Annotated in this window: 76 protein-coding genes and 1 other annotated feature (1 of these 77 running past the window's edge); of the genes, 6 read left to right on the forward strand and 70 right to left on the reverse strand. The window is 39.1% G+C overall.

What is annotated here, in order from left to right; all coding sequences use genetic code 11:
• Positions 1-247 precede the first annotated feature (247 nt).
• The 50 genes from BMG01_RS00295 to BMG01_RS11265 all read right to left on the reverse strand — a co-directional run bounded on the left by BMG01_RS00295 (position 248) and on the right by BMG01_RS11265 (position 34,376).
• Entirely contained in the window at positions 248-724 is a 477-nt protein-coding gene (locus BMG01_RS00295; RefSeq protein WP_036066859.1) for a hypothetical protein, read from the reverse strand.
• Positions 725-730: 6 nt separating this feature from the next.
• Positions 731-1,195: a Panacea domain-containing protein gene (locus BMG01_RS00300; RefSeq protein WP_004913265.1), complete on the reverse strand. Its 465-nt coding sequence runs from the start codon at positions 1,193-1,195 to the stop codon at positions 731-733.
• A gap of 139 nt (positions 1,196-1,334) precedes the next feature.
• Positions 1,335-1,808 carry a holin gene (locus BMG01_RS00305; RefSeq protein ID WP_084013379.1) on the reverse strand — a complete coding sequence of 158 codons (474 nt, stop codon included), beginning with the start codon at positions 1,806-1,808 and terminating at the stop codon, positions 1,335-1,337.
• A gap of 10 nt (positions 1,809-1,818) precedes the next feature.
• Positions 1,819-2,367 (reverse strand): hypothetical protein, encoded by a 549-nt coding sequence (locus BMG01_RS00310; protein WP_084013380.1) that lies wholly within the window; start codon positions 2,365-2,367, stop codon positions 1,819-1,821.
• A gap of 1 nt (position 2,368) precedes the next feature.
• Positions 2,369-3,277: a collagen-like protein gene (locus BMG01_RS00315; protein WP_084013381.1), complete on the reverse strand. Its 909-nt coding sequence runs from the start codon at positions 3,275-3,277 to the stop codon at positions 2,369-2,371.
• 9 nt (positions 3,278-3,286) lie between these two features.
• On the reverse strand, positions 3,287-4,378 hold the full coding sequence (locus tag BMG01_RS00320) for a GH25 family lysozyme (RefSeq protein ID WP_084013382.1): 1,092 nt from the start codon (positions 4,376-4,378) through the stop codon (positions 3,287-3,289).
• 3 nt (positions 4,379-4,381) lie between these two features.
• Positions 4,382-4,606, reverse strand: a complete 225-nt coding sequence (locus BMG01_RS00325) for a hypothetical protein (RefSeq protein ID WP_004913255.1) — start codon at positions 4,604-4,606, stop codon at positions 4,382-4,384.
• A gap of 1 nt (position 4,607) precedes the next feature.
• Complete coding sequence (locus BMG01_RS00330) at positions 4,608-4,844, reverse strand: hypothetical protein (protein WP_004913254.1); 237 nt, start codon at positions 4,842-4,844, stop codon at positions 4,608-4,610.
• Positions 4,845-4,846: 2 nt separating this feature from the next.
• A complete protein-coding gene (locus BMG01_RS11555; RefSeq protein ID WP_255372409.1) occupies positions 4,847-4,975 on the reverse strand; it encodes a hypothetical protein in 129 nt (42 codons plus the stop codon).
• Position 4,976: 1 nt separating this feature from the next.
• On the reverse strand, positions 4,977-9,401 hold the full coding sequence (locus BMG01_RS00335) for a phage tail spike protein (protein WP_084013383.1): 4,425 nt from the start codon (positions 9,399-9,401) through the stop codon (positions 4,977-4,979).
• Entirely contained in the window at positions 9,398-10,204 is an 807-nt protein-coding gene (locus BMG01_RS00340; RefSeq protein WP_004912517.1) for a distal tail protein Dit, read from the reverse strand. The genes BMG01_RS00335 and BMG01_RS00340 overlap by 4 nt, the downstream gene beginning before the upstream one ends.
• An 18-nt stretch (positions 10,205-10,222) precedes the next feature.
• Positions 10,223-13,213: a phage tail tape measure protein gene (locus BMG01_RS00345; protein ID WP_004912514.1), complete on the reverse strand. Its 2,991-nt coding sequence runs from the start codon at positions 13,211-13,213 to the stop codon at positions 10,223-10,225.
• Positions 13,214-13,546 (reverse strand): hypothetical protein, encoded by a 333-nt coding sequence (locus BMG01_RS00350; RefSeq protein WP_233127260.1) that lies wholly within the window; start codon positions 13,544-13,546, stop codon positions 13,214-13,216.
• 95 nt (positions 13,547-13,641) lie between these two features.
• Positions 13,642-13,980, reverse strand: coding sequence for a tail assembly chaperone (locus BMG01_RS00355; RefSeq protein WP_004912507.1), 339 nt, complete (start codon positions 13,978-13,980; stop codon positions 13,642-13,644).
• 70 nt (positions 13,981-14,050) lie between these two features.
• Positions 14,051-14,641, reverse strand: coding sequence for a phage major tail protein, TP901-1 family (locus tag BMG01_RS00360; RefSeq protein WP_004912501.1), 591 nt, complete (start codon positions 14,639-14,641; stop codon positions 14,051-14,053).
• Positions 14,642-14,654: 13 nt separating this feature from the next.
• A complete protein-coding gene (locus BMG01_RS00365) occupies positions 14,655-15,050 on the reverse strand; it encodes a DUF3168 domain-containing protein (protein WP_004912499.1) in 396 nt (131 codons plus the stop codon).
• Positions 15,047-15,448: an HK97-gp10 family putative phage morphogenesis protein gene (locus BMG01_RS00370; RefSeq protein WP_004912495.1), complete on the reverse strand. Its 402-nt coding sequence runs from the start codon at positions 15,446-15,448 to the stop codon at positions 15,047-15,049. Before BMG01_RS00370 ends, BMG01_RS00365 begins: the two co-directional genes overlap by 4 nt.
• Positions 15,441-15,752, reverse strand: a complete 312-nt coding sequence (locus BMG01_RS00375; RefSeq protein WP_004912493.1) for a hypothetical protein — start codon at positions 15,750-15,752, stop codon at positions 15,441-15,443. Before BMG01_RS00375 ends, BMG01_RS00370 begins: the two co-directional genes overlap by 8 nt.
• Before the next feature lie 8 nt (positions 15,753-15,760).
• A complete protein-coding gene (locus BMG01_RS00380) occupies positions 15,761-16,099 on the reverse strand; it encodes a phage head-tail connector protein (protein WP_004912489.1) in 339 nt (112 codons plus the stop codon).
• 87 nt (positions 16,100-16,186) lie between these two features.
• The gene (locus BMG01_RS00385; protein ID WP_004912486.1) at positions 16,187-17,002 is read right to left on the reverse strand and encodes a N4-gp56 family major capsid protein; all 816 of its coding nucleotides are present in this window, start codon (positions 17,000-17,002) and stop codon (positions 16,187-16,189) included.
• 4 nt (positions 17,003-17,006) lie between these two features.
• The gene (locus BMG01_RS00390) at positions 17,007-17,597 is read right to left on the reverse strand and encodes a DUF4355 domain-containing protein (protein WP_004912483.1); all 591 of its coding nucleotides are present in this window, start codon (positions 17,595-17,597) and stop codon (positions 17,007-17,009) included.
• Positions 17,598-17,774: 177 nt separating this feature from the next.
• Complete coding sequence (locus BMG01_RS00395; RefSeq protein WP_084013384.1) at positions 17,775-18,362, reverse strand: NUMOD4 domain-containing protein; 588 nt, start codon at positions 18,360-18,362, stop codon at positions 17,775-17,777.
• A 107-nt stretch (positions 18,363-18,469) separates the two neighbouring features.
• Positions 18,470-19,408: a minor capsid protein gene (locus BMG01_RS00400; protein WP_084013385.1), complete on the reverse strand. Its 939-nt coding sequence runs from the start codon at positions 19,406-19,408 to the stop codon at positions 18,470-18,472.
• Entirely contained in the window at positions 19,389-20,894 is a 1,506-nt protein-coding gene (locus BMG01_RS00405) for a phage portal protein (RefSeq protein ID WP_084013386.1), read from the reverse strand. Before BMG01_RS00405 ends, BMG01_RS00400 begins: the two co-directional genes overlap by 20 nt.
• A 10-nt stretch (positions 20,895-20,904) precedes the next feature.
• Entirely contained in the window at positions 20,905-22,197 is a 1,293-nt protein-coding gene (locus BMG01_RS00410; protein WP_084013387.1) for a PBSX family phage terminase large subunit, read from the reverse strand.
• Positions 22,187-22,693: a terminase small subunit gene (locus BMG01_RS00415; RefSeq protein WP_084013388.1), complete on the reverse strand. Its 507-nt coding sequence runs from the start codon at positions 22,691-22,693 to the stop codon at positions 22,187-22,189. Before BMG01_RS00415 ends, BMG01_RS00410 begins: the two co-directional genes overlap by 11 nt.
• 82 nt (positions 22,694-22,775) lie before the next feature.
• A complete protein-coding gene (locus BMG01_RS00420) occupies positions 22,776-24,005 on the reverse strand; it encodes a helix-turn-helix domain-containing protein (protein WP_084013389.1) in 1,230 nt (409 codons plus the stop codon).
• On the reverse strand, positions 24,005-24,175 hold the full coding sequence (locus BMG01_RS11250) for a hypothetical protein (RefSeq protein ID WP_188349638.1): 171 nt from the start codon (positions 24,173-24,175) through the stop codon (positions 24,005-24,007). Before BMG01_RS11250 ends, BMG01_RS00420 begins: the two co-directional genes overlap by 1 nt.
• Positions 24,172-25,083 carry a DNA adenine methylase gene (locus BMG01_RS00425; RefSeq protein ID WP_084013390.1) on the reverse strand — a complete coding sequence of 304 codons (912 nt, stop codon included), beginning with the start codon at positions 25,081-25,083 and terminating at the stop codon, positions 24,172-24,174. Before BMG01_RS00425 ends, BMG01_RS11250 begins: the two co-directional genes overlap by 4 nt.
• A gap of 1,060 nt (positions 25,084-26,143) precedes the next feature.
• The gene (locus BMG01_RS00430) at positions 26,144-26,536 is read right to left on the reverse strand and encodes a DUF722 domain-containing protein (RefSeq protein WP_084013391.1); all 393 of its coding nucleotides are present in this window, start codon (positions 26,534-26,536) and stop codon (positions 26,144-26,146) included.
• A gap of 10 nt (positions 26,537-26,546) precedes the next feature.
• The gene (locus BMG01_RS00435; protein ID WP_084013392.1) at positions 26,547-26,732 is read right to left on the reverse strand and encodes a hypothetical protein; all 186 of its coding nucleotides are present in this window, start codon (positions 26,730-26,732) and stop codon (positions 26,547-26,549) included.
• 23 nt (positions 26,733-26,755) lie between these two features.
• Positions 26,756-26,977 carry a hypothetical protein gene (locus tag BMG01_RS00440; RefSeq protein ID WP_084013393.1) on the reverse strand — a complete coding sequence of 74 codons (222 nt, stop codon included), beginning with the start codon at positions 26,975-26,977 and terminating at the stop codon, positions 26,756-26,758.
• A gap of 99 nt (positions 26,978-27,076) precedes the next feature.
• On the reverse strand, positions 27,077-27,418 hold the full coding sequence (locus BMG01_RS00445; protein ID WP_084013394.1) for a hypothetical protein: 342 nt from the start codon (positions 27,416-27,418) through the stop codon (positions 27,077-27,079).
• Positions 27,418-27,990 (reverse strand): hypothetical protein, encoded by a 573-nt coding sequence (locus BMG01_RS00450; protein WP_084013395.1) that lies wholly within the window; start codon positions 27,988-27,990, stop codon positions 27,418-27,420. The genes BMG01_RS00445 and BMG01_RS00450 overlap by 1 nt, the downstream gene beginning before the upstream one ends.
• Positions 27,990-28,376 carry a YopX family protein gene (locus tag BMG01_RS00455; protein WP_084013396.1) on the reverse strand — a complete coding sequence of 129 codons (387 nt, stop codon included), beginning with the start codon at positions 28,374-28,376 and terminating at the stop codon, positions 27,990-27,992. Before BMG01_RS00455 ends, BMG01_RS00450 begins: the two co-directional genes overlap by 1 nt.
• A 161-nt stretch (positions 28,377-28,537) precedes the next feature.
• Positions 28,538-28,819: a hypothetical protein gene (locus tag BMG01_RS00465; protein ID WP_036088662.1), complete on the reverse strand. Its 282-nt coding sequence runs from the start codon at positions 28,817-28,819 to the stop codon at positions 28,538-28,540.
• On the reverse strand, positions 28,816-29,259 hold the full coding sequence (locus tag BMG01_RS00470) for a hypothetical protein (protein ID WP_084013397.1): 444 nt from the start codon (positions 29,257-29,259) through the stop codon (positions 28,816-28,818). Before BMG01_RS00470 ends, BMG01_RS00465 begins: the two co-directional genes overlap by 4 nt.
• 5 nt (positions 29,260-29,264) lie before the next feature.
• A complete protein-coding gene (locus BMG01_RS11255) occupies positions 29,265-29,423 on the reverse strand; it encodes a hypothetical protein (RefSeq protein ID WP_171030162.1) in 159 nt (52 codons plus the stop codon).
• A gap of 2 nt (positions 29,424-29,425) precedes the next feature.
• Positions 29,426-29,863, reverse strand: coding sequence for a RusA family crossover junction endodeoxyribonuclease (locus tag BMG01_RS00475; RefSeq protein ID WP_084013398.1), 438 nt, complete (start codon positions 29,861-29,863; stop codon positions 29,426-29,428).
• Complete coding sequence (locus BMG01_RS00480) at positions 29,860-30,273, reverse strand: hypothetical protein (protein WP_084013399.1); 414 nt, start codon at positions 30,271-30,273, stop codon at positions 29,860-29,862. The genes BMG01_RS00475 and BMG01_RS00480 overlap by 4 nt, the downstream gene beginning before the upstream one ends.
• Positions 30,274-30,381: 108 nt before the next feature.
• Entirely contained in the window at positions 30,382-31,086 is a 705-nt protein-coding gene (locus BMG01_RS00485) for a putative HNHc nuclease (protein WP_084013400.1), read from the reverse strand.
• Entirely contained in the window at positions 31,058-31,351 is a 294-nt protein-coding gene (locus BMG01_RS00490) for a hypothetical protein (RefSeq protein WP_084013401.1), read from the reverse strand. Before BMG01_RS00490 ends, BMG01_RS00485 begins: the two co-directional genes overlap by 29 nt.
• Positions 31,321-32,127, reverse strand: coding sequence for a DNA replication protein (locus BMG01_RS11375; RefSeq protein WP_233127261.1), 807 nt, complete (start codon positions 32,125-32,127; stop codon positions 31,321-31,323). The genes BMG01_RS00490 and BMG01_RS11375 overlap by 31 nt, the downstream gene beginning before the upstream one ends.
• 10 nt (positions 32,128-32,137) lie before the next feature.
• The gene (gene ssb, locus BMG01_RS00500; RefSeq protein WP_084013402.1) at positions 32,138-32,563 is read right to left on the reverse strand and encodes a single-stranded DNA-binding protein; all 426 of its coding nucleotides are present in this window, start codon (positions 32,561-32,563) and stop codon (positions 32,138-32,140) included.
• Positions 32,556-33,143, reverse strand: a complete 588-nt coding sequence (locus BMG01_RS00505; RefSeq protein WP_084013403.1) for an ERF family protein — start codon at positions 33,141-33,143, stop codon at positions 32,556-32,558. The genes ssb and BMG01_RS00505 overlap by 8 nt, the downstream gene beginning before the upstream one ends.
• On the reverse strand, positions 33,136-33,537 hold the full coding sequence (locus tag BMG01_RS00510; protein WP_004914397.1) for a hypothetical protein: 402 nt from the start codon (positions 33,535-33,537) through the stop codon (positions 33,136-33,138). The genes BMG01_RS00505 and BMG01_RS00510 overlap by 8 nt, the downstream gene beginning before the upstream one ends.
• A gap of 2 nt (positions 33,538-33,539) precedes the next feature.
• The gene (locus tag BMG01_RS00515) at positions 33,540-33,749 is read right to left on the reverse strand and encodes a hypothetical protein (RefSeq protein ID WP_004914394.1); all 210 of its coding nucleotides are present in this window, start codon (positions 33,747-33,749) and stop codon (positions 33,540-33,542) included.
• Positions 33,746-33,943, reverse strand: a complete 198-nt coding sequence (locus BMG01_RS00520; protein ID WP_004914390.1) for a helix-turn-helix domain-containing protein — start codon at positions 33,941-33,943, stop codon at positions 33,746-33,748. The genes BMG01_RS00515 and BMG01_RS00520 overlap by 4 nt, the downstream gene beginning before the upstream one ends.
• 108 nt (positions 33,944-34,051) lie before the next feature.
• The gene (locus tag BMG01_RS11260; protein ID WP_004914387.1) at positions 34,052-34,207 is read right to left on the reverse strand and encodes a hypothetical protein; all 156 of its coding nucleotides are present in this window, start codon (positions 34,205-34,207) and stop codon (positions 34,052-34,054) included.
• A gap of 1 nt (position 34,208) precedes the next feature.
• Complete coding sequence (locus BMG01_RS11265; RefSeq protein WP_004914386.1) at positions 34,209-34,376, reverse strand: hypothetical protein; 168 nt, start codon at positions 34,374-34,376, stop codon at positions 34,209-34,211.
• A 94-nt stretch (positions 34,377-34,470) separates the two neighbouring features.
• On the opposite strand from BMG01_RS11265, the gene BMG01_RS00525 reads away from it, so the two are divergent.
• The gene (locus tag BMG01_RS00525; protein WP_004914383.1) at positions 34,471-34,917 is read left to right on the forward strand and encodes a hypothetical protein; all 447 of its coding nucleotides are present in this window, start codon (positions 34,471-34,473) and stop codon (positions 34,915-34,917) included.
• Positions 34,918-35,047: 130 nt separating this feature from the next.
• Here BMG01_RS00525 and BMG01_RS00530 read toward each other — a convergent pair whose 3' ends face one another.
• The 3 genes from BMG01_RS00530 to BMG01_RS00535 are packed head-to-tail and all read right to left on the reverse strand — an operon-like array spanning position 35,048 to position 36,207.
• A complete protein-coding gene (locus BMG01_RS00530) occupies positions 35,048-35,773 on the reverse strand; it encodes a phage antirepressor KilAC domain-containing protein (protein ID WP_004914380.1) in 726 nt (241 codons plus the stop codon).
• A gap of 1 nt (position 35,774) precedes the next feature.
• The gene (locus tag BMG01_RS11150) at positions 35,775-35,930 is read right to left on the reverse strand and encodes a hypothetical protein (RefSeq protein ID WP_004914376.1); all 156 of its coding nucleotides are present in this window, start codon (positions 35,928-35,930) and stop codon (positions 35,775-35,777) included.
• A 13-nt stretch (positions 35,931-35,943) separates the two neighbouring features.
• Positions 35,944-36,207 carry a hypothetical protein gene (locus BMG01_RS00535; RefSeq protein WP_036067039.1) on the reverse strand — a complete coding sequence of 88 codons (264 nt, stop codon included), beginning with the start codon at positions 36,205-36,207 and terminating at the stop codon, positions 35,944-35,946.
• Positions 36,208-36,300: 93 nt separating this feature from the next.
• Between BMG01_RS00535 and BMG01_RS00540 the strand changes: the two genes are divergently transcribed.
• Entirely contained in the window at positions 36,301-36,666 is a 366-nt protein-coding gene (locus tag BMG01_RS00540; RefSeq protein WP_004914370.1) for a DUF2513 domain-containing protein, read from the forward strand.
• On the opposite strand, the gene BMG01_RS11155 is transcribed toward BMG01_RS00540, so the two are convergent.
• Complete coding sequence (locus tag BMG01_RS11155; RefSeq protein WP_004914367.1) at positions 36,649-36,804, reverse strand: hypothetical protein; 156 nt, start codon at positions 36,802-36,804, stop codon at positions 36,649-36,651. The genes BMG01_RS00540 and BMG01_RS11155 overlap by 18 nt on opposite strands.
• Positions 36,805-36,855: 51 nt before the next feature.
• Positions 36,856-37,089 carry a helix-turn-helix transcriptional regulator gene (locus tag BMG01_RS00545; RefSeq protein ID WP_084013404.1) on the reverse strand — a complete coding sequence of 78 codons (234 nt, stop codon included), beginning with the start codon at positions 37,087-37,089 and terminating at the stop codon, positions 36,856-36,858.
• A 169-nt stretch (positions 37,090-37,258) separates the two neighbouring features.
• On the opposite strand from BMG01_RS00545, the gene BMG01_RS00550 reads away from it, so the two are divergent.
• The 3 genes from BMG01_RS00550 (at position 37,259) to BMG01_RS00560 (ending at position 39,858) form a co-directional block, all read left to right on the forward strand.
• Complete coding sequence (locus tag BMG01_RS00550; protein WP_084013405.1) at positions 37,259-37,936, forward strand: XRE family transcriptional regulator; 678 nt, start codon at positions 37,259-37,261, stop codon at positions 37,934-37,936.
• A 65-nt stretch (positions 37,937-38,001) separates the two neighbouring features.
• Positions 38,002-38,643 (forward strand): DUF308 domain-containing protein, encoded by a 642-nt coding sequence (locus BMG01_RS00555; RefSeq protein WP_084013406.1) that lies wholly within the window; start codon positions 38,002-38,004, stop codon positions 38,641-38,643.
• A 144-nt stretch (positions 38,644-38,787) separates the two neighbouring features.
• Positions 38,788-39,858 (forward strand): site-specific integrase, encoded by a 1,071-nt coding sequence (locus BMG01_RS00560; protein ID WP_004914355.1) that lies wholly within the window; start codon positions 38,788-38,790, stop codon positions 39,856-39,858.
• 57 nt (positions 39,859-39,915) lie between these two features.
• On the opposite strand, the gene BMG01_RS00565 is transcribed toward BMG01_RS00560, so the two are convergent.
• The 15 genes from BMG01_RS00565 to BMG01_RS11270 form a co-directional block, all read right to left on the reverse strand.
• On the reverse strand, positions 39,916-40,824 hold the full coding sequence (locus BMG01_RS00565; RefSeq protein ID WP_004914351.1) for a phosphate ABC transporter substrate-binding protein: 909 nt from the start codon (positions 40,822-40,824) through the stop codon (positions 39,916-39,918).
• A gap of 180 nt (positions 40,825-41,004) precedes the next feature.
• The gene (locus tag BMG01_RS00570; protein WP_004914348.1) at positions 41,005-41,691 is read right to left on the reverse strand and encodes a response regulator transcription factor; all 687 of its coding nucleotides are present in this window, start codon (positions 41,689-41,691) and stop codon (positions 41,005-41,007) included.
• A gap of 83 nt (positions 41,692-41,774) precedes the next feature.
• Positions 41,775-42,929 carry a recombinase RecA gene (gene recA, locus BMG01_RS00575; RefSeq protein ID WP_004914345.1) on the reverse strand — a complete coding sequence of 385 codons (1,155 nt, stop codon included), beginning with the start codon at positions 42,927-42,929 and terminating at the stop codon, positions 41,775-41,777.
• A 139-nt stretch (positions 42,930-43,068) separates the two neighbouring features.
• On the reverse strand, positions 43,069-43,650 hold the full coding sequence (gene pgsA / locus BMG01_RS00580; protein ID WP_004914341.1) for a CDP-diacylglycerol--glycerol-3-phosphate 3-phosphatidyltransferase: 582 nt from the start codon (positions 43,648-43,650) through the stop codon (positions 43,069-43,071).
• 11 nt (positions 43,651-43,661) lie between these two features.
• Positions 43,662-44,549, reverse strand: coding sequence for a RodZ family helix-turn-helix domain-containing protein (locus tag BMG01_RS00585; protein ID WP_004914338.1), 888 nt, complete (start codon positions 44,547-44,549; stop codon positions 43,662-43,664).
• A 14-nt stretch (positions 44,550-44,563) separates the two neighbouring features.
• Positions 44,564-45,835: an EF-P 5-aminopentanol modification-associated protein YfmH gene (gene yfmH, locus BMG01_RS00590; protein ID WP_004914336.1), complete on the reverse strand. Its 1,272-nt coding sequence runs from the start codon at positions 45,833-45,835 to the stop codon at positions 44,564-44,566.
• Between the two features lies 1 nt (position 45,836).
• Positions 45,837-47,099, reverse strand: coding sequence for an EF-P 5-aminopentanol modification-associated protein YfmF (gene yfmF / locus BMG01_RS00595; RefSeq protein WP_004914334.1), 1,263 nt, complete (start codon positions 47,097-47,099; stop codon positions 45,837-45,839).
• A complete protein-coding gene (gene cls, locus BMG01_RS00600; RefSeq protein ID WP_004914332.1) occupies positions 47,096-48,550 on the reverse strand; it encodes a cardiolipin synthase in 1,455 nt (484 codons plus the stop codon). Before cls ends, yfmF begins: the two co-directional genes overlap by 4 nt.
• Before the next feature lie 81 nt (positions 48,551-48,631).
• Positions 48,632-49,486 carry an amino acid ABC transporter substrate-binding protein gene (locus BMG01_RS00605; protein WP_004914328.1) on the reverse strand — a complete coding sequence of 285 codons (855 nt, stop codon included), beginning with the start codon at positions 49,484-49,486 and terminating at the stop codon, positions 48,632-48,634.
• Positions 49,486-50,124 (reverse strand): amino acid ABC transporter ATP-binding protein, encoded by a 639-nt coding sequence (locus BMG01_RS00610; RefSeq protein WP_004914323.1) that lies wholly within the window; start codon positions 50,122-50,124, stop codon positions 49,486-49,488. Before BMG01_RS00610 ends, BMG01_RS00605 begins: the two co-directional genes overlap by 1 nt.
• Positions 50,125-50,128: 4 nt before the next feature.
• Positions 50,129-50,770, reverse strand: coding sequence for an amino acid ABC transporter permease (locus tag BMG01_RS00615; RefSeq protein ID WP_004914322.1), 642 nt, complete (start codon positions 50,768-50,770; stop codon positions 50,129-50,131).
• 84 nt (positions 50,771-50,854) lie between these two features.
• Positions 50,855-51,188: a binding site (T-box leader), on the reverse strand.
• A gap of 35 nt (positions 51,189-51,223) precedes the next feature.
• Positions 51,224-51,751, reverse strand: a complete 528-nt coding sequence (gene mreD / locus BMG01_RS00620) for a rod shape-determining protein MreD (RefSeq protein ID WP_004914318.1) — start codon at positions 51,749-51,751, stop codon at positions 51,224-51,226.
• Positions 51,751-52,608 (reverse strand): rod shape-determining protein MreC, encoded by an 858-nt coding sequence (mreC, locus tag BMG01_RS00625; protein WP_004914316.1) that lies wholly within the window; start codon positions 52,606-52,608, stop codon positions 51,751-51,753. The genes mreD and mreC overlap by 1 nt, the downstream gene beginning before the upstream one ends.
• A gap of 113 nt (positions 52,609-52,721) precedes the next feature.
• Positions 52,722-53,729, reverse strand: coding sequence for a rod shape-determining protein (locus BMG01_RS00630; protein WP_004914314.1), 1,008 nt, complete (start codon positions 53,727-53,729; stop codon positions 52,722-52,724).
• Positions 53,730-53,817: 88 nt separating this feature from the next.
• Positions 53,818-53,991, reverse strand: a complete 174-nt coding sequence (locus BMG01_RS11270; protein WP_004914310.1) for a hypothetical protein — start codon at positions 53,989-53,991, stop codon at positions 53,818-53,820.
• Between the two features lie 163 nt (positions 53,992-54,154).
• On the opposite strand from BMG01_RS11270, the gene BMG01_RS00635 reads away from it, so the two are divergent.
• Positions 54,155-54,919, forward strand: the 5' end (the start) of a protein-coding gene (locus BMG01_RS00635; RefSeq protein ID WP_036067736.1) for an ATP-dependent Clp protease ATP-binding subunit. The gene runs 1,281 nt beyond the window's last position; only the first 765 of its 2,046 coding nucleotides appear in the window; it begins with the start codon at positions 54,155-54,157; its stop codon lies off the right edge, out of view.

Below are 54,919 nucleotides of genomic sequence, written 5' to 3' on the forward strand. Positions count from 1 at the left end.
ATCTTATAGGGAAGATTACGATTACAATTGTAAACCACTTATTAATATATAGCAAACAAAAACCCAACAATCTGAAAACGATATCATAACGGAAGCACTCCATAGTTCATGAAATCGATTGTTGAGCTACGTTTATTCTACCCCTATTTGATTGCTGTGTAAATTAAAACCCAACAAACAAATTGTATACTTACGACCGTGTTTGTTGGGCTATTTAATGGTATCACTTGTGCGGGTTGAGGGCAAATTATTTCCTTTTGGCATACAAAACATGCTCACAATCTATAAACATGATGTAAAATGTATGATCAATGATTTTCCCTAAAACTCTTGATTCGTATGGATTATTGTTGGGACATAATCTGAAGATCCAATATCCTTCGTTGCATAAATTTGTACGTTCTTCCCCAAACTTTTCATGTAATTTTAACAACCCGATTTTATCTCTACCACCAAATTTTTTAACGAGTTCGAGCCCTAATCTCTTGCCTAAAGCAGTGGCACTCATAACATCGTGCTGAGATAAGGATGATATTCTGTTAAATAGTATTTTTGCTATCTCGCCCGTGAATGTTGAAGAGTTTAAATTGTAATCATTATTTTTAGTTAAAAATGAAAAATTAAATGACAAGCGTAGCGCGTGTTGATTTTTTTCATATATAGACTGCATTTTCAAGGTTGGCGCTTTAGTCTTATCAGGACTGTTAAATTTGATTTTAGACATTATTCTTTACGCTTCTACAATTTCCGTCTGAAAATAACTCTCTATTGATTTCGGTGAGATAACATCGTTGTGTGATGTTTCCATCCAAGGTGTTTCATGGTGTGTCATATTTCTTAGTTGTGCGGCAGAATAATCTGAATAGTTATCAAAAACAGCATCCAAAACCTCTTTGGCATAAGTATCGCCATCAAGTTTTGAATAATTTGCTCGTTCATTATCAGTTATTTCTTGACCAATAACTTTTTCGCCTTTAAATCTATCAAATATAGATCTAACAACCGGACCGTGTTTCCAATGCAAAATTTCATCATTAAACAACGGCTTGCCGTGAATGGCTAAAAATGTGCCTTGTACATAGTACAAAAGTTTATGTAGTTTCATTTGAGTCATTGGATCAATTCCATCATCTATATCCATTTTGGCTGAATAACGAGTTAGAATCCAATCTGCAACCTGATTTGCTGTGTACATAACCTTTCTCCTTTTTATTCAATCCCCATTATATATCATAATGTTTGTTTTTTACAGTGTTTTATTACTATTAGTATATATATTGTTAATAAAAAACCGCCCAACCAGAAATAATCCAGTCGGGCGGTTTTTATTATATTCAATTTTGTAAGGCGTTAACCTTTGCTTGTGCGTCAGCTAATGCCTGTTGTGCTTTGGCTAACTCATCAGCTTTAGTCAATTCGCTTTGCTGTTGTTCTGTTTGTTCTTTTACCTTAGCTTGTTCAGCCGTCATCTGTGGGTACGTCTGATTCAACTCATTAATCAATACAGCGTATTCTTTTTCAATAGCGTTCTTGATTATTGCTTCATCGGTGTCTGATAACCCTAGCGCTGATAACGCTTGTTTGACGATATCAACCGCGCCAGACTTCTTCGCTTCGCCCTCTAAATATTGCGTCACACCTAACTTTTGCATGGCTACGATTGCAGCCTTTGCTAATGGTGATAGAACGTTAATCAACGTTGCAGCCTTGCTATTACCAGTAATGACTTTACCAATCCAACCACCAATGATTGGAATAGCTGCCAAAGCGATTGCGATAATAACATCTGAAATACTATTTACTTGCATGTGATCTCCTTTAAATATAATCTTCTGGTGCTGGCGTCCAATCAGTCGGTATGGTACCTGTTTCTAACTTAGGTAATTTAATATATACATCTAAAGCAACGTCAACACTATTAAAGTAAACGATAATTACTTTCGTTCCAGTTCCAATAGCTGTTCCTGTCGATGAAACTCTAGTCCAATCTGTTGGAACGTTTCCAGAGGGATTATTAAATGGCGATGACCACTCAATTCCGAAATGACTATAGACACCAGTTCCTTTGATATCAAAACTAAACGCCCATTGTTGTCCTTTTGTAATTAAATTACTGAGGTTATTAGTTTGTGAAAAATATATACCAGCGGAGACTGAACTGCCTTTAGGTGATGTTATATGCCACATATTAGTGGTGCTATCATAGGAAACTTTGGTTGACGTTGCATAGCCATTACTAGTTACACCCCATGATAAAGTTTTTGAGTTTAGTAATAAGTTTCTACCATAAACCAGCACCCCATTTGAATACACTCTATCAAGTGGTTTACCGTCCCTGACAAGCGCCTTGCCATTTATAGTTGCCATATCAACCTCCTATAAAGTAAACGCCAGTTTTATCAGGTAGTTTATCGTATTCTGCTTGCGTAACAACGTTTATGACAGCGTCTTTACCAGCGGGTCCTGTTCCACCCTGAATGCCTTGTATACCCTGTTTACCTTGCTCACCCTTGTCACCTTGTTTACCTTGTATACCCTGTTCACCAGTGTCTCCTTTGATACCGGTAGCACCTGACATATCAGTAACAAAAGTAAACCCTGTACCGTTCCACAGATATAGTTTTGCGTTGTCTGGGTCTTCAACAGTTGATGAAATAATAACAAAGTCTCCCTTTGTTAAATGGTCACCCCGCATTGACGCAACACTCGGAAACGTTTCTGCAATCGAGAAATCTTTACCAGCTACTCCCTGAATACCTTGTATACCTTGTTTACCCTGTTCACCTTGAACACCCTGAACGCCTTGTATACCCTGTTTACCTTGCTCACCCTTGTCACCTTTCGGGCCAACTTTTCCCTCTGGTAAGTTATCCATGAGTTTTTTGGCCAAGTCACTAAACTGTTGCTGAAATTCACCTAAAGTAATTGATGAAATCAAGTTACCAGAGATACCGGTAGCGTTTTGATTGATGTACAACTTGATGAACCCAGAATCGGGATAAATCTCATAACCGTTTGAATTGCTTAACCACAACTCTACTAAGTAACTACCAACAGGCAAGTCACTCAAATCACCAGAACTAATAACAATATGTTTATCAACCCATTTTGCTGAAACACTTTTGAGGTAGCCGACATCAACTTGCTTAATTTTGATAGCGGCTGATAAATCATTGTCGCTGACAATCACACCGTTTTGTAATGCTCTAAACCTTAGGTCTGTCTCATTATCTGCGAACTTAAAACTAGTCACATCTAGTGTTAACGTTTTAGCCATAAGCCCTCCTTATTTGATTGTTGCAAACGACTTCATCATTGAGACTGGCTCACCACCGATTTCAACATTGATAGTTGTCGCTGTTTGTGAAATGACCTTGTACTTACCGTTCAAAGTAAAGTATTCCATACGTCCGTTGTTACCTTGAATATATTGATTACTCAACTTGTTGCCGTATTTATCAGTCAAAGTCATGGCTGAAATAGGAATATAGTTGTTGTAATCAATCACTGGAATACTCATATCAATGTTGACACCATACGTTTTGTTATTGTACTTAGTCCAGTAATCAGCTACGTAGACACCACTAAAGGTTGCATATCGTGTCTTTGCTGGTGTGCTTGGTGTGTTAGTCGATTGTGATGGCTTTGAAGCTGTTTGCTCGGCTGGCTTATCGTTATCCAATGAACCAACCACCATGACATTACCATCAACACCAAAATGATTATCTGCATACTGCCACATCTTGACGTTGCTCATATTTGGGAAGTATTGCATAGGTGGTGTTGCTTGATTAGCAGTAGTTAGATACCAAGCTACCCACAAAGCGTTAGGATAACGTGCATTCACTCTTGATAAGTCAACTTTAGCATTCATGTAGTAGTAACCAGAGTACAGCATCGGCTTATAACCAGCAGCGTAAATCTGATCCATGAACGTCAAAATAGCTGAGGTGTTGTTAGCCTTGTTAGCACCCGCACCCGCTTCATAATCCAGTGCAATGTAACTGCCCTTAGCTAATCCTGCGTTTTGTGCGTCTTGTACAGCTAGTTGTGCGTGATAACTCGCTTCACTAACTGAATCACCAAATTCACCCCAGAAATAGCCACCAGTTTGCATACCAACGGCATCAGCGTTATGAATTTGTGCGTAGGCTTTAGGATTCACATAATGGCTACCCTCGCCACCGCCACGTCCGCCTAGCTTAACCATAGTGAAGTTATCACCATAACTCTTAAACTGGCTGAAATAGCTTGTGGTTGTGCCTTGATAACTAGCAACGTCAATACCCAACGTATTGGCTGATACACCTGAAATCGTGGCAACTAAAAAGGCAACTGCTCCAATTGAAGCAATCACCAATCGTTTTAATTTATTCAATTTTCATTCCTCCCATTTATCGTGTTTCCACGTTTCTAGTTTTGTCAATCGGATCTCGTGATTGTCAGTAATTGAATTAAACTTTCGCAATTCAACTTTCAAGCCTGCAATGTCATTTCTTAAACCAAATATTGCGTTGACAATAGTATTTTTCAATACCCACCACAAACCACCCAGAAGAATAGACCCCACACTTAGCCAACCCAACAAATCATGTGGAAATTCCATATTATACCTCCGTTGTTTTCGCCGGAGCATCTGCGATAAGCGCTTGAATTTTCTTCTTAGCTGCTGCTTTGATGTCAGTTTCTGATGATGTCAAACTAATACCGTCTTCTGGCGTCACCTGTAAATTACCATTCAAGCTGTTTGGGAACGTGCCCGCATTAAATGAAACTGATGCGTACTTCAATGTCAACTTACCGCCAACGAAACTAAATTGTAAATCTCCAACTGTCATATTCATGATTATTTCTCCTCTTCTTTAGCTTGATTCTCGTATTGCTCAACAAGTGACTTGTATTGTGCCACTTGCAAAGTCAAGTTAGCATTTTCTTGTAGCAGCGTTTGGACTACTGAATTAATATCTGGTTTCATTTTATTTACCTTCACTTTCTAATTCTTCAATGCGTTCTTTCAATTCTTTGACTAACGGTATCAACAATAAAGCAACACGGTCATAGTTAATTCCCTCAACTTCGTTATCATCACCATACTGAACTAGGTATTCTAACCTAGCATCACGTAAATCTTCAGCAATCATACCAAAGTAACGTTCGTTAGAACCGTTTTCCTCGTGTTCATGTTTATCTATCCAAGTTGATAGCGGTACTTCAATCAATTTTAATGAATCAGCTATTGGGATATTATTTTTGATATCCAGCTTGTACTTGCGCGCTGATGATGATCTAACTAATGCACCGTCTGCTGCTACTACCACGTTAGCTGAACGAGAACTAGTTCTGTTATATGTTGGCATTGAATGAAAATAACTAGCGTTAACAAAGATTCTATCACCATTTGGTTTGGCGCCGTATGAATCTGAACCAACATATATATACGGAGCTGATCCTATACCATTCATAGTAAAATTTGCTCCCCCTGAAATAACGACTCCTTGTTCCGCTCCGCCTATTTTAGTGGGGATTAATTTATTGTTCGTGCTGTTATTTCTACCTATACTTACTCCAACAAATTTTTCAGTAGACAGCGGTGTATCATTGCCTCTGTTTTGATACCCATTGATAGAAAGCGTCAAAGAAGTTCTTGCTTTAATCAGCGCTGACATTCCATTGAACATATCACTGTTATTCGATATTTCTAAATAAGGATCAGTTTGTGGATTAAACAAAGTTGGAGCAATTAATTGCAATTTACCTTGTGCCAACAACGCTCTAGTATCGCCATTGGCTGTCGATATATATCCTTGGTCGATATTAATGTCTGTCGTGTAATCAGAGCTGTTAATTCTACCTTTCTGGAACACAACTGAACCTGTATTAAGATTGATGTTCAAGTTAGCACCAGAAATAGCACCAGATACAATGTTATTAGCGTTGATGTTAGTGATATTAACTTGGTTACCATTCAACGTCCCAACAGTTATATTCGTGGCGTTGACTTTAACAGCGTTGACCTGCTTAGCCCAAAACTTACCGTCAACTGTTGTATCGGCTGTGATATCTAAATTCTTACCAGCAATTTGAACACCAGAACTATCCTGATTGATTAAACTAATAATCTTGCCATTGTTGTCAGTCAGTGCTGACCTTATCTGTGTCGCCGTCTGTGTCTGAATACTTGAAGCTAACGTGCTACCTGTGATGATAGACGTTTTGCTCAAAGCTGTTTGGAAGTCATACGAGATGTTACCGCTTGGATCACGCACAAATTTAGATATGTTGTCTGCGGTTACTTTCACTTGTGCGATGTCAGATTGAACATCTTCTGGAGCTGGCGTCCAATCTGTTGCTGTATTGCCTTCTTCTAGCTTATAACCAGCAAATTGGATAAATCCATTTGTTAAGGCATTTTGCCCCTCCCAACGCAAAGTCTTTATACTTGTTGTTGGGTCTTTCACACACTTGAACGTTATTGATACTCTAATCCAATCTGTATGGGGTGGCAACGGTGTAGGCGTGTAAATAGGTGTCACAATTCCACCTTCATAGTATGGGGCTACATTAGTGTCTGTATCAGAGGTATTTCTAACGTAGGTAGAGAATGTATACGTCTTTCCAACTTGTAATATCCCTGCATTTTGCATCATATAGACTGGGCTAGACCATGCACCACCTGTCGAAGCAATAACCATTCCCCTGTACACATCTTTGGTTACTGTACCTCGTTGATTCCATCTAGTGTTATCCGTCCAATCACTAGTTCCTAGCAATAGGTTTCTACCACCGACAGCAAGATTATCAACCTTAGTAACGGTAGCCTCAAAACCATCGGCTCTCTGTTTTAGTGTACTAATGTTCCCAGACTGTTTCTCTTGTGCGGTGCTAAGGTCACTAACAGTAGATTTAACCCCCTCTGCAGTGTGTTCTATTTCAGACATTCTAGTGTCTTGTTTTTCATTATCTGTTTTTATGTCAGCAATGGTGCGTAAAGACTTATCAACAGTATCTTTAGCTTCATTTATTTTTGATGATAATTCACCAGTCTTTTGGTTAAAATCTGTCTGTGATATCTTTGTTTTCAGACCATCAACTGCGGTTTGTGCGGTTGTTTGTAATTTAGAAACATGGCCATTGATATTTTCCTGATACTGTGTGATGGTTTCTTTAATTTTGTTATCTTTAGTTGTGTAGTCTAGCACAACATCTTCAGGAGCAGGCGTCCAATCAGTCGGTATGGTACCTGTTTCTAACTTAGGTAATTTAATATATACATCTAAAGCAACGTCAACACTATTAAAGTAAACGATAATTACTTTCGTTCCAGTTCCAATAGCTGTTCCTGTCGATGAAACTCTAGTCCAATCTGTTGGAACGTTTCCAGAGGGATTATTAAATGGCGATGACCACTCAATTCCGAAATGACTATAGACACCAGTTCCTTTGATATCAAAACTAAACGCCCATTGTTGTCCTTTTGTAATTAAATTACTGAGGTTATTAGTTTGTGAAAAATATATACCAGCGGAGACTGAACTGCCTTTAGGTGATGTTATATGCCACATATTAGTGGTGCTATCATAGGAAACTTTGGTTGACGTTGCAGCTGCATTGTTACCTACAACCCATGATAAAAGTTTTGAGTTTAATAGTAGGTTTCTACCTCCAACACTAAGTGCGTTAATCGTGTCACTAATATCACTTTTAGCTGTATTAACGTAACCTTGAGCTTTAGTGTCTAATGCACTAACTGCATTCTGTCTGTCCGTGACCTCTTTAGCTATTGTGTTTAGTGCGTCAGCCTTAGCTTGATTAGCATAAGTTTGTGCTTGTGAATTAGCATGAGCTACCGCTTCATTACGTTCTGACGCTTCCTTAGCAATGCCGTCTGTTAAGTCTTTTTTAGCATCAGACAAGATTCTCTGTGCTTGATTGAATTGAGATACTGCTTCACTCTTAGCGCTTGCCTCTGCTGCATTAGCTAGTGAAGCTGCCTGTGACTTTGCTGTTGCAATATCACTTGACAGACCTTGCTTCACTTCATCAATGTGCGATTTGGCTTGTGAGACTGCGTCGGTAACAGCTTTATCTATATCATCAGCGGTGGTCGGTGAAGCGAGTAACTCCCATATATTACCATTCCAACGGTATATTTCAGTACCACCATCTGGCAACTCTTTGAAAAATACATCTCCAACCTTGGGATTAGCAGGCTCTGTGTTACCAAACGTTGTGCTAGGTCTACCAATCTGGTTAATCGTCCACTGCGTTTGACTACTAGTAGTATCTGCAACAGCATTCAAGTTGTTAATCTGTGAAGTGATGCTGTTTGAACTTAAATCATCACCAAGCGACAACTCTGTTTGGTCTGGTGATAACAGGTCATACTTAACCTCAAACACGCGTGTCTTATAGCTCAAATCTCTATCACCGTGCATGATTAAGACTGTGTCGCCAAGTGATAGCCCACCAACATCAGCAACCGTAGCCGAATACTGAATTTGTGGGTGATTAACCGATTGCAAAGTTTTGTATGCCGAATTGATTAAAACATTGACATCATCAACATCATCATACGTTTTTAGTAATAACCTAGCATTACCGTTAATCTGTCCCCATTCAGCCGTAGCGTCTGGGTCTGATAGAACGATTGAGCCTTTTGGCTTATCTAATGATTTACCAGCTGACCTCTTCCATTCAACATCAGCAATGTTAATTCTGCGACCATAACCGTCTGGAGTATCAGCGTCTCCGTTGTCAATTTCTTTACCCTTACCGCGTGGCAAGATAGCGGTGTAGATGTTTGATGTATCGCTTTGACGTTCAACCGTCAGTAGGTTTGAACCACTTGCAAATACCTTTGATGTATCTGCTCCCTGACGTGCTAGGTAGTCCATATAACGACCGCTGATGGCGTTTCCTTGTATCTCAATATAAAATACAATCTCACCGCCTAACAGGTCTACAACTTTGCTGATTGCGCTTAATCGGTCAATGTAATAGAAATTAGTTGTCGCTGTGCCAGAAACGTTGACGTTGTTAAGCTCCCAATTTGAACCATCGAGTGCAATTTTCATCAGATTTAATGCACTCTGATTTCGTGGTCGCTTATCTTCAATATAACCATCAGTAGCCAGCTCTTGATAAGCCAACTCATAGGCTGAATAGTCGATTGTTTCGGTGTTATCAACACGTTCGGTCAAACGCAACATAATAAACTTGCTGTCGTTTAATGGGTGCGGTGTCGCCACATACTTTGAACCGCTTGGCAACGCCTTGCTTGCAGGTAGCGAGAACTCAAACGTTGTTGCCGTGTTAATTTTAAAGTTTAGATGTGCTGCCGTGAAATCATCATTAGTCAGCACCTTTATAATTGCTTGTTTTTTATCAAAAATATAAATCATAGTGCTTTCACCCGATAAGACAACACAATTGAACTTGCCTGTGTACTAGCAATTTTCGTGCCATTTTTAATCTTGGCTTCAAAAATATTGCTGTTGTTGATGTCGATTGTTGCATTAACTGACTTTTTAACATTAGTACTTGGTGTAAATTCTGTGACCGTCTTTTTTGTGTAGTCGATTGTGTATACATTAGCTGCTTTAAATGAGCCAACTAATGTCAACGTGTAACTATCAACCGTCAGAACGATTTTAGAGACGTCTGAGCTATTGGTTAAGACAATAGTGTCAAAGCCTTGTGCAAAGCTTAAAGACGTGTCAGAAACGGTTATAGACGTTGTACCAGACGCACTCTTTGTAGCGCCGTACTTGTATGGATCTGACATTGTTATCTCAAACACACCGGTCGTTGATAATTGACCTGCATTATCCAAGTTGTTAGCAGTTACAGTGCCATATCTTGTGTAATTAGGTTCATCTGCAAAATTAAAAGCGACTTCATTGCCTTGTAGATACTTGTTTAAGGTATCGTTTAAGGTATTGAAACCGCTATTTGTTTTAGCTGAAACCATGTACTTCACACTAATTTTGTTTGATTCTATCCGTGATGATAAAAATAAGTCGCCGTCTGCCAAACCAGTAGCCGTGGATAATGACCTTGTGAAGCTTGACCGCCCCTCAACGTTGAGAGTTTGATAGCCCACTAACTCACTATCCAATTTATGACCGTTGAACGTGATAGATTCACTTGGCAATGAAACTGACGAAGTCCCAACAGTCAGGTCTGTAAATTCATATAAGCTCAATGTGTGTCCTCCTTTCTGTTATAGTTGAACACTATTATTTCTTTTTAATAGCGCCGTTTTGCCTTGTTGATTGTTAATGTCATCAACATAAGCAGTGTAACCATGTTTATCAAATCCGATTGTGATATTAGCTGGTTGTGTCTTACTTGTATGATCTAATGTCATCACGCTTGAGTACGAACCACCAATATTATTGTTCAAAGCGTTAATTGGGTCGCCAATGGCATTTGTTGCTAAATTACCAACGCTTGTTGCAGCGTCTAAAATACTTCCAGCCATGCCACTGACGTTTTTCTGTACTGTCTTGAAGTTATCAACCAGTCCAGCGTTCAAACCAGTCATGATTGCGTTACCAGCTGGTATAAGTAACTTACGGTCGTATTGAATAGGCCCCTTATGTCTTGCAATCCAGCCAGCAATACTTCCAACGAAACTTGTCACAGGGCCCCAGCCGGACATCAATCCGCTCAAAAAACTACTAATAATTGAAGAACCGGCGTTCCAAAGACTGATTCCCTGCACTCCGCTCTTGGTTGCATTAGCAACAGAACTACCAGCGCTACTTGCGTTACCAGATTGAGAACAAATACCATCAGCAGCAGACCGACCCAAACTTGCTCCAGCACTGTTAGCCCCACCTTTTTGTCTGCTTATTGCATTCAGTGCACTAACTGCAGATTGACCACCAGCATTATTAAATGCAGCCATTCCGGCTTGAGATGCACTTTTCCCAGATGAATTAAGAATATCAGTCGCCGCAGCCATAGCGTCATACTTTTTTCCGGTAATTCCGGCTATCAAAGACTTAAGAACAACACCTCCGATTGCTTGGAATTTTTTTGAAAACGAAGCAACGACCGCAATCATTCCGGCCATTAATGCTCCTGCTAACTGAAATACATAAGGCGTTATTTCAATTATTGATTCTCCTAACTGCCCGAGCATTGCAGCAAATCCAGCTACTATTCTTGGAGCGTTATCGCTAATTGCAGAAAATACAGATAAAATCATATCTGTAAATTGTGAAACAATAATTGGAATATTAGTCGTTAAAGCTGCCAATACACCGGTTATCATCTGCAGAAACATTGTCAAAACTTTCGGTATGGCATTAGTAACTGATCCAACAATAGCAAGCATACCAGTAGCAAACATAGCAGCCATAATCGGAATATTAGTTAAAACAGTTTTAACCATGACTACTATTCCTAGTCCAATCTGCTTAAATGTTGGAACAATTTTACCGGACACTGATGTCAGTTCAACAAAAGCGTCAATCATCAAAGAAATTCCAGTTGTAGCAGCTCCAATACCAACTCCTATGCCTAATACCGCTGCTCCAAACACACCTATACCAACAGCTCCAGCAGTCAATGCTGGACCGGCTATAGCAAATACAGCAACTAATGCAGACACGGCGACGGTTACGGCAGTTAGTGCAGCAATACCAGACATTCCGGTTTTAGCTAACTTAGTGATAGACAGGACTAATAAAGCAATTCCTCCGGTAGCTAATGCAATTCCTGCTCCCATTTCTAAAATAGCTGTGCCAAGCGCTAACATACTTTTTGCACTAGCTTGTGCACCTTTACCAACCGCTTTGGTTCCTGCGGCAGCTGGAGCGCTTGTCGCTGCTACGGTTGTGTTTCCGGTTGCTATTCCCATAAGCTTTGCTACATAACTAACAATCGATTTACCGACACCTAATATAGCCTTACCGCTCCCTTTAATAACGCTACCAATTCTCCCAGCACTAGTTAAGAATGCGCCAGTAGCTGTTGTAGCAGGTCCTATAACAGGTGCTAAACCTACCATTTGTCGTGTAAAGTCAGCAAATGGACTTTTACTGTTAGCGGCCCAATCTAATGCACCATTTGTCATATCTAGAAAACCACCGGTAACCCCAGCGCTGCCAGCCGCAGCTTTATTACTCAAAGATTCCCAGTTACCACCAACCTGTTCTATCTTAGAACCTAGGTTTTTTTGCATTTCACTGGCCTGTTGTTGCAAAAACTTTGTTGCTGTTTGCGTGCTTGATGACGCTTTATTCATCTGGTCTGTAAATGCACTCCAACTTGTTGTGGCGTTTCCTGTTGTGTCTTTAACAGACTTCATCAATGGCAAAATAGCAGCCATTCCAGATGTTCCAAACATTGTTTTAAGTGCAGCAGCTTTTTCTGATGAAGTCATATTTGACATTGAATCAGATAATTCATTCAAAATAGTTGGTAGAGGTTTCATGTTTCCTTGTGCGTCAGTCATCGAAACGCCCAAATCTTCCATGACAGCCTTACCCATCTTAGATGGTGCTTGCATAAGCAACAAAGCGTGGTTAAGGTCTTGTGACGCCTGTGCCGCACTAAATCCTTTGTTAGTAAGCAATCCAATAGCCGTTGACGTTGTTGCCATGTCAATACCAGCGTTTGAAGCAGTACCGCCAATAGTAGCCAACGCCTGTTGCATGTCTTCAATCGAAGCATTTGACAAGTTAGCAGTTTGTGTCAAAATGGCAGCTGCTCTTTGAGGGCTTTTCAGCGAATCGCCCCAAATGTTCATAGACTGCTGTACAACGCTTGCTGTCGTTTGTAAATCGGCACCAGCGGCCGTGGCGGCTTCTGCAATAGCCGGAAACTCTTTCTTAATTGTGCTAATCGAAGCACCATCACGAGCCATTGCAACCATTGCATCTGCTGCGTCTTTAGCGCTCAAAGGCAATACAGCTCCCATATGGTTGGCTACATCAGCTAATCCTTGAATGTCTTTCGATGTACCACCTGCAATAACAGCCGCTTTGTTCAAGGAAGATTGGAAGTCTCCAAAGCTCTTGACGCTCTTTATTCCAATTGCGGTAACCCCTGCGCCAGCAACAGCCATGAATTTACCAACATTTGCCAACGATTGTGTGGATTTGCTTTCAAAACCAGACGCAGCCTGTGCTGCATCACCAAATGTTGAACTCAAATTCTTATCAACCGCAGATAACACAGCTTGTACTGAATAACTTTCCATTTATTGTCCTCCTTTCCTCTTTTGTTTTAACTCTTGAAGCTTTGCGAAACGCTGTTGAATAAGCGCCTCTTCTTCTCGTTTGCGTGTCAATTCGGAAGTGTAATTACTCTCAAAACTTGCACGTATTTCATCTTCTTGTTCTGCTGTATTGTAGAAATCACTAAACTTTTGATAACGTGGCTTAGGGTGCTTATCGCTCCCTTTTGTAGCTTGCACAGTCTGGTTATACCAAGCGTGTAAAGCTATATCTTCACGTCTCAAAGCCTGTTTAATAGCGTATGCTTCCATAGCTAATTGATAATCAGGCAACGTCATAGTCTCAATTTCATACATTTGATACACAGAAAAGCCTAGACGAGTAAGACTGTTCAATACAATTTCATGATATGTTTGCTCACTAGTTTTGTATTCTCCTATGTCCTCATCATCTAGGCTTGTGCGTTTTTTAAAGCCACCTTAATTGCATTGGCTGCTGACATTTCTTTAGTTACATCATCAAACAGCTTTTCAAGGTCGCCATCATAGTCATCAATAAAGTTATCGACATCATCTTGTGATGGACGGAATGCTTTGTTGGTTGAAGCAGCTGAATAAATAACATCTGCCAATACGGCTGGGTCTGCTGTGTTAAGCGCCGGGATAGACTTTGTAAGTCCCATACCAAATGAAGCACCGTTCACGTCCAGACCTGCCACCTTATCCAATTCACGAACAAACTTCACACCGAACTTCAATTCTACTTCTTTATTGTTGATTTTAACTTGCATGATTTCTCCTTTTATCGTCTCACTTCAATCGTCTCTGTCCTTGTGTTATTTAATCAATGTCCTACGGCTGCTACACTGCAGTTGACGTAACTTGCGCAACGCCATTCACGCCACCGTCAGTCTCTTTAGCCCAAGCTTTACCGCCATTGGTTTCTCTAATACCGGAACCTGCAACTTTATCCAAGCCGCGGAATACATAGTCAACGTCACTTGCCTGTTGGGATGTTAGTGTAGTCCAGCCACGCTTTGGTGTGCCGTCAACAGAGAACGTAACATCACGAGTTGAGTTATCATCAGCATCGTTGTCGTTGCTGTCTTCTGATACATCTGCTTGTACATACCATGAGAAATACTTGCCATCTGCACTCTTGCGGTCTTTGTGTACGATCCAAAATTCCATCTTGTCGCCATCTAGCAAACTGTCATAGAATGCGTCAGCAATCGCTGATGTGTTGTTAATAAACTCGATTTCAAGGTCTGTTGTAACACTTGCTTGTGTATTAACGTTGCCATCTTTTGTCACAGTTGAGTCACTGTCTCGTGATGGGTCAAATGACAATGATGTTTGCCATGGGATAAGGTCGGCTGGTTTTTTTGCAGCGTCACTCAATTTGCGTGCGAACGCTACTGCGTTGACACCTTTTAATGTTGATAATGTCATTAAATAATCTCCTTTAATCTACTGTAAATTCTAGTTGTATGTTAGCGCGCTGATACGTTGTATTTGGCACTGATGTATCAATAGACATCTGCATGCTTTGCTGGTTTGCTTGCCCATAAAACGTGTAGCTGTCTGTTTTAATATATCCAATCGCCAGATTGTAAATGTAATCAGCTATTTCACTAACTTTTTTGCGTTGTTTCTTACTGCCCCATACGTCGATTGTTAAGAACACATGGTCATTGCGTGAATACTTAGTTGTTGCACTGGTTTGTTGTGTGTTACCAATCACCACAATTGGATAATCAACCGGTTCATCTTCAAGTGGTAAATAATCATAGACATTGTAGCCGTCACTCTGTAACAAGTCGTAGTAAGTATCGAACAGTATTTTTTGTGGACTAATCATTTGAGCAACTTCTCCAAATCTGACTTAAATACCGTCTTCTCTTTTCGGAATACTGGATCAAGCAACGGTTCAGCCGCCATGAAACGAGTACCCTTTTCAGTGTAAGGATTATAATCCTTACCCATACCCACAATTCCAGTCAAACCACCGTTTTTAAATTGAACGCCAATGCTTTTCTTGGTTTCGCCAGTTGATATTTTTTTGCCCTTCAATTTACCGGTCTTGTAAACCTTTGTATAAGTTGTTGGCGCTTTTTCCATTGCCGATTGTTGCGCTCTGGTTGTATGCTTTTTAACGACTTTTGAAACTTCCGTCAAGTCTGCTCTTTCAACTAACGCCTTTTGTAGTTCTTTCAAACCATTAAAATGATAGTTTACTTGTTTCGGTTCTTTACTCATTCATCTCACCTACAATCAGCGTGTTATTCTTCAATGGTTTCCTCGTTGTAATAGGCTTATACTTCTGTGCTAAGCCGTTTACAGTGAGGTACGCCCATTTATAGTCAACGTCATTTACAAGCCGTATAACAAGGTTCTTGGTGGTGATGTCGCCGAAGTCTTGTACGCTGGTTTCTGTGCCTGTTTCAGTAACATTAGCTATTGCCTCACCAACTAATTCAGGACCGCCTACATAATCACCAACCTTTGGGTCATAGTGTTCTTTAACGTTTGAATAAAACTGAATATTGTCTGGAAATCTCATGCCACCACCTACAAAAACAAAAAACGACCTGAATTGTTATCTTTCACGCCGTTTTCATCTTTCCAAGCATCAATATCGTTTGCAAATTCATCGAAATCATTTGCGCTAAATGTAATGCTTTGTCCCTCTTGGGTATATGAACTCATACCCTCGTTAGCAAGCCGATTGTAGCGCTTTACAGACACTTCAAGTGCGATATAGTCTAAGACATCAGGGATAGGGACACTATCCTTTAAACCTAATTTAAATGACAATGCTTGCGTTGTGTTTTTGATAATAAGATTGAGAATATCATCACGCTTATTATCTTTGATTTGTAGCATAGTTTTTAAATCGCTAAGTTCCAAATCATCACCTCCTTAATAGCCGCCCCTTGCTTATTTGCACCAACTTTAATTGTTGCTGTCTTTTGACTTAATGTAATACCATTAGCCTCAGCCTTTTGCTACAACAACCTTTGTTGGGTCGTACAAGTAAGCTGTGTAATGTTCATCGGCAGTCAACACAGTAGTCTTGTTGATGGCGTTGCGTTGGTTTTCCACTTCTGCCGCGCGCTTCAAAACCAATTTCAAAGCTGGAACACTTGGGTTTACCTTAATGTAGATAGCTTGTCCTGCTGTAACCTTGTTAGATTCGATGATTTGCACGCCAAGCACTGCAAACTTAGTGCCATTTACCAAAGCATTTTGTGAAACGTCTGAACCTGTACCCTCTGCACGTGCTGCCTTGCGCAATGCTGCTGCATCTGCTGGGTTAAACAAAGCTACAACAGGTGAATCGTCTTGATCGCTATTTTTTGCAAATAGTGTCAACGCTAATTGAACACCGTCTGATGTTGCAAAAAACTTAACTGTTTGTGAAGCTGTCAATGCAGCAGCCAAGATGTCATTATCAACCTTGTTAGCGATTGCCAAGCCTAATTGTTTTGTAGATTCGCCAACAGGGTCACCATATCCAGACAATACTGCTTCATCTGTAATTTCTGTACCTTTGGCAGCTTTCTTGATCTTAACGCTCGTAGTCGTTGTACCAAGCTTATCCAATGGAATTGCTTCACCTTCTGCAACGTCTTTTGCGTCACCAATGTAAGTGAATGCTGGGAACTTCAATGTGTCACCTGAACGTCCTTGCAGTGTTGAGTCAACACTTGCCAACGGTGTGAATCGCATTGCGTTCTTAAATTCGTATGACACGATTGGTGCCAATACTTCTGGATTTACCAAATCTGCTATTTTTGTTAATGTAGACATTTATTTATTCTCCTGTAATCTGTTTAAATTGTTCTGGGTTGCTCTTCGCAAAAGCAACACGTTCTGCTGCGGTCATAGCGTTAAATTCCACCTTGCCAATATCACCATTGATTTTTGTTGCGTCATTCTTTGGTGGGTCTTGACGTAGACGGTCTTTAACACCATCGTTGATACCTTGTTGAATTGCTTGTTGTAAGCTGTCAACAACGGTTGAGATTTCATCAGCATTGCCAAGCTTAACCAACGATTCAGCTAAATCAGTAGGCAATTCACGCTCTTTCAACAGGCTTGATACGTTGACAGTTAATTCACGCTGGTTTAATTCTTTTTCACGTGCTTCAAGTTCTGCAAGGCGTTGCTTTGCCTCTTCTTCCGCCTTTTCTTTAGCGGACATTGTAGCCAACTTCTCACCCTCTGTCTTGCCTTGTTGAATTGCTTCAGCCAACTGTTTTTCAAAGTCAGCCTTTTGTTTTTCCAAGACTTTTGCAGTGTGCTTATCCATCAAACTGTCAAGTTCACTCTGCGTTAATGTCTTAGTCTCTTCTGGTTCCGGTTGTTTTGGTTCAAGTGGCTCTTTTGGTTCTGGTTCTGTCATGATAATTTCTCCTTTGTATTAGTCCATACACGTTGATTAGCGCTTATATTGCCCCATGCACGATTAAACCCACACACGACACGCTAACAACCCATACACGCTATTTAACAGCCTTTTAATGTCATGCTTAGGACAAAATAAAAACACCAACTTTCGTCAGTGTTCAAGTTATTCATATTAAATTAATTCAAATTTATAACCACCATAATGCCAATTATGCTTGATACCTTGGCTCACCACACCATTAGAAAGTTTTAAAGCTCTCTCTGCCGCCCTCATGCTATTGAATTTAGTAATGGAACCCGTTTTTAAGCTTGTCACTTTTACTAATTTCCTAACGGTTTTTCCTTTACCGACTGGCTTAATTATTATCTTAGAGTCTTTTTTATTATTGCTTATTTTAAGTTTGGTGGCTCGGCGATTATTTTCTTCTGTGGATACCCATTCAAGGTTTATGGCTCTGTTATCATCGCGAACACTATTTATGTGGTCAATCACTGGAAAACTATTACTGTTACGTATAAAAGCTTGAGCAACCAACCTGTGAACATAATGTAGTTTTCCTTTGTTGTGTTTATACAAGTTAACTATTAAATATCCGCGGCCATTGTCGTGAGATGATAGAATCTTACCAGCCCTAAACATATCCACGCTATCTATTCTGTGAGAAATACGATCAACGCTTCTGACTCTACCAAGATTGCTGACCTCATAGTCATCTTCATAGCCTTGAATTTTTCGCCATTCTTCTTTATAATTATCCATGTAATCAATTCCTTTCTAATTGGTTGCCATAGTCCGCACTGTTACAGCAGTGGCGGGCTTTTAATATGGTTTAATTATACTACATCTTATGATTTTTTACTTAAAAACTATTCATAGTAGGCGGCGAGACTGCATTTACATAAGGGGTGCATTGGGTAATTTGGTTCATGATCTATTTTGTAGATGCCTTCACCTCGTAAACCACCCTCTGAAGCAGCGACACAATAGCGACACGCACCAGATTCAGCCATCCACTTGACATACTCAATATCATTTTCACGGTAGCTGTCTTTCTGTGCTTGTCCTATCACTCGTGTAAACTCTGTTCGTGCTAGTCGTTCGGTGATATACCTAGCGTTATCTTTGTATTGACCGTTTAACAAACTTCGCAAACGTCTTGCAATCACATTAGAGTTCTGTCCTTGAATGATATTGTTAGTCAGTAACACGTCTAATTCAGCCTTTAAACTGTCTGTGTTCTGCCATATTCTTTGACTAAAGTTAGCACCCTCAACTTGTGCAGCCACTATCTTAAATAGCTTAGTGTGTGACATTGGTACGACTGTTGAAGCTAGAATCCCAGCCTGACGTGCCTTTTCGGCGACATACTTGTCTGATAATTCTTGTTGTAGGTCAACATCAGTATCAACACCAGCTTTAACCAGCGATAGTGCAACCTGTGACTTGAGATATTCCAGTCTATTGATACGCATTGTAGCGTTATAGATTTTCATTCGTCTGTTCACTTCGGCTGTAAAGTCCGTTTTAGAGGCGTTTCTGCCTAACTTATCACGCAATTTGTTAGCGTATGCTACTAACTCTTTGGCTTCACGTTCATAAGCTGCAATGTCAGCAGTTTCAACAATGCTACGTTCAAAGCCACGTAATTCAAGTCTTGCATATTCGGCTTCAATCTTACGTGTAATATCATCAATGGCTAAATCATACCGTCTGACAATATCATCAGTATTGGTCGCCTTATTCATGTACGTTTGCTCTTGCTTTAGGCGCTTTTCCCAATATTTATTAGTTTGTTTCGGTCTCATCTGTTGCCTCGTTTGCTAATTCTTCATCAGTCAAAGCACCATTATTTTTTCGTGATTGATAAGTCATATCAGCCTGCTCTTGCGCTAACAAATCAGTAATTTCACTAGGGTCAGTCACGTTTGGTAGAAACTGATACAGATACTCTTGTGGCACTCTAGCGCCTGCACTAACTACTTGTGCAATGGTTGCAACGTCATCAACCTGCATGTTATCTGTAAACACAAAGCTAATCTCATTAGGATCTACACTCATACCACTTGCCGATAGATTTTCTAGTGCTTTGATGATGTTATAGCGTTGGTACAAACCAACTTCAAAAGCCTTGCGTTTGGTACTTGCTAATTCAATCGTTCCCAATACTTTATACTTCATGGCAACACCACTGGCATTACCTGCAAAGTTTTCGTCTGTTAAATCAGGTGTGTGTGAGAACTTATGAATATCATGTGCAAGCCTATCCTTGTATGCTTCTGTACCAGTTACGTCATATTCTTTGTGGATATAGCCTGCATCAACGTTCGTCTGTTGTCCTGTCATTGATACGCCCGACTTTAACAGCAACATGTTAGCCGACTTCATGGACTTCAACATTTCCATCTTGTCTTTCGCTAACTGCATTGCTGCACTCTCGTCTGTTGGGTCAATGCCGCTCATCATGCTTGAACCTTGCAACAATGTATCAATATCACCCTTGATGACAAGCATGGCGTCATTCAAATCAGTCATGTAGTTGGCTGTGTCTGATTGTGCTGCGTCATATAAATCAATTAGTGGGATAACGTTTTCAAAGTCACCAATTCTAAACTTATTGTTCTTATACTCAATCATTGGGAACACGTACAGTTCACTTGCTTCATCTTGTACAGGTGTGCCATTAATTGAGGTTGGCTGATAGCTCGTGTATTCTGTGGCAGTCCATGTCTCAACACGATACTCGTTTGAGATAACATCATCATCAATGGTATCAATCAAGTGATAGCGCACCGCCATAATTGGTTGCGGCTCAACATCTAGTGAGTAGATGATAAACGTTTCTAGTGGGCTTAGTGCCACACTATGTTCAATGTCATCATGTCCTCGGTACACATACTCATAGGCACGTCCAAAACGTGTCATATCTAAGAATAGATCGCTATTAATCTCATCAAAGTTGTTGATGTCTTCAACTGTATCAAGTCTCATGTCATCATCATGCTTAACAGAAATTGCATTACCAACGCTAAATGAGGTTTGAAAGTCAGCAATGTATTTACCAAATGAGTGTACAGCTCTGTGGTCTGCCTTGTCTTCATCAACACGGCGGCTCTCTTGTTCTAAAATACCAACATTCAAACCTTTGTAATACTCGTCTAACCTTTCAAGTCGTGGTCTCTGATACTGATTATGATGTTTAACAAACTGCATAACACGTTGTGGCGTCAGATTATCCAAGCTGTCTTGATAGATTAAATTAGCTTTTTGATTATCACTAAAAATCTTTTGCATTGTAACTCCTTTATAGTCCTAAATTCTTGACGGCTTGTGTACGCTCTTGATAGCTCATGTAATGACCGGAAGTCCGGAACATGAACGGCTCAAGGGCATAGCGGATGGCGTCAACCCCGTGATTGTTTTCATCTTTTGGTTTGTTCAACCAGTTACCCAGCTTGTCTTTGTCATACACATAAGTGTTCATCTCACTTAATAGTCCTTTAACTCTTGGGTGGATAACATAGTGATAACTCTGCATGTACTGCACGCCTTGAATCACACTGTCCTTACCCTTACCGGCCGTGCGTAAATTAGGTACACCGTAAACACTGGCTAATTCAGTTGTTAGACGCTGCTCTGCGCTATCTGCTGTGATTGGCAAGCCATAAGCCTTGTGTTGTGCTAACGCCTGCGCAATCGCCTGTGTAAGCATTCCTTGTTGATAGAACTCATCATAGACATACACAACTCTGTTTGTTTGGTCTATTGCCATGAACTCACCAGCGGTTGGATCGTGCTTAAATCCAAAGTCTAGTCCAATTGACTTAGGCAACTTAGCAATCTCTTCCATAGTGAAGTCTCGTTGTTCAAACAAACCATCAAACACAAGTCCCTCTGATATACCCCAGTCACCAAACACAGCAACTTTTGCACGATTAGGGTTGCGCACCACCATTTCTTTCATAGCTTCGATAAAGTCATCGTTCAAATGGTGGTTATTTTTGTAAGTTGTGGTGAAAGATAAGACGTGATTACGTCTTGTCTCAGCATCAAAGAACTCACGCTTTAACCAATGTCTGTCACTCCATGGGTTAAATGTAACAACATGCTGATAAAAGCCACCAATAGGCAACTCACCACGCATAGATTCAATCACAGTCTGGAATGAATCATCACTTTTTAACTCATAGGCTTCTTCCCACCAACTACGGCATATCTTTCCAACGGTTGTTGTAATTGATGTGATTTTCAAAGGGTCGTCCATTGAACGAAAGAACACCTTTTGTTGTGTCGGCTTGTAAGTTATTTCAAGCGGGCTAACGGTGAATTTGAAGTAATCATCTAGTCCCATGTAGTGAACAGCCCACTTAATGATGGCAAACGTACTATCTTTCTGTGTATTCTGGAATTGTCTTACAACTAACCAATTAACATACGGATAGCGCAATATATCAATCACAACCTTGAATGCGGTGGCTACTGACTTACCACTAGCACGCGCACCTTTCAATGCAATGTATTGCTGCTTTGATGTGTACAGCTTGTAATAAGCCTTATCAACCATTTCAGGAACATCAATCACTAAATCATTCGCCATTGTTGTCCTCCTGCTCTGGTAACACGATATTCACATTGACACTGCTATTTTGTTCACCGTACGCCATGCGCTTAGCTTGTATCTGTGCCACATCAGCTTGAGCGCTCAACTTGCGTATCTGTTGCTCAATGAGTTTGTCATTGTTTGGATAACGTTTAAGTATCTCTTTTAAGGCACTAATTCTTGTCTTTAAATCTGCTTCTTTCTCGACTTTCTCAACACTCACAGGAGTTGCCACAACGACCGTTTCTTTCTCTTCACCTCTAGCTATACTAGTAAGCAGTTCAACGGCTTCTGTGTAGCTCATAACGCGTTTTGACGCTATTTCAGCCATGCGCTCTTCTATGTATGCTTTAACCATAGGTTTTGATAGGTTTTCAGCACCTATAACCTGCGCTGTTTTCTTACTATAACCAGCTTCAATCGCTGACTGCGTTGCGTTTCCAGTCTTGATATACTCATCAGCAAACTTATTCTGCTTTGGCGTTAATTTCATGTCATTGTGTCACCTCCTTTCAAAACTGGTACAAAATAAAAAAGCCGTCAGGATTTTAAGTTAAATTATTCATATCATTCTCCTAAACGTGCCACTCGGCAACTAACTTGTCGCTATCGTATTCAAGTGCATATAGTTCTTTCTTGGATAACGTCCAACCGTTCATAATCTCGTACTTATCATTGGGCTTAACTGTTCCAAGTTGTCGGCTAATCACACCACCCTCATCAACTATCTTTTCCTTGTGGAAGTGACCTTTATGGATTTCACGACTGTGGGATAACGACCAGACACCACCAAACTCATTAGCCATTAACATAGGCAAGTTCTTAGGTGCTAAGTCACCATGAGCTATCATAATGCCCACGTTATCTAATAAATAAGCATCACGATATTTGATATTGTTTTTGATCACAACTTGTGGATATTTAGCTTTCAAATATTCCATGAAAACGTACTCCATATTGCCTGAATGATTTCCTGCCATTTGTTTAATGTAAACAGATGTGCTGTTATTAAAACAAGCTGGTACCAAAATATCAAAGAACTGTTTAGCATCTTCAATGGCTTGTACCATATCAACTTCATCTAACATAGTTCCTCGCATAGTTTGTGATGACCACATTTGACTAGAATGAAACAAATCACCTAGCTGTTCTATAACGATTGTTTTGTATCCTTTGTTTAAGATACCTAACAGCTTATCTAAGTGACTTTTAACATCTTCTAGTGTTGTTATACCAAAATGCATATCAGGAAGCGGTACGACTAAATTATGAGCATTGTGTGATGTTTGTTTTACTTTATATGGGATAATATCCTTTTTAAACAACTTAGCAATATCTTGTGGCGTTAATTTATCATCTGACTTAGGCTTAACCGTAATCTTAGACTGGTACAAATCAATCAAGCCGTTCTCTTGGCTATTCTGCTGCCAGAAGTTATTGCGTGCTGATACGATATCCCAATCATTAGGATTAAAGCCATGCGCTCTCAATACGAACTCTGGGTCTTTAGCCTGCTCGGAAGTCATTTGCATTGTCGTAGATGATGTTGTGCTGCCGTCCTTGTTGATGACGATTTCAGTGCCACGCTTTACATCTTTGACTTTATTATTGGGTTGTTGATTAGGTGTGGTTCTGACACGTCCATTGGTTGAACCTGTGCTAAGATATTGCGATACCGTTCGCCTACTAAAGTTTTCACCAAATTCATCAAACAGTCGTTGTGCTATCTTTCTAGATGACAAACCTTGCTTACCTAGTTCGATAACTCTATTCTTATGTTCATCAGTCCATTTTGTGTAGCCCATTATCGCCACTTCCTATCATCATAAAAGGCATCTTTGCGCTTGTCTGTATTCGACTTGCGTTTAGATGCCTTCTTGTGTTTCTTGTTATATTTTTGTTGTTTGTCTAGCCTGCGGTAGATGTTTAACTCATCATCACTGGCGACAAGCCCATACTCGCCATCTATTTTCATAATTTAACCATAAACAACTTTTCTGTTCTTTTTCCAGAATTACCACCTGAAAAAGCACTTCTCGCGGTTTTAAATTCATAAACACATTCAAATCTATCGTCTGAAACTTCATAGCTGGATAACAATACAGTGTTATTTTTTGACATTTCATAAGCCCAATCGTAGAACTCTTGATAATCAATTTTCGACTTGTATGAACCGGTTTCTGTATTTTCGTATGGTGGGTCTAAATATAAAATACTATTTTTAACGTTTGAGAAATATTTATAGTCTTTGTTTATTGTTTTTGCTAATCGTTGTAATTGCTGTAATCGTTCTAATTGTTCTAATTGCTGTAATCGTTCTAATTGTTCTAACACTCTATTTTTTTCCTGTTTATCAACGAATCCTAGTTCCTCTTCGTAAAGATTAACAGCTCTTTGATACGTTGTGGTTTTTTTATAACCGACTAATACATCTTCTGTTTCTAAAATTTCAACGGCTAGATTATACTTTATATCGCTTAGCTTTTTACTGTATAAATAGTCTTTTCGATTATTGCCAAAACTATTGACTAACAACTTTAATTCGTCATCAACCGTTTTAATTTCTTTTTCTCTAATTTCAATAAACTCATCACGACTAACAATTAGCGTTTTTATCCATTCTCTGTCTTGAATTAAAACACGGTTAAACATATCAGTAATTGTTTTATCTAAGTCATTATAAACAACATCAATGCCGTTAATCATCAGTTCCGCAGTAATTGCACCACCACCACCAAACACATCATAAACTGTCTTATCCGCTCCAAAATTCTGCTTGATTATTTCTACAATCTTTTTGCTAATTTTCTTCTTGCTACCAACATAAGGAAGTCCAACAGCTTTGCCCTTACGTATTTTCTTTTCATCAAGTGTTAAGTTCATAATTTTCTCCAATAAAAAAGCACCCGTTAAGGTGCGTGTATATCACATATGTAAAACAGGTCGAAATCGACCTGTTTAGTTTTAAGCCAATTTAAACGTTGATGTATCAGTGTTTAACTATTTGCAACCATCATTTTTGATGGTCTCAATTATGTACGCAATCACATGAGAACCGTCAAAGAACTTAATGCGATTGTTTGCTATGTAGTAACCCCATCGATACCATCTCCGAAGCCAGTAGATTTATATACTGTTGTTTGTTTGCCAAAGCCGCTAAATGCAAACCAACTCGTCAGTCGTTTTTATTGAAATTAATCAATCTGGTTCTATCTTTTTACGGATTATACCGCAGCTCTTTATGTACGCAATCGCAGGCAAGCGACTGCTATTAAGTTGTGCGGACGTACCGCAATGTGAATGTCGGGGCTTGCACCCGAATAAGGCTGTCTCATTCACCCACAGAAATCACCTAACTAGTATAAAGCAACGAGCTGCAATCTTTTTACACGAGTTACCGTGATTGAAAGAGACATTATGTCGCTATGGTGGTAACTGAATCATAGTATGCTTTTTAACAAAAATAGTTAGGATAAGCAAATAACCGCTTGTGCTTTTATTTAGGATAAACACTAACCAATTGACAGGGTAAGGATTTGCACCTTACATGATATTGATTCTAGCTAACTATCCAGACCCCGGACAGTACAATATCTTATAGTCTAGCGTCTACCTATTCCGCCACCTGCCATAATGATAGATATTCCAACCTATCGTATTTTCACATACACAGTGGCTTTTTCCGAAGCGTGTGTAATTTACGACCGTTCGGTGTAACGGTCTTGGCTAGTCATTTGGAACTAATCTATAAGTACAGCTTATATTTAACGACTAATGACTAACCATACATTTGCTTTTAATGGATTAGCAATAACCAGATTGTCAGGCGTCACAATCGAGACATACGCTAGTTTTTAATCGGATATCTAGCAACCTTTGTAATTATCTGATACTAACAATATAACCCTATATTTATGCATAAAACTGCATAAAAACCGCAGTATTATAGGACTGCTCCTAATATGTGTTTGACTTCTGTACGCCAAGCAATTGCTGTTCTTTCGGATATGTGAAACTGCTGCGCTACCTTTACCCATGTGACAGACTTGCTTGCATAATAATACGCAACTACTTTCTGCTTGTCAGGCTCAAACGTGGCTATCCAACGCTCAACATCTTCCTTTTGCTTTTTAAGACTGTTAAGGCATCTGTCTTCATCAATCCGTATCAACATATCATCAGCTGGACGTGTGTGTTTATTCTGCGCACGACCGCCACCGATATTCTCATCAACTTCTTGACTGTCATACCTTATCGTTTCTTCACGCTGTTTAATTCTTAATTTGAGACGACCAGAGAAGTAGTCTCTCAAAATACTATCAACTCTATCCGCCATGTCGCCCTTTCTAATTAACTGGTATTGCCCTTCCAAATTTAAACAGCTTCAACTGTTGTGGTGTCTCTTTACTCAATTTATTCATGACTGCTTGTGCGTCAATTTGATTACCATAAGCAGCACCTGATGTTTCCCACTCGTCATTATCTGTCTTGCGGAAACCCACGATGTATACTTGTTTTTCTATTACTTTCATTTATCTATGGCTTGCTCCTTTAACTATTCGTCAACTATCTTGATTGTTTCTGGGTGTAACCATGCTAACATCAATTTATCCTCATCAATCATATATCCGTTATCAATACGCATTTTTCTAAATGTTTTTTCAACTTTTTCAAAGTACATATTGTGTTCGTAGTTACCTTCAATTGCATTTATAAATTGGGTAAATGTCCAATTCTTTTTAAAGTCTACAAGAACATTTTTTTCTTCTTCGGTCATTTCCTACCTCCATAATATTTAAATAAAATATAAGTAACTGCGACCATTGCTGACACTAACATGCCAAGCTCAATCGCATGCTGTAAATTGTGTCCTATTTCAATCATTGCTGACCTCCAAAATTTTAACCGGAACAATAACCAATCTTTCAATAGTCACATCTTTTTCTATAACAATCTTATAGAGGTCGTGTCCATTCATCACTCTGCCACCATATAATTCAGCCGCACCTTTTTCGTTATATTCCATAATGTAAAACGCTGGCAATATTAGATCCACTTTAAACATCTGCGACTTCTTGTATCCCATATCATTGAAAAGTTCATCAAGTTCTGATTGCTTTTCGAAATTACGCAATCGTTGCTTTAGGATATTTATATCCATATCGCTCCGATAGATACTGTCCATGAGGTTTTGATATACTTGTTTTTTTATCCACATCACTCGTCCTCCACCGGTAACTGCACCGCTTCTGTTAGTGGGTTAGTCAAAAGTTCAGCTTCTTCTTTGGTGTCAAATTGTTGAGCATCATCTTTGAATGCGGTTGTTTCATAATATTCAATGCTATAAATATTGCCTTGTGTTAAATAAAGATAACCACTTTCAAAAATTCCCTGATCCATATCTGGTTGATATTGTTGCTTACTTCTCACAAACCACTTCATTTCAGGAACAATCTCAATCGTTTCTTCTGGGTTGTCTGCGTCATAATCGGCCCATAATATAATCAGCTCTAAGTCTTTACCTGTTTTATTTAAACGTAATTTTAAATTAGTGAACCTTTTACTTTCGTTATTTTGAACCGTGTTAATAATTCTTATAACAGTTGATACGCGAAGCAGATTATATAATAATTTAAATTCATCAAATTCAACTTGTGTCATCTTCACACGTGGGTGTAACTGCTCTTTAAAATACAATCCTCTTGGATTATTTGGATTTTTAGGCAATTCTAATGACGTAAAATCATTACCTACAAAATCCGACAACATATATGCTACTGGTTCAGTCATCACTTATCTCCTCCGTGTAAAAACTCATGAATATCATTGCCGATGTCATCAGGACTGATACGGTCGGTGTCGTTCAATAAATCCTCGTTCTCATGTACATTACCAATGACTTCCCAATCGCTTGCTTCAATGTCTGAAACGGGATTAAATTTACCATCATAGAACTCAACTACATATATGTTCGCTCCAAATGTTTTTACAATATCATTTTCATAAATTTCAACACCGTTTTTGTCTTTGAGACCTGTGTATTGTTCAACAATTAGTTCATAGTTATCTAAAATGTTTTGAAAACTATCACCGATGTCTGCGTCATGAACATTTTGAATATTGTAATAATAACGTTCTGTAATGGTATTCCATGCTCTAAACTTAATCTCTCGCATAACTATTCGCTCCGTTCTTAAAATCCGTACACAAACTTGAATTTTCTATTCAACTTATCAAAGTAATCTTTAGGAGTTTCCCAAGACATGCTATCGGAACTAAACAATACTTTATCAACCATCATTCGCTCCCAATCCCACGCTCTGTAAGCTAACTATCTTCACCTCATCACACTTTCCACAACTTGCCCATTGCTGATACGATAACCAGCAGAATAGGCAATCTTTTTAATCGTGTTCACGCTGATCATAAAATACTGTGCAAGTACGTCAATTTCAGTAATGTTACTTCTGACCAATGCCTTTAATCTGCGCTTGCGTTCTGATGTACGTTTCCGTTCGGATTGCGCGCGTGTATCAAAACAATTTGTAAACGCCCCTGAAACTGCTGCTTGCTTATTGATACGTTTAATTGACTGTCTTTTATATTCTTCGATTGTCATATTATTACTCTCCCACTCTTTATTTCGTAGCCAGTTGCTTTGGCATACCCATAGACAGCCGTAGTGGAACAACCTATTTTATCGGCGATTAATTGAACGTTATTTTCACCTTGTTCAACCAACGCAATAAATTGACCATTGCGCTGTTTTTTTATCTCCGATGGTGGAACAGGCTTACTTACTACCCCTTTGCTGGCTAACACTCTTCTTTTAGCGTATATCTGTGGTATCGTCTTACCTAATTTCGCAGATATTTCATCAATTCCATAACCGTCACTTAACATAGTTATTAAAGCTTGGGTTTTGTTTTCACTCCAAAAACGGTCGCTTTCCTCCCCTCCTGCTGTTTCAGGTTTTACCTGTTTTTGCATCCATGTGCAAGCTTCATCGAATCCTCGTTGCCTTTCCACGACACAAAATTCTGTCGCATAGTTTGTCATTTTATTCACCTACCAACATTGCTTTTCTTGCCACCTGTTGCGATAATTTCTGTCTTCACATGATGTGTCTTTTGAAATTCATATAAATATTTCTTAGCTTCACGCTCTGTATCAAAAGCTCTCCAGAAATCATCATTCACATAAATGCTGTAATATGTTTTCATTGCTATATTTCCTCAATCTCAATTCTTAGATACGGCTTAGGCGTGAATATCTTTCTCGCTCTGCCGTCCACGATAAATCTGTCATCAACTATGATTAGCTTGTTTAGCCTGTCTTGCGTTGACTTGGTCAAGTTGTCCCAATCGCCTTTGTTTTGCTCTGTCGGGTAAATCTCATGGCTCAAAGCACGCTGTATCTTTTTCTTGCTCCATGACTTAGTTGGTGCAAAACCAAAGATGTAGTCAACCTTGATTGGAACTTCACCGTAACTTTCAAATTCCTTATCCTTGATAAGTTCGGCACGTAGTCGATACTCAAGCTCTTGAATATAGGCTTTTTCTCTAGCACCCTTAAACACTTGACGTGTCTTTGGATTAAACCGCGACTGGTTGTGTGGCGCTGGGTCTCCTGACAATTCACTTTCAAAAATAAATTTTGTCATGCTTTTCTTCGACCGTGAGCGATACTTAACTTTGCGCTGTTGAAACGTCCTCTGTCTTCTTGACGTATCAACTCTTCGTGCATTTGAAACCGCTCTTTTGCTGTATTTTTAACCAAAACACCAGTCTTGAACATCTTGTTATAAAACGTCGATAGTTTTCTAGTTGATAAATCAAAATAGTTAGCCACCTCGGTCTGTGTATAGCCCAACCGATACATCTCAACAATATCTGCCTGTACACCTTTAGGAAGCTGTTCAATCGCTGGCAGCCTGCGACCTGTTGAATCATACTCAACATTTCCGTCATTGTATGTGCTTTTAGACATTTCTTTTCTGAACCAAGAAATCGCCTCGTCAGACATATAGCCATACTGTCTTTCTCGTGCTACCAAACCTGCCACTAAATCCATATTGTTTCCTTTCTGCTCATTTGCTCTTATTCGTACCAAAACGCCTGTTTGTGCTGTACAAACATCAGTTTGGCATAATTACACTAAAACTACTTTTAATCGCTTAAATCACTTTATATTCAGTCCGTGTGCCAATGCTATTTTTTCGTCAATCTTGAGGCCGTTCAGGTGGTACTTGTTCATAAATGACTGAATGCCTATCTTATGTTGCTCTTGATGATGTTCACGGCACAGGCTCATTGCTCGCAATCCTAAATGGTTTATCTTCTGACGATTACCACCATGTGCACCCACACTATCAACGTGTGCCAAATCGGCGTGAGACTTACCGCAAATTACACAGCGCTTGTCTAGCAAACATCTGTACTCCCACCGTGCAATTTCCTGCGGCTCTAACTCGTTCAACGGCTTCACACTCAAACTAATGTCATGTATCGCTGCATAATCTAGTAACATGTTGATGAACTGGTTTGTATCTGTCTTAGTACCTTTGCCATTGCTTAGGCTAAAGTCACCAAAATCTAAACCATTGTAGTATTCGTATGCTGCGTAGAAATGCCGCCTAAGTGTTTCAACTTCTTGCACCCAGTAACCACCTTTTTGAGATAGCCAGATGTCGTGTAACAATGCAAACGCAAACTTTCGCTGTTGCGCTGACACACCGTTTTCATCACTCGCTATCAATGACACCACCTGTTGCTGTCCGCTGGCGTGATACTTCTCTAGCGTGTGAATATCTTCGATGCTCAACTGCAACGTGATTAAACCTTTGTTTGGTTCAACCTTATTCAGTTTTGCGAATAGCTCTGTCACTGAGTTTCGCTTCCTTTCTCATCTCTTGCAATACCGCAATCGCTTCTGGTGTACTCTGCCAAACTTCTAAAATTGATACGTAATTAGCACTAGCGCATTTAACCATTTTTGTGAGTGATCCATTTTCTTTTAATCGTCTGCCTAGCTCTTCAAAATTAACCGCTGGGAATGATTGACTGTTACTAGATGTCGGTATTCCCATTGCCTTTAATCTGATTGCTAGGAGTACAAAATCTAAAGGTCCTTTGCCACGTCCGTCAGCCATTCTGGTAACTCCCTTTCTGGCTCCTCAACTGGTTCTGAAACACTCGCTAACTGTGGCTCAATAATCTGTTTCTTGTTACCATAGCCACGCTGCACATCAGGTGTAAAGTCGTACTCATCTTCCCAACCTTTTTGATGAAACCATGTTGAACCGTTCTTGATATACTGCTTTGGTGTCCCCTTGATTTTGATTTGTTTCAAATACTCTTCCAGCTTTGACTTAATCAATTCAGGACTAACACCAGCTTTTAACGCTTTATTGAAATCTTTCATCGCATTTGTCTTGCCAGACTTTTTTGGATAAATTTTCCAGATAGATTCAAATTCATCATTAGTGACAGCCCCCTTTGGGGGTTTGGGGGTATTATCTATATCCTTACCTAACCTATCCTTACCTAACCTAACCTGCGTATCCATGTTGGATACATCTTGTATACGTTTTGTATACGTATTATTTTCTTCAACAACTAATTGGCTTTTTTCGTTGATATACTGGGTTTTATGATACCGGTCACCTTGAATATAATTGTGAACACGCCAGTCTTTTATCACGACAACACCATTGTCGAAAGGTAGTAAAAATTGTTTCGCAATTAACAACTTTCTATCGTCATCACTCGACCCGATCATTCGTTGAATTGTTTTGGTATTGTCGATAAAACCATCATCATCTGCGTGCATATTCAAATGGAAATACAACGCTTGTGTAGATAACGGCATATCCAGAAATATATCTGTATCTGTCACTTTTTTACTAAACATTCTTCGTTGTGCCATGTGTTACCTCTTAGAAAGGCAAATCATCATCTGAAATGTCCAGTTCGTTTGGCTTATTGCCTTGATTTGCGAATGGATCAGGTGCTTGTGTCTTCGGTGCTGATTGCTGACTGTCACTCTTCTTTTCCAACAAACTGAAATTATCAGCTACAACCTCTGTGACATAAACACGCTTACCGTTTCCGTCTTCATAGTTGCGTGTTTGCAACCGTCCCTCGATAGCTACCAGTGAACCTTTGTGTGTGAAGTTAGCGAAGTTTTCGGCTGCTTTACGCCAGATAACGCCGTTGATAAAGTCCGTTTCACGTTCGCCACTAGCATTCGTAAATTGACGATTAACGGCTAAACTAAATGTCCCAACTGCCACACCTGATTGTGTGTATCTAACTTCAACGTCTTTGGTCAATCGACCAATAAGCACTACTCTGTTAATCATTTGTTTTCTCCTCTAACTGATTCATCTTTAATTTATATGCGTCTAAAATTGCGTGACCTTGACCGTACTGCTTAGCTTCCTTTGCTATCTGTAACACTTGTTCTTTTGAAATTGCATTCATAATTTCAGAATTAAAATATCGTGACTTGACTTCCTCTTTCTTTTTGAAAGCTTGTTGTTCGAGTTCTAATTCATCAACATCAATATCAGCAATTCCAAACAGTCCCTGTAATGCGTACTTGCGTGAGTAACTGCTAACAGCTCCAGTCCACTGTGGCTCGCTCATTTGCTTTCTCTCGCCTTTTTGAGTGTTTAACACTGGAACATCTGCCAACTCCGCAAACGCACGGCTGCTACGCTTATCTGTGCCGTCTGTTACCTCTGCAATGGATTGGATAAAGATACGATTTGCAACCGTCACAATCTCATCATTCAAAGCAATTTCCCAACCACTGTCTAACGTCTTGAACGTTTGCAAAATCTGTTCTGCACTACGATATGTGTACTTAACTTGTTGACCTGCTTGTTTCTTCAAATTCATGTGGTTTTGAAGTTCAACGAATGTCATTTTATTACTCATACTTCACCCTCTTCTGCGTGTCATAGACCACAACTTTGTCTAGATCATCTTGAATTTTTTCGCCAAATAAATCTTTAAGTTGTTTTGGAGATTTTACTTCCACTGCGGCCCATCCATAGTTATTAACGAAGTCTTTTTTATTTTTATCGTTATCCTTATCGATTGACACTTTTTTGCTTTCACCGTAAGTGATGTGTTTGAACTGTGAGCCACTATCTAACCGCTCTTTCAGTTCTTTATCCACTTTAGAAATACCATTTTTCAAATGCTTAATCAGATAGACCAAATCTTCTAGTTGGTCGTTATCTAACTCTTGTAATTGCTCTTTGTCGTTCAAAAGACTAAGACCAAAGTTTTGTCCGAAGTCATCAATGATTGTTATTTCGTTTGCCATGCTTAATCTCCGTGTTCTATATTGTTAATCGTTGCATCTAACTCTGATATTTCGTTGTCAACCTCTAACATTTGGTTTTCGAGGTCATCACGCTTCGTGTACAAATCGTCACGCTCGCTATGCAACTTATCCAATAGCTCTTGCTTGTAACGCCAACGTTCGTCTTCAACGTCTGGTCTTCCGAAGTGTAATGCGTCTTGCGGTTCAATCATCTAACGTCACTCCTTCCGACCAGATAATCAATTGATACTTTGAAATAATCAGCTAAATCGAATACCATTGACGATCGTGGTTCGCTTTCTCCTGATTCGTATCTAGCCAACGTTCGTTTTGTTACCAACATTTCATCTGCTAATTCTTGTTGCGTCACGTTTCGCTCTTTACGAAGCTTACGTAATCTATCCATTTGCTTTTACCTCATTTCTTGATATAATCGAGGTATAAATTATTTTTCAAGACAATTTATACCTACTGCGCTTAGCCAACTCCAATTTTGCTAAGCGTTTTTCTTTTGTCAGAAATACTTGTTTGAGCTGCTCTTACCGCCCATTGCTTCAAATCTGCGTTGCTTTTCGATTCGTTCACGCTCCTGTGCTTCACCTTGTGATAAGCCTAGTACGAATACCAAAACCAAAATTACGATTGTTGCTACTACTTGTAAAAACCACATGTTATTTGCTTACCCTTTCAAATAAATCCAATGCCTTTTCGGCTTCGTCAATCGGTCTGTAGTTGATAGACAGCTCACCCTCTATCGCCTCACGACCTTTGCTAATTGCTGCCTGTGCGTAGTCAAGCAACGACTGCCTTATGTCTTCTAAATCTGCACTCTTTGACATGCCGACCTCTTTTCTAATGTTTTATTGTTTGTGTGGTGCTATCCTTTAATTACTGGCATTGCACTGCCTAGTAAATTGAAAGGAAAAATTTAAAATGAATTTAAAACAGATTCAAAACGTTTCGTTGTTGTATGTTCACGCTTTTGGTGTAAATCCTAAAATTGTCGTTAGTGATAAAAACAATATTTCATTTATGGCAAACTTCGTAGATTACCACGACGGTAAATGCTGGACTCATTACACCGATTCGGATGGCGATACACAAACTATAAGTATTGATCAATCCACAAATAGTGAGCAGATTATTGATTTTTTGACGGAATTTAAAAAGGCTCATTATATAAAATTTGCACATCGTTGGCCAAAGTGGTCTAACGCTGAAAAGCTTGAAAAAATAATAGACTTTATAAATTCATACAAAGGTGAGTTGATTGATATCAATGACCGGCCATCGAACATTGTATTGCTTGATAGTAATCAGCCATTAAAAGTCATTTTGTTCAAACCTAACGACGAATTCACCGTCATTGGAATGCAGTAGCATGGGATAATTTCTTAACTTATCAAGTGTTATTTGAAGCTCTTTTTCTTGTTTTGCAGCAAGTTCAATGAGCTTTTTTTGTTCCGAAAACCCCGTTAGTAGGTTGTTGATATTTTCCATTATTTTCTCCTTATGCTGCTTGCAAAAACTTGTTAATAAAGTATTGCTGACCTTTTCCGGTAACTTTAGGTGTCTTAGATACTGTGACACTGCCGTTACTGCGTGCGATTGAGGTTTCCTTGATTTCAAACAATCCCAATTCCATACTCTTCTGTGTTGGCATGTTGTAATCTGTACCGTTACGTCGGATTAAGTAGCCGTTATCACGTAGCCAACTGAACAACCGTGTAGCACCTGTATCGACACCATTTTGTTTGAGTATCTTAGCCAATTCACCAACAAGAACGCTTGTATGACTAGTTGCTACTGCGTCCGCAAACAAAGCTTTAGGTTTCATCTCGGCAATGATTTGGTCTTTCTGCTCAAGTAGTAACTGCGATGCTTTCAGACCAAGTGCCATTTGATAAGATGGATCGTTGGCTAACTTCTTGTAGCGGTCTTCGACTTGGATAAAGTAATCTCGTATTTGCTGACTCTTTTCAGTCTTCGACATCATAGCTACGTTCTTTGCCATGTCGACCGTGAGAGAATAATCTTGAAGTGGCTTAACAGCGCCGTTATTTACAACCGTACCTGAAAGTACACTTGTAAAATCAGTTCCCTCAACATACATTTCCCGATATTGTTCAAACCATGCGCTGAAGCGTTTCTTAACGCCTAATTCCTTGTGCAACTCTCGAGCGCTTACTCGTGTCTCGCCTTGCTCATTTTGGTTAATCTTGATAATTTCTTGCATATTATTTGCCTCCAAATCCACGAATTGAACGAGCGATTTGTTGTTGATTTGCATGACGAACTTCTTTGTCTAAGTCAGCCATTGACGTTTTCAAATCTTCGTGTGAATCAATAAACTCGTCTAACCAAGTTGCATATCTAACTTGTTTATTTTCCATATTGCTTACCTTCCTAAATTTCTCCCTCATACGTTTTGCCGATACTTATGCACGCTTTGAATTTTTCCCAAGCCATTCTTGGTATGACACCACCACGCTCATCAAACTTGATGTAAGGGGCATCCGGACGACTCAAGAAGTGTTTCCGTATTGTGCTTATACTCATTTGTTCGTACAATTCCAAAACCGGAATTGTTAAAGATGCAGGCCAACCTATCTCGTTGTAGGTTTTAATTTGTTGCTTACGTTCATCGGTGAGCTCAAATGTTTTAGCCATTCGTTCACTTCCTTTCTAATGCTTTAATTGATTTTTGGTGCTATCCTTTATTTATCAACGTACCGGTTGAAATAAATGAAAGGATAATGTGTTTTGAAACTAAACTATGAAGCTTTGCGTGCAGTGATGATTGAATTTCAAGAGGCTCCTCTCAATCCAGACGTCCACAACGTTGTACAATCGACAATCAACAAATACGGTTTTGCTACTGATGACATCTTATATGCTGTCAAACAAGCGATTGACGAAGGGCTCTTATCTGGCCACACACAACAAACGGTAGCTAAGTGGCCCGTTATGTTCGTCAGTGACATCACACCAGATGGACACAAGTTTTTGGATTCCATCATTCCAGAGACGGCTTGGAATAAAGTGAAGTCTGAACTAATAACAAATGGCGTACCTATGACCATTCCAACCATCACGAGAACTATTGCAAAACTATTTCTTGATAAATGATTCAACCAAGAAAGTAACTTGAACTTCCATGTAACCGTGGGAGTTTTTAATTGGCTGAACATCTATAACGTGTTGTTCATCATAATCAAACTTCTTGTCATCGATTGTTAATGAATTACCGTCATCAATCATTTCCATCTATCTCCCTCCTTTCTTGAATGCTCGGCTACTTCACTAGTCGGGCTTTTTCTATGCGGTTTGTTTTTGTACACTTGAAGTGTAGTTTGACTTAAAAAAAATAATCTGGTCAAACGTAATCCCAACAATTTTACTGAAGTTCCATGCTTGGTCAACCCGCAATACCAACTCACCTTTTTCATAACGTAAGTAAGATGTTTGCGACATTCCCATTTTACGAGCCATTTCCCGCTGAGTTAAATTTGCTCTAACTCGCGCGGATTTCAAATCGAATTTTGTTTCCATTTAGCTACCTCCTTTCTCGTTACATTTATAATACTACACTTGAAGTGTATATGCAACACTTAAATACACTTTTTTTATTTTAAAGTGTAGTTTTTAAAAATAAAGGTGTACACAATGACACTTATAGTGTATATTTAAAGTACAGACATTATATAAGGAATATAAACTTATGGACATTTCAGAAAATATAAAATATTATAGAAAACAAGCGGGATATACACAGGCCGACTTGGCTAAATTATTGAAAATTAAGCCCACCGCTGTTTCTGCTTGGGAATCTGGTCGAAATAAACCATTAATGGACAAGGTAACTGTTATGGCTGGGTTGTTTGGCGTAAATATTAGCCAGCTTGTCGGTGATACTTTTGAGGTGAATGACATATCACCCGTCTACAATAAATTAGATACTTCACGCAAGAAGAATGTCTACCGCTATGCTGTTAGGCAACTAGATGAACAAAACAACGTTATCGTGTTTCCAAAAATTAACAAAAGTGAAGTTTCGGTATACGGTGCAGTATCAGCTGGTACCGGTGAATATCTATTAGACAATACACCTGAACTTGTACCCTATGAGGGTGATGTTCCTGAACATGATTATGCCGTTATCGTCAATGGTGTATCTATGAGACCGTTGTTTGAAGATAAACAGATTATCTTTGTTAAGAAAACGTTTGAAGCACGCAGCGGTCAAGTTGTTATCGCCTACTATGATAATCAGGCATATGTAAAAAAGTACGTCAATGATGAAAAAGGCGCACGCTTCGTTTCTTTGAATAAGAGTTATGATGACATGCCTATTGATGAAACACACGAGGCACAGATTATAGGTGTTGTCGTTCTATAAACCGCTTTGCGGTGTACATATATATGTGCCGAGCGTCCACATTAAAAAGCTATGGAGATTCAAAGATGAAAGAGAAGAAGCCGGAACGATTAAAAGTTCTGTCTATTATTGCGATAGTTTTAGGGGCTGTTGCGCTAGTAAGTTCATGGATGCCTTTTGTTAACAATGGTAGTTTTGTAATTGCAATAATTTCGTTATTGTTTGGAATCGTTGGATTAATATTTAACTTAAAAAATAAGAAGTTGCTATCACTTATTGCAATTATTATTTCCGTTATTTCTATAGCTATCGTGATAGTAACACAAGCAAGTTATAGTTCTGCTTTAGACAGTGCAGGAAAAGAGGCTGACAAATCAATCAAAAAATCTAATGACAAAACCAACGGTAACAACACAAACAAATATTTAAAAAATGTGGACGTTGACTTGGGTCAGCTTCAAACAAATGATGACGGTTACGGAAATATCGACACAAAGATGAATGTTAACATTAAAAACACATCATCTAAGAAAATAAACTACAGCTTTACCGTGCAAGCATATAGTTCTAGCACTACAAAGCTTGGTGATCCGGAATATATAGAGGTAGAACTGAAACCGAATGAAAGCATCCAAAAAACAATTTTTGAATATCTTCCGCAAGATAAAGTTCAATCATACAAAGACGCCACTTACAAAATAACAAAAGTACAAGACAATTCATATTAGTAAATGCCCTTATGGGCGTACATAAAAAAGCACACCCCAACCTGCAAAAGTTCACTGGGTGTGCTAAACATTATAGAGCGAACGCATGGGGCGTTCTATTAGATTATAACAGATATAAGCCCCCTGATAAAGGATGTTTTTATTATGGCTAGTTTTGAAAAACGCGGGAAGAAATGGCGTGCTGTTGTATCCTATACTGACGCTCGTGGTTTAAGGCAGAAAACAAGCAAAACGTTTGAGTTGAAAAAGACGGCCGCCGCTTGGGCTGCTGAAACTGAAACTAAGGTAAACGGTGGCTTGGATATTAACGCTGGTAATATTTCATTACCAAAATACTATAAGTTATGGACTGAAACTTACAAAAAGAACACAGTAAGAGAGGCTACGTTTGTTAAATACCACAGTTATTGGCTCAATATACAAGAATTATTCGCTGATATTCCCCTTAATAAACTAACTACGCAGTTTCTACAAACTCAAATGAATGAGTTCGGAAAAACGCACACTAAAGCATATTCTAAAGGATTTTTATCAAGTATTAAAAGTTCGTTGAAAGACGCTCAAATAGATGGTCTGATAGATAAAGATATTTATTCGAGAGTTAAGGCTGTTGGTTCTGTAAAACATACTGATGATAACTATTTATCGGCATCGGAGTTTAAAAAATTGCAGTGGTGGCTATATAAAGATAAAAATAGATTACTCAACGAACCTTTTTATTTAGCCGTGCTGATTGCAGTTGAAAGCGGTGCTAGATCTGGTGAAATATTAGCCTTAACATTTTCAGATATAGACTTCAAAAATAATACAATAAACATTGACAAATCATATTCTCAACTAATGAAAAAAGTGACTCCACCCAAAAATGTAAGTTCTGTTAGACGAGTTGCTATCACTAAAAAGTTAATTGACGTTTTGCGCTGGATAAAAGGCTGTTCAAACTCTGATCAGTTATTTGAGGTACCAATACCATCAAATACCATTATGCGTCGTATGGAGATCATGACAAGTGAATTAGGTATCAATCAAATTAGGTTCCACGGTTTACGCCATTCGCACGTTTCATACTTGCTCCACAATAATATCGACATATCTTACATCAGCAAAAGAGTTGGACATTTAAACGTCACAATCACCCTTACAACATACGCACATATTCTCAAAGAAAAAGAACAAGCTCAAGATGAACTTGTTCTAAAGATTATGGAAAAATAATTCTTGTCCCCATATGTCCCCAAAACGCTTGTAAATACTAGAATAAAAGTAGTTTAATTATTTGTCAGTAACTTTTCCGCTTGAATCACGTGTTACTTTCATATCTGTCAAACCAATATAACCCAACTTTGGCACAATCGTCTTTTGAACTGATTTTGTTGAGAAGTAATCCAAGAATGCCTTAGTGACACCAGTTGCCTTCCCCTTTGTATACATGTGTTCATATGCCCAGATTGGCCATGAATTGTCTTCAACATTAGCTTTACTTGGCTTAACGTTATCCAAGTTAAGCGCCTTGATACCATCAGCATCTAGGTAGGCAAAAGCTAGATATGAAATAGCACCGGGTGTAGTTTTAACAATTTTTTGAACAGTACCATTTGAATCTTGCTCAGTTGCTTGCACTGCATTTTGACCATCTAAGATATTTTTCTCAAATACAGCACGAGTACCTGACCCTGTTGCACGGTTAATCACAACGATCTTTTCATCTTTTCCGCCGACGTCTTTCCAGTTAGTTATTTTACCGGTGAAAATCTCACGTAATTGCGTCTTAGAAATGTTGCTAATTTGGACATCGCTATTGACAACAGGTGCAATACCCACAACAGCAACCTTGTGATCAACTAATTTGCTAGCGTCAACGCCTTCTTTTTCTTCAGCGAAAACATCGGAATTACCAATTTGCGCTGACCCATCAGATACTTGGCTAAGACCAGCACCTGAACCACCACCTTGAACTGTTACTGTAACATCTGGGTTTTTATCTTGGAATGAGGAAGCAACTTGTTCTGCCAATGGCTGCAAAGCAGTTGATCCCAAAGATAGCACTTTACCACTAACCTTCGTCGATGACGTTGATGATGATTTACTGTCACTTGACTTGTTATTAGCAGAGGTATACAACGCAATCCCTGCCGCAATGACAACGATTCCTCCGATAATACCTGCAACTTTTTTGTTCATGATGTACTTCTCCCTTTGGATTATGTAATGAAACAAGGTCGTAGTAGAGGCTCTTGGGGGCCGCTCCTTGTTTACAAGTTATATAATACGGTGTTATTGTTATGAATCGCGACCCATTTTCGTCGTGTTTCTGTAAATAATTGTAAAGAAAGGTTTACACAAAAAAACGGCCTTAGGCCGTCAGCTAATCATTGTATAGCCAAATCCGCGAACCGTTTTCAATATTTCTGGTGATTTGGGATTTGTTTCTAATTTTTCGCGTAAATTACTAATGTGCATATCAACCATGCGACTTTCACCGGTATACTCATAACCCCAAACTGCAGTCAAAATAGTTTCTCGATCAATCACACGGCCCAATCGTTGGGCGAAATACAATAATAAATCATATTCACGTGGCGTCAATGCAACACTCTGACCAGCCTTAGTAACAATCTTTTTACCATCGTTGATATTCAAATCTTGAATCGTAATCACTGTTTCTTCTGACTGAACTATGGGTGTTTGTGAGCGACGTAAAACCGCTTTTAATCTGGCAATCACTTCTCTCGGGCTAAAAGGCTTGGTAATATAATCATCTGCTCCAAGCTCCAAACCAAAGACACGGTCAAATTCGTCTCCTTTAGCTGTCACTAAAATTACCGGTGTTGTGATTTTATCCTGACGAATTTGTTTTAAAACCGTCATGCCATCAATGTTCGGTAACATCAAATCTAGTAAAATTGCATCAAATTGTTCTGATTTTGCTAATTGATAAGCTGAGTTACCATCTCCTGCTGTTGTAACTTCGTACCCGTTTTGTTCCAAATTATATTGTAACAGCGTTGAAATTGCTACTTCATCATCGACAACCAATATTTTAGTCATGTTAATCTCCAAGGAATCTATTATCTGCATTGTAACAAAAAAAAGAAAAACGCCCTAGCGTTTTTCCGAAATGTTTACATAACTTATACAATTGGTTCATCTGTTAGATCATCATCAATGCCCAAATCCAAGTCTGCAGTTTGACTAACCGCACCATCCTTTTCTTCAGGCACATCTGAGGTTGTAGTAACATTGTCGCCATCATTATTAATACCGTATGCTTGCCGAACCTTAACATAAAGTTCTTGTCTCAAATCAGCATGATCAGGATCATCAAGGTAATCCTTAGCTTTTTCTCGACCTTGACCAATTCGTTCGCCCTCATATGCATACCAAGCACCAGCTTTATCAACAATATCCTGATCAACTGCTAAGTCTAAAATTTCACCAGTCTGTGAAATTCCCTTACCATACATAATATCTACTTCTGCTACCTTAAACGGCGGCGCAACCTTATTTTTTACAACCTTAACTTTCGTTAAATTACCGGTCACATCAGTACCATCTTTAATTTGTGTCGAGCGACGAACCTCTAGACGAACCGTTGAATAAAACTTGAGTGCGCGACCACCAGGTGTCGTTTCAGGGTTACCAAACATTACCCCGACCTTTTCTCTAATTTGGTTAATAAATATAGCAATGGTCCCTGTACGATTTAGCGTACCAGCAAGTTTTCTTAATGCCTGACTCATTAAACGTGCCTGAAGACCGACGTGTGCGTCACCCATTTCACCTTCAATTTCGGCTCTAGGGACCAGCGCAGCAACAGAATCAATCACAATCATATCAACCGCACCAGATTGAACTAATGCATCAGCAATTTCTAGACCTTGTTCACCCGTGTCAGGCTGAGAAAGCAATAGCTCATCTTTTTTAACGCCTAAAGCCTCTGCATACTTAACATCCAAGGCATTTTCAGCGTCAATATACGCTGCTGTGCCTCCCTGCTTTTGCACCTCAGCAACAGCATGTAGCGCAATCGTCGTTTTTCCAGAAGATTCCGGTCCATAAACCTCAATAATACGACCCTTAGGATATCCACCAACTCCCAACGCGATATCTAACTTAACAGATCCGGAAGGAATTGTTTCCACTTGCGTCAGCGCATTGTCTCCTAAAGTCATCACTGAGCCCTTACCAAAATTTTTTTCAATTTTTTTTAGCGCTTCATTTAATGCAGCCTGACGGCCATCCTTTTTAGCTTTGTCATCTTTTTTTGTCGTCTTTTTTGTTATCATGCGGCAAACTCCTTTTATCTTACTTGATTAGTGTAACTGTTTCTAGAATCAAAAGCAAGTCTTTTTCGAACATTTGTTCGTTATCTTTTGTTCATACTTTGTTATACGAAAAAAGCGCTTCAAGCGCTTTGAAAACGTACTATAAACCATCTGAGAAAACAACTCTATTTTGCCAAAAGTAGTCTAATCCAGAATATATCGTGAATATTACCGCTACCCACAATAAGATGTCTCCAATTGGAAAGCCAATTGTGGCAAACGGTGCATTGTGAATATACAAAAAGAAAATAGCAAACATTTGAGAAAATGTTTTTATTTTGCCGGGCATTTGCGCTGCCAACACTTGACCATTATTTTCAACAATTAGTGTCCTTAAACCAGTAATAGCCAGTTCGCGAATCACAATAACTGCTGTCATCCATGCCGGTACAACGCCAAAGCTGGTTAGAAAAATCAATGCTGTCATTACCAACAGTTTGTCCGCCAACGGATCTGCAAACTTGCCAAAATTGGTTACTAAGTGCTGACTGCGTGCAATTTTGCCATCTAGAAAATCCGTGATTGCAGCACTTGCAAATACAATTGCTGCAATTAACCATGTGGTGGGCACTGTAGTACCCGCCAATTTCACATTTCCCCAATCCAACGGCAATGTTAATAACAAGATAAAAATTGGAATTAAAATAATACGAAAAACTGTTAATTTATTAGGTAAATTCATGAAAAATCCTTCTATTTATTTAGATTAAATAAAACATTCCAAAAGGCAGTAGTAGCACCATCCACTGGCACAGTTTCACCGTCCACAGTTAAAGTTGCGTTGCTAACATTAGTAAATTGTACATTGAAAGAAGTTGTACCAGATGGAATCTCTACTGTTTTATCATTACCAGCCGAAACTGTCTCATTTAATAATATATTGCTATTGCCATCACTAACCTTAACAGTTGTCCCGGTACTCTGTGCCTTAATCACAACAGTATGCTTTTTTGTGCTCTCGTTAGATAAATTAAAAATGGTTGTTTGTAGACTTGTATTTGTTTCGGGAGAGCCTAAATCCAACTTTTTCTTGCTGGAAGAGGAAGCAGAGGACGAAGAACTTGATTTTTTTGACGATGTAGCATTTGACGAAGATTTCGGTACAGCCGAAGACGAAACTGAAACATTCCCACTATCACTGTTTTGTGATGTACCAGTACCAACATGAGTCAAAACAAACCAAATCACTGCCAATGCAATCACAATCAACAAACCAATCCAGATTGTCGGCATAAAATTGGACAGTCTTGACTTGGCCGTCATTGTATGATCAATACCAGCGCGCATAATACCATCATCATCTTGGTGCGCGCGACTCAAATCACTACTACGTGAAATCGACACTGGTGGTTTTTCTCCCAAAACCTCATCTGGGTGTAAACCAACTGCTAAAGCATATTGACGAATAAAAGCACGCACATAAAAATCACCCGGTAGAACGCTGAGATTATTTTCCTCAATCGCAACCAAATAACGACGTTGAATCTTGGTGATATTCTGAATATCATCCAATGATAAATTTTTAGATTGGCGAGCAGCTTTTAATTGTTCACCAATTTGATTTGTTAATGTTTCACTCATAAATGTCCTAAAACCTATTTTTGCAACACAAACCGTTGCAGTACAGCATCCTGAAAAATTATATCGGCTGTTACAAGAATGTCATCAAATGTTAAATCTTGTAACAACTCTATCTTATCAAAAAGATTAGCCCCAGACAAGGCATCATCTCCTCGAAGTGCAATGTTTTCAAGTGAATTTAGACGTTGTATACCTTCACCAATGGTTGCTCGTTTAAGTTGTTCAAAATTATGGGCTTGATTCTTCAACGCGCTGCGATATTGATTAATTTGCGTTTGAATTGCCTTTTCTAACGCCTGATAAGCTGTCGTTTCCGCGAAGATACTAATAAATTGATATTCACGTATTAAATCAAAAGATGTGTCAAATTCTGAATCAATAATACCTTTATTATACAACTTTTGATACCAATCCGTCTGCTCACCAAAGAGTAAATCCAACATTAGATCAACCGCTAAAGTACGTTTAGTGACGATTGTACCACGCAACGGCTTGCCATTAATGCGAATACCAAACGCAACCTTGGGCCGTGAAATATTAAACTGACGTGTATCAGACAGATTAACCGCTGGTTGAAGATTTGGCGTCAAGCGTGTGACTGATGAAGAGTTGCTTGCAAAAAGCTGTTGTGTTTGACTAATTGTTTCTAAAAGTTCAAGCTTATCAAAATGGCCAATTACTTGCAGTGTGAGTTGGCTCGGTTGATAAAAGGCATGGTGGACATCATATAGTAATTCTGGTGTAATCGTCGCAATAGATTGCTGTGTGCCGGCTATATCATGCGCCATTGGCGATTCTGGATACATCATAGACAAAATGCCCATATAAACGGCCCAATTCGGATCATCTTCGTACATTTGAATTTCTTGCCCGATAATACCCTGTTCCTTTGCAACAGTTTTATCGCTAAAATAAGGTGTCTGGACAAATTGCAAAAGATGCTGGAGTGCGGGTACAACATGTTGCGTCGTAGAAAATAAATAGCTGGTTTGATATGCATTTGTAAAGGCATTAGCGTCAGCACCTAATTGACCAAAACGTGTAAACGCATCTTCATTTTCTTTTTCAAAAAGTTTATGCTCCAAAAAATGAGCAGTTCCAGCTGGAATTTTTTTGGGTGAACCTTGCCCTACTTGATATTTTTCATCGAGTGATCCATAGTCGGTCGTCAAAACAGCAAACGTCTTATGATAATCCGGTTTTTCCACCATTACCACTTTTAAACCATCCGGCATAGTCTCGGTTAATACTTTTTCTTTTAGTTGTTTGTAATACTTTTCTAGCATGCTATTCCTTAGGCAACAATATGAATCTGCTTTGTATCTGAAGCTTTTGTGCTACAAGCGCAATGTCATTTGACGTAACCGCTTGTACTTGCTTAATCCATTCAAATTCACTGGTCTCACTACCAGTCAACAAACGTGAAAAAGCGATTTCTATTTGGCTATTAGGTGAATCTTGCTGACTGAGATAATCATTTATCAAACTTTTTTTAATTGAAGCTACCACTTTCTCGTCAAAATCACCGTTTTGCATAGCCAAAATTTCTTGATGAATCATTTTCTCTGTTTGTGCCACCTTGTCAGCATCCAATCCAGCTGCAATTAATAAAAAACCAGTGTCGTACTGCCATTTTGAATAAATGCTGTATGCTAAGGAGGCCTTTTCACGTACATTCATAAATAACTTCGACAAAGGCGAACCCCCTAGCAAAGCATTCATCACCATAGCAGCAAATCTTTGCTTATCCAACGGTGGCACATCCAGATGCATCGCTAATGTCAACATTGCTTGGTTAATGTCTTGAAGATGTTTTTCTTTTTCGACAGTGGCTGGGCGTAACGCCTGACGATAAAATGGTTGTAAAAACGGTAGCCTTCTCGCTGGGACTGACCAGCCGCTGACTAGTGAAGCGACTTCACTATCGTTGACATCACCTAAAACAACAATATTTACAAGATCATTAGTGATCATATTCTTGTAAGTAGTATACACTGACTCAGATGTCAAATTTTTAACCAAATCAATATCACCCGCCGATGACGATTGCAAATTTGGCACATCATACGTGATATTACGTAATTGGCTGATTGCATAACGTGATTTGTCATCACTAATGCTTTCTAATTCATTAATTAGACTTTGCTTTTCCTTTGCAAAGACGTCATCATCAAATTTTTGCTCACCCACAAGTGGATCAAACATCATATCCTTTAAGAAATCAAACGCACTGACTAACAAATTGCTACCATCACTGACATAATCAGGAGCTGGTAATTGCATCGTCACTCGCAAATGATGTGTTTGACCAAAGCGATACACATCGGTTTGATATTGCGCCCCGTATAAATCAATTGTTTTTTGCGCCACGTCTTGTTGTGTGGGGTATCGTCGCGCACTGACTGCCATAAGGTAAGATAAAAGCGATCTAGCACTGATATTAGATGTTAATGCAGGCGCCACAAAATCAACAGCAATATGTAATGTTTTAAATTGTGTGGTAGGTAAAATAACTAAATTTACCCCTGAATTGATTCTATATTTTTTCATAGTATTGGTGAGAATAGTCGACTAAACTTTTGCTTGAATTTCATCCAGACAGATTGTTGATCAAAATAATCAGCTGTCAAAAGTGTCGATTTCTCAATATCCTTTAAAAAGAGTTCCTCTAATTGTACCGCAAATTCTGGATCATAAATGAATGCATTAGCTTCAAAATTAAGTGAAAACGAACGAATATCCATGTTAGCAGACCCCACTGTGGCCACCTCATTATCAATCATCACCACTTTGCTATGAAGAAATCCACCATCATAACGATAAACCGTCGCCCCCAAGTCAATTAATTCCTTTGCATAATACTGAGTTGCCCGATAAACTAACGGATGATCCGGCATACTTGGAATCATCAGGCAAACCTCAACGCCTGACAAAATAGCAATTTCCAATGTTTCTAAAACTGGTGAATCAGGAATAAAGTAAGGCGTTTGGATCATAATTTTTTTGCGTGCAGAAGCAAACATTCGCATAAATCCTTGCTTAATTTGTTTCATATCATTGTCAGGTCCACTTGAAACAATCTGAATCATAGACTTGCCCGGTAATGAAAAATTTTCAGGAAAGTATGCTGTCGTTTGTGTCAATATTTCTTTTCCTTCAGCTGTGGCATTCCAATCCATTAAAAAGCGACTTTGTAGTGATAACACCGCATCACCAGAAATTCTAGTATGTGTGTCACGCCAATTGCCAAACTTTTTGAATTTTCCTAAATATTGATCCCCAACATTGAAACCACCAATATAGCCAATTTTGCCATCTATAATTGCAATTTTTCTGTGATTTCGAAAATTAAAACGCAAAGTCAGAACTTGAAAACGACGCATCAAAAAGGGTACAGCTACACCGCCAGCAGCCCGTAAACGTTTGTACATATCGACGTGTTGCCCATGAGAACCAAACTGATCAAAAATGACTCTCACTTCAACGCCTTCACTGGCCTTTTGGGTTAACAAATCAATTAACTGGTTACCTATGGTATCATCATAGATCGTAAAGTATTCTAAATGAATATGTTCCTTTGCCGCACGTATATCGTCAAATAAAGCTTCAAACTTACTCTCACCATCGGTGAATATCGTAATCTTGTTACCACGTGTTAGTACAGATTTGTCAGAAGTCAAAAATAGACCCAATAGCTCACTTGCACTTTCAGGAATAGGTAATAATGTTTCGATATCAGCCAATTGATGACGTTGGTTAATCGCAATTTGTTCAAGACCACGCTGCTCTTGTGTCCTTAAACGAAAAATTTTTTTGCTAGAGATACGACTGCCCGCCAAGAAAAAAATAGCAAATCCAATTACTGGTAGAAAAAGCAACACTAACATCCATGCCCAAATCGTCGCAATATCTCGCTTTTGGCGAAAAACGGTAATGAATGCTACGACCGTATTGACGACTAAGGTTAAAATTATAATTATCCAAAATGAATCTCTAAGCATATCTCCCCCATTAAACTGTTTTAGGCATAATCATATTTTAACACAAAAAAAGGCGCCAATTGGGCGCCTTCATGATTTTAACTACTTTCCAAACCACTTCGTACTTAACTTCTGTAAACGACCATCCTTTTCAAAAATGGCTAATTCTTTATCGACAGCCTTTCGAAGCGACTTGTCTGATTTTCGGAATCCGACACCTGTGTGGTCAGTTGGAAAATCGCCAACGGTCACCGTATAATCATTAGGATTAGACTGATGTGCCACATAATAACGCGCATAGTCTTCGTCAATCAAAAGACCATCAATCCGTCCAGCGTTCAAATCATTGAATGCTTTGTCAAATGTGTCATAACCTACAACAGTATTATCCTTGACATACTGTTTTAATACCTTTGGATATTTATTAAATCCTTCATCACCACTTGACGCAGTCTGATCACCCAAAACCTTGTCTTTCATATCAGCAAAACTGTTAATATTATTTTTTTTCAACGTTACCAAAACTTGTGTTGCCTTGTGATATGGTGTGGAAAATGCCACTTGTTTCTTTCTAGCGGCCGTAATAGTATAACCGTTCCAGATTGCGTCAATGTTGCCAGTGTTCAATTCTGTTTCCTTCATTGACCAGTCGATTGGCTGCCATTTAACTTTTATGCCCATACTTTTGAAAACAGCATTTGCCATATCAACATCAAATCCAACTAGTTTACCATTTTTATCACGAAAACCCATAGGTACAAACGTATCATCTAAACCAATCGTAATTTGCTTAGATTTTTTGATTCTTGACCACTCGTCGGTCTCTATAGTCGTTTGATTATCACTCGTCTTCGTTTGTGTTGGTCGTGATAACGCGAGCCCCGCCCATATAAGAATGGCAAGAAATACTAGTCCAACAATACTATTGACAATAATTTTCTTTTTCAGACTTGGCATTAACGTACCACCTCCTTAGCAAAATCAAAAATACGATCAGAAACAATCTCTGCAAAAAATTGATCATGGGTAATAATAACTTGTGTTACACCACGAGATTTTAATGTTTTCACAACTTCGGCAACCTGTTTAGTGGAAGATTCATCCAGACCACTTGTTGGCTCATCGTAAGCCAATATTTTAGGGCTCATGGCTAATGCCCTCGCAATTGCCACACGTTGCTTTTGACCACCTGAGAGTTGATATGGATATAAATCAGCTTTGTCCGCCATACCCAGTGACTCTAGAAGTGATAGCGCTTGTTCTTTAGCTTTTTCAGCTGGCACTTTATTGACATTAATAGGTGCCAAAGTAATGTTATCCATTACTGTAAAATTAGGAAACAGATTAAAATCTTGAAAAATGAGTCCAATATTAGCATCTGAACGTTCACCGTCTATACTAATTGCTTCATTGTTAATGGTAATTTCACCACTATTGGCAGGTTCTAATCCCGCCATTATTTTAATCAAAGTTGTCTTACCAATACCAGATGGCCCAACAATACTGAGAACTTCACCCTCTTTTACTGTCAGATTTAAGTTTTTGAAAATGACATTTTGGTCATACATTTTGGTCAAATTTTTAATGGTTAACATTGGGTTACCTCCAAGTATTGAGTACTTTTTCACTACGACGTAATAGCAACGTCACGATTGCAGTCATTAATAAATAAATCAAACCAACTAACAGGTATGGCATTAATGTCACATCACGACTTGCAGCAATATTTCCGGCCCGAAGCATATCACCTAGACCAATAACATAAACAAGTGACGTATCTTTAACTAAATTAATCACTTCATTACCAAATGACGGTACTACAATTTTGATTACTTGTGGCAAAATGATTTTGAAAAATGTCTGAAATTTGTTAAATCCTAACACTTTAGCAGCATCATATTGTCCAACGGGTATCGCCTGTAACCCACCACGGAATATTTCAGCCAAGTACGCTGCATAATTAATAATGAAAGCAATTATAGCTGCCTCAAAGCGAGGAAATGTCACACCAATCATGCCTAGCCCATAGTAGATAAAAATCAACTGAAGCAATAATGGTGTCCCACGCATAATCCAAATATAACCATTAATCAACCATCTAATAGTGAAATATGGTGACTTCAATCCCAAAGATACAATGATTCCCAGCGGTACTGATCCAATAATAGTGAGAAAGAAAATCCCCAATGTCATTTTCAAACCTGATAACAAACTCGGTAATATTGTTGCTAAATAACTCATGCCCTGTACTCCTTTTGAAAAATTAATTATAATTTTGATATATCATAAAACGAAAAGCGCCCCCTTACAACGATTTCATCATTGTAAGAGGACGCTAATGCGTGGTGCCACCCCAAATTTAAGTTTTGTTCACACAAAACTTCTCAATCAGTCAATCTACCACTAAACAAAAACACCCTCCAAATACAATTAGTATTCAGAGGGCGTTTATCGCGGTACCACCTCTTGGTCATGTTGCCATCGCTGTCAACATCTCAATCAGTCAAAGACTGTATGCAATAACGGGCATTACCGGCATGACCTACTCAATTCAATCACTCACTCGCGAATGTGGTTCATCAATCATAGTTACTTGCTCACACCAACCGCAAACTCTCTTCATACTATGAAAAATTACTCTTTCGCTCAACGTTTTATTATATGTTTCTAAGTATACTAGGATTTTCTAATTTGTCAACGTAAGAATTGAAAAAAAGACCAAATCGGATAATGAACTACTGCTGCTAGTCCCACATTCAAGAATACTGTTGGCAACACTTCATACATCAAGAACGTCAACAAGCTAATATTAGCTAACCCAATGATAAAACCGGCCAAGTAACTAATAAAAAGATACACCACTAAACCAGCCAAATAGAGAAATAGGCCACTGAGCAACCTTTCGTCTAAAACACGATGAAGTTGTTTCATAACTGCAACTGCCACCAAGAAAGCACATGTATAAGTACCAAAAATACCAGTATAATACATATCAAATAAAATACCAACGAGCGTGACGTAAAACCATAATGGCAATTCATTATCAACATCAAATTGCACACCAAGAAACGCCCATCCGAGTGTCAAGGTCGGTAAAACATGCCAAGGAAAATGCGTCAATATGCCACCTAGTCCTGACATTAAAGTGCCATCAATAAATAGGGTAAGTACAAACAACACAGGATAAATGACACGTAATCTTGTTAGCTGCCAAAAAGCCATTAATTTGCTCCAATCTGAGAAATTGCAACCATCACCGTTGTGACGTTACCTAAGTCAGCAGCCGGTTCAATATAAATTTTCTTTGACAAACCATAATCATCAGTACTGACTTTAGCAACCTTCCCCACGTATAAACCAGCGGGGATAACACCACCTAATCCAGATGTCTCAACTAAGTCACCTTTTTTAATTTTATTATCAGAGGTTACCTGTCCCATGATCAGTTGGTTCTTTTCGCGATTAAAACTTGTCACAATCCCGTTAACATCACCATTGTCACCTTTAATTGTGATAGCAAACCGATTGGCATCAGAACTCGTATCAGAAATTAAGGCTACTTTCGAATTAGTCGTATTAACTTCACTAATACGGCCAATAATACCAGCACCCGCAAGAACCGGCATACCTTTTTTTAGGCCAGCGTTTGAGCCTTGATTAATGACAAGCTGTGACTGCCAAGTAGTTGGAGAACGGCTGATTGTCACAGCAGATATTGTTTTATAATCTGTTAATGTTGCTTTTAACTTTAACTGCTCTTTAAGAGATTTATTTTCTTCTTGCACAGTTTGAAGTCTAACTTTATCTTGTGCAAAAGCGTCTATTTTTGCTTTTAAAGCTTTATTTTCTTCAAAAGTATCAAGCAAGTTACCGATACTATTAGCTGTCCGCCCAATTGCAGTAGTAGGAACAGCGATAACACGACTGACACCCCCAGCTAAATCATTCCCAAACCGTTGCAAAAAAGGGGGCGTGTTTGTGCGCTTAGCCCACCAGTTAGATCCTGCTATTAAGCTAACAATCACAATAATGCCAACAATTAATGTGACAACTGTACGTGATGAAAATATTTTTTTCATGTTTTTCCCCAAAACGTGAAGTAGCAATATATGCCACTAATCGCAAATAACGTCTATTTCTGAAAATATAAAAGCGTAGCGCAAGCGCCACGCTCTAGAATACAAAATTAAAATTAACTTTGTCGCATGACATCAATTGACTTTAATGCCTCTCCAGTGCCAATAGCCACGGCATCTAATGGCTCGTTGGCAATTAAAACAGGTACTTTGGTCGCTTCCTGAATAATTTTATCCATGTCACGCAATAAAGCCCCACCGCCAGTCAAAACCATACCGTGATCAATAACATCAGCTGCAAGTTCAGGTTGTGTTGATTCTAATGTTTCACGAATAGCTGCAACGATTTCTTGTACTGGCTCTTGAATAGCGGCAGCAACATCTTCCGCCGTTACATCAATCGTTTTTGGCAGTCCTGTCAATAAATCACGACCGCGTACCGTTGCATTTGGTAAAGTTCTCGCCAAATCCAGCGAAGCAGCACCAATTTCAATTTTTAAACGCTCGGCAGTTGGTTCACCAATGGTGACATTATATTTATTGCGGACAAAATTAGCGATAGCTTCATCTAACTTGTCGCCAGCAATACGAATTGAACGGCTTGATACAATGCCACCAAGAGAAATTGTAGCCACATCTGTTGTACCGCCACCCATGTCAACAACCATGGAACCAGTTGGGTCCATGACGGGTAATCCAGCACCAACTGCTGCTGCAAAGGGTTCTTCAATGACGTAGGCATCACGGGCACCAGCAACACGTGCTGCATCAATCACGGCGCGTCGTTCAACAGCTGTCACACCCGAAGGTACACCAATAGTGACGTATGGCTTACCAATACGACCGCCAAGGGCTTTTTGCAAATAATAACGAATCATAGCAACTGTGGTGTCATAGTCAGCAATAACACCATCACGCATTGGACGAATCGCTGCAATACTAGCTGGCGTACGACCTAACATGTCTTTTGCCTCTGAACCAACTGCAACTACTTCGTTTGTTTGAGTGTTACGCGCGACAACTGAAGGCTCACGCAAAACGATGCCACGACCTTCGATATATACATATGTGTTTGCGGTACCTAAATCAATACCGACATTGCGTTGTCCAAATGAAAATGCCACGTTACTGCCCCTTTAATTGCCATTTAAAATAATATTATTTTTTACTTAACTTATAATATTGTAGCATAAAAAACTTGCTTTTCGTATACTAATTTGCACGGACATATGTCACCTGACCATGAGCATGTGCAATACCTCGAATCGCGTTTTGATACGCAAATGAGGCCCATGCCTTTTGAAACGCCGGAAAGTTTTCTGGGTTAATTTTAATTTCATTTATTTTGCCATCACGCAAATCATTCAATGCTATTGTGTAATCCATGTTTCACCTCAATTATAATTGTAACACGATTTATTTTTAGCACTCATTCTTATTGAGTGCTAATTAGTTGAACCTTTTTGTTTTCTTTATGATATAATAATCTTATAACCTATGAAAGGAGAGTATGGCTTTGAATCACACACGAGCCATACGCATAGTAAATATGGCACAACAAGATCCCTTTGGTTTTAATAACTTAGACGACATGTTCCGGGCTATGAACGAACAAATGGCTCAGGTTCAAGGTCAACAAAATACACAATCGAAAAAAAATAAAAATAGCAAACGTCAATTACTTGATGAATATGGCATTAACTTGACACAACAAGCTCGTGATGGCAAGCTCGATCCTGTTATCGGACGTGGCAATGAAGTGTCACGCACAATTGAAATTTTAAACCGACGTACAAAAAATAATCCAGTTCTTATTGGTGAACCCGGCGTTGGTAAAACCGCAGTTGTAGAAGGTTTAGCATTAGCTATTGTCGCTGGTAAAGTTCCCGATAAGCTCCAACAAAAAGAAGTTATCCGTCTCGATATGTCAGCTTTAGTTCAAGGCACGAGCATGCGTGGTCAATTTGAAGCAAGAATGCGTCAATTGATGAAAGAAGTGACAGACAATGATGATGTCATCCTATTTATTGATGAAATTCACGAAATTATGGGCGCTGGTAATGCAGAGGGCGGAATGGATGCTGGTAATATTCTAAAGCCAGCTCTTGCTCGTGGCGAGTTTCAATTGATTGGCGCCACAACTTTAAACGAATACCGTAAAATTGAAAAGGATGGCGCAATCGCCCGTCGTTTTCAACCTGTTCAAGTTGAAGAACCAACTAAGGAAGAAACACTCACAATTTTGCAAGGAATTCGCCAACGATACCAAGATTATCACCACGTCATTTATACAGATGACGCTTTGAAAGCGGCT

The organism is Leuconostoc sp. BM2 (genome assembly GCF_002095565.1).
Lineage (GTDB): Bacteria > Bacillota > Bacilli > Lactobacillales > Lactobacillaceae > Leuconostoc > Leuconostoc falkenbergense.

Coding starts and splice junctions, on each gene's coding strand:
- BMG01_RS00565 (WP_004914351.1), bottom strand. CDS start 40,824: ATGAACAAAAAAGTTGCAGGTATTATCGGAGGAATCGTTGTCATTGCG.
- BMG01_RS00525 (WP_004914383.1), top strand. CDS start 34,471: ATGAATTTAAAACAGATTCAAAACGTTTCGTTGTTGTATGTTCACGCT.
- BMG01_RS00440 (WP_084013393.1), bottom strand. CDS start 26,977: ATGACCGAAGAAGAAAAAAATGTTCTTGTAGACTTTAAAAAGAATTGG.
- BMG01_RS00505 (WP_084013403.1), bottom strand. CDS start 33,143: ATGAGTAATAAAATGACATTCGTTGAACTTCAAAACCACATGAATTTG.
- mreC (WP_004914316.1), bottom strand. CDS start 52,608: ATGAAAAAAATATTTTCATCACGTACAGTTGTCACATTAATTGTTGGC.
- BMG01_RS00315 (WP_084013381.1), bottom strand. CDS start 3,277: ATGGCTAAAACGTTAACACTAGATGTGACTAGTTTTAAGTTCGCAGAT.
- BMG01_RS00510 (WP_004914397.1), bottom strand. CDS start 33,537: ATGGCAAACGAAATAACAATCATTGATGACTTCGGACAAAACTTTGGT.
- BMG01_RS00445 (WP_084013394.1), bottom strand. CDS start 27,418: ATGTGGATAAAAAAACAAGTATATCAAAACCTCATGGACAGTATCTAT.
- BMG01_RS00530 (WP_004914380.1), bottom strand. CDS start 35,773: ATGCAAGAAATTATCAAGATTAACCAAAATGAGCAAGGCGAGACACGA.
- BMG01_RS00325 (WP_004913255.1), bottom strand. CDS start 4,606: ATGGAATTTCCACATGATTTGTTGGGTTGGCTAAGTGTGGGGTCTATT.
- BMG01_RS00480 (WP_084013399.1), bottom strand. CDS start 30,273: ATGGATTTAGTGGCAGGTTTGGTAGCACGAGAAAGACAGTATGGCTAT.
- yfmF (WP_004914334.1), bottom strand. CDS start 47,099: ATGAAAAAATATAGAATCAATTCAGGGGTAAATTTAGTTATTTTACCT.
- BMG01_RS00415 (WP_084013388.1), bottom strand. CDS start 22,693: ATGAAATTAACGCCAAAGCAGAATAAGTTTGCTGATGAGTATATCAAG.
- BMG01_RS00370 (WP_004912495.1), bottom strand. CDS start 15,448: ATGAGTAAAGAACCGAAACAAGTAAACTATCATTTTAATGGTTTGAAA.
- BMG01_RS00345 (WP_004912514.1), bottom strand. CDS start 13,213: ATGGAAAGTTATTCAGTACAAGCTGTGTTATCTGCGGTTGATAAGAAT.
- BMG01_RS00455 (WP_084013396.1), bottom strand. CDS start 28,376: ATGCGAGAGATTAAGTTTAGAGCATGGAATACCATTACAGAACGTTAT.
- ssb (WP_084013402.1), bottom strand. CDS start 32,563: ATGATTAACAGAGTAGTGCTTATTGGTCGATTGACCAAAGACGTTGAA.
- BMG01_RS00490 (WP_084013401.1), bottom strand. CDS start 31,351: ATGGCTGACGGACGTGGCAAAGGACCTTTAGATTTTGTACTCCTAGCA.
- BMG01_RS00520 (WP_004914390.1), bottom strand. CDS start 33,943: ATGGATAGATTACGTAAGCTTCGTAAAGAGCGAAACGTGACGCAACAA.
- BMG01_RS00390 (WP_004912483.1), bottom strand. CDS start 17,597: ATGACAGAACCAGAACCAAAAGAGCCACTTGAACCAAAACAACCGGAA.
- BMG01_RS11250 (WP_188349638.1), bottom strand. CDS start 24,175: ATGAAAATAGATGGCGAGTATGGGCTTGTCGCCAGTGATGATGAGTTA.
- cls (WP_004914332.1), bottom strand. CDS start 48,550: ATGCTTAGAGATTCATTTTGGATAATTATAATTTTAACCTTAGTCGTC.
- BMG01_RS00375 (WP_004912493.1), bottom strand. CDS start 15,752: ATGAGATTTCCAGACAATATTCAGTTTTATTCAAACGTTAAAGAACAC.
- BMG01_RS00385 (WP_004912486.1), bottom strand. CDS start 17,002: ATGTCTACATTAACAAAAATAGCAGATTTGGTAAATCCAGAAGTATTG.
- BMG01_RS11265 (WP_004914386.1), bottom strand. CDS start 34,376: ATGTCAAAGAGTGCAGATTTAGAAGACATAAGGCAGTCGTTGCTTGAC.
- BMG01_RS00515 (WP_004914394.1), bottom strand. CDS start 33,749: ATGATTGAACCGCAAGACGCATTACACTTCGGAAGACCAGACGTTGAA.
- BMG01_RS00615 (WP_004914322.1), bottom strand. CDS start 50,770: ATGAGTTATTTAGCAACAATATTACCGAGTTTGTTATCAGGTTTGAAA.
- BMG01_RS00555 (WP_084013406.1), top strand. CDS start 38,002: ATGAAAGAGAAGAAGCCGGAACGATTAAAAGTTCTGTCTATTATTGCG.
- BMG01_RS00300 (WP_004913265.1), bottom strand. CDS start 1,195: ATGTACACAGCAAATCAGGTTGCAGATTGGATTCTAACTCGTTATTCA.
- BMG01_RS00360 (WP_004912501.1), bottom strand. CDS start 14,641: ATGACATTATCAACATTAAAAGGTGTCAACGCAGTAGCGTTCGCACGC.
- BMG01_RS00585 (WP_004914338.1), bottom strand. CDS start 44,549: ATGAGTGAAACATTAACAAATCAAATTGGTGAACAATTAAAAGCTGCT.
- BMG01_RS00330 (WP_004913254.1), bottom strand. CDS start 4,844: ATGAATATGACAGTTGGAGATTTACAATTTAGTTTCGTTGGCGGTAAG.
- BMG01_RS00410 (WP_084013387.1), bottom strand. CDS start 22,197: ATGGCGAATGATTTAGTGATTGATGTTCCTGAAATGGTTGATAAGGCT.
- BMG01_RS00560 (WP_004914355.1), top strand. CDS start 38,788: ATGGCTAGTTTTGAAAAACGCGGGAAGAAATGGCGTGCTGTTGTATCC.
- BMG01_RS00420 (WP_084013389.1), bottom strand. CDS start 24,005: ATGGGCTACACAAAATGGACTGATGAACATAAGAATAGAGTTATCGAA.
- BMG01_RS11260 (WP_004914387.1), bottom strand. CDS start 34,207: ATGTGGTTTTTACAAGTAGTAGCAACAATCGTAATTTTGGTTTTGGTA.
- BMG01_RS00450 (WP_084013395.1), bottom strand. CDS start 27,990: ATGACTGAACCAGTAGCATATATGTTGTCGGATTTTGTAGGTAATGAT.
- BMG01_RS00400 (WP_084013385.1), bottom strand. CDS start 19,408: ATGAGACCGAAACAAACTAATAAATATTGGGAAAAGCGCCTAAAGCAA.
- recA (WP_004914345.1), bottom strand. CDS start 42,929: ATGATAACAAAAAAGACGACAAAAAAAGATGACAAAGCTAAAAAGGAT.
- BMG01_RS00310 (WP_084013380.1), bottom strand. CDS start 2,367: ATGGCAACTATAAATGGCAAGGCGCTTGTCAGGGACGGTAAACCACTT.
- BMG01_RS11155 (WP_004914367.1), bottom strand. CDS start 36,804: ATGGAAATGATTGATGACGGTAATTCATTAACAATCGATGACAAGAAG.
- BMG01_RS00395 (WP_084013384.1), bottom strand. CDS start 18,362: ATGGATAATTATAAAGAAGAATGGCGAAAAATTCAAGGCTATGAAGAT.
- BMG01_RS00355 (WP_004912507.1), bottom strand. CDS start 13,980: ATGCAAGTTAAAATCAACAATAAAGAAGTAGAATTGAAGTTCGGTGTG.
- BMG01_RS11270 (WP_004914310.1), bottom strand. CDS start 53,991: ATGGATTACACAATAGCATTGAATGATTTGCGTGATGGCAAAATAAAT.
- pgsA (WP_004914341.1), bottom strand. CDS start 43,650: ATGAATTTACCTAATAAATTAACAGTTTTTCGTATTATTTTAATTCCA.
- BMG01_RS00475 (WP_084013398.1), bottom strand. CDS start 29,863: ATGACAAAATTTATTTTTGAAAGTGAATTGTCAGGAGACCCAGCGCCA.
- BMG01_RS00350 (WP_233127260.1), bottom strand. CDS start 13,546: ATGTATGAAATTGAGACTATGACGTTGCCTGATTATCAATTAGCTATG.
- BMG01_RS00570 (WP_004914348.1), bottom strand. CDS start 41,691: ATGACTAAAATATTGGTTGTCGATGATGAAGTAGCAATTTCAACGCTG.
- BMG01_RS00605 (WP_004914328.1), bottom strand. CDS start 49,486: ATGCCAAGTCTGAAAAAGAAAATTATTGTCAATAGTATTGTTGGACTA.
- BMG01_RS00550 (WP_084013405.1), top strand. CDS start 37,259: ATGGACATTTCAGAAAATATAAAATATTATAGAAAACAAGCGGGATAT.
- BMG01_RS00535 (WP_036067039.1), bottom strand. CDS start 36,207: ATGGCTAAAACATTTGAGCTCACCGATGAACGTAAGCAACAAATTAAA.
- BMG01_RS11255 (WP_171030162.1), bottom strand. CDS start 29,423: ATGAAAACATATTACAGCATTTATGTGAATGATGATTTCTGGAGAGCT.
- BMG01_RS00465 (WP_036088662.1), bottom strand. CDS start 28,819: ATGACAATCGAAGAATATAAAAGACAGTCAATTAAACGTATCAATAAG.
- BMG01_RS00295 (WP_036066859.1), bottom strand. CDS start 724: ATGTCTAAAATCAAATTTAACAGTCCTGATAAGACTAAAGCGCCAACC.
- BMG01_RS00305 (WP_084013379.1), bottom strand. CDS start 1,808: ATGCAAGTAAATAGTATTTCAGATGTTATTATCGCAATCGCTTTGGCA.
- BMG01_RS11375 (WP_233127261.1), bottom strand. CDS start 32,127: ATGGCACAACGAAGAATGTTTAGTAAAAAAGTGACAGATACAGATATA.
- BMG01_RS00545 (WP_084013404.1), bottom strand. CDS start 37,089: ATGGAAACAAAATTCGATTTGAAATCCGCGCGAGTTAGAGCAAATTTA.
- BMG01_RS00430 (WP_084013391.1), bottom strand. CDS start 26,536: ATGGCGGATAGAGTTGATAGTATTTTGAGAGACTACTTCTCTGGTCGT.
- BMG01_RS00405 (WP_084013386.1), bottom strand. CDS start 20,894: ATGCAAAAGATTTTTAGTGATAATCAAAAAGCTAATTTAATCTATCAA.
- BMG01_RS11555 (WP_255372409.1), bottom strand. CDS start 4,975: ATGAAACCAGATATTAATTCAGTAGTCCAAACGCTGCTACAAGAAAAT.
- BMG01_RS00610 (WP_004914323.1), bottom strand. CDS start 50,124: ATGTTAACCATTAAAAATTTGACCAAAATGTATGACCAAAATGTCATT.
- BMG01_RS00335 (WP_084013383.1), bottom strand. CDS start 9,401: ATGATTTATATTTTTGATAAAAAACAAGCAATTATAAAGGTGCTGACT.
- BMG01_RS00365 (WP_004912499.1), bottom strand. CDS start 15,050: ATGATTAGTCCACAAAAAATACTGTTCGATACTTACTACGACTTGTTA.
- yfmH (WP_004914336.1), bottom strand. CDS start 45,835: ATGCTAGAAAAGTATTACAAACAACTAAAAGAAAAAGTATTAACCGAG.
- mreD (WP_004914318.1), bottom strand. CDS start 51,751: ATGGCTTTTTGGCAGCTAACAAGATTACGTGTCATTTATCCTGTGTTG.
- BMG01_RS00435 (WP_084013392.1), bottom strand. CDS start 26,732: ATGAAAGTAATAGAAAAACAAGTATACATCGTGGGTTTCCGCAAGACA.
- BMG01_RS00470 (WP_084013397.1), bottom strand. CDS start 29,259: ATGACAAACTATGCGACAGAATTTTGTGTCGTGGAAAGGCAACGAGGA.
- BMG01_RS11150 (WP_004914376.1), bottom strand. CDS start 35,930: ATGGAAAATAAACAAGTTAGATATGCAACTTGGTTAGACGAGTTTATT.
- BMG01_RS00425 (WP_084013390.1), bottom strand. CDS start 25,083: ATGAACTTAACACTTGATGAAAAGAAAATACGTAAGGGCAAAGCTGTT.